This is a genomic window from Corynebacterium sp. ES2794-CONJ1 (assembly GCF_025660615.1).
GTDB lineage: Bacteria > Actinomycetota > Actinomycetes > Mycobacteriales > Mycobacteriaceae > Corynebacterium.
The window spans coordinates 173,015-230,685 of record NZ_JAOTIM010000004.1; the positions used below are offsets into that span (position 1 = coordinate 173,015).

Here is a 57,671-nt window from a genome sequence, read left to right on the forward strand (position 1 = left end):
GCTTTCTCAGCTGGTGCCCTCGCGGTCATTATAGCCCTCGTCTCTAATGGTCTGACCAATGCCCTTTTGGTCTTGCTGCTCATCCTGGTTGTGCAGCAGCTCGAAGGCAATGTATTGCAGCCCCTGCTGCAATCCAAAGCTATGAATCTGCACGCTGCCGTTGTCCTACTCGCCGTTACTCTTGGCTCCTCCCTCTTCGGAGTAATCGGAGCCTTCCTTTCAGTACCAGTTGCAGCTACCATCGCGGTACTCGTTCGCTACCATCAAGAACTTGTAGCGCTTCGAGCAGGCGAAATTACTATCGACGATATCGAGCTTTCGACCAAGGTTGAAGCCACTTCTCCTAGTGGAACCCGCAAGGGTTTCCGTCTCTTTATCTCGGACCTCGCTTATCGAGGCCGACGCGATGTTTAACCCTCTCTGATGAAAAGGATCCCGCTGCATATGCAGCGGGATCCTTTTCATCAGGACAAGCAGCTATTAGCCCCAGATTGCATTGAGAACAAGAACTGCAATGGACGATACCGCCGCTGCGGATGGCAGGGTAATAATCCAGGCCAAAGCAATCGGTTTCATCAGTGACCAGTTGGCGGCGCGATTAACAATTCCCACGCCTAAGACTGCACCGATGAGAATATGAGTTGAGGAGACGGGAAGACCGAGCATTGAGGCAATCATCACCACGCTGGCTGCTGCCAGCTCCGCAGCAAAGCCCGAGGCTGGGTGCATCTTAGTCAGCCCAGAGCCCACGGTTTGAATAACGTAGCGGCCAATAAACCACAGGCCGGCGATGAGGGCAACACCACAGGTGATCATGGCAGCCGTCGGCACAGCAGCTTTGCTATTAATCTCCCCGGTCTTTAAGACATCGAGCACAGCAGAGAAGGGGCCAATAGCATTAGCGATATCATTGGAGCCGTGGGAAAAGGCAAAGGCCGACGCTGTAAATACCTGCATCCATGAGAAGAGGATAAAGGTAGCGCGTCCTAAGTTTTGGCGTTTAAGGGTACGAGAGAAAATGAAGACAGCCATCCACACAACGGCGGCAATCATGGCGAGCACCAAACCGTTACCCAAACTGGTGAGATGAATATTAGTGTGCTTGAGCCCTTTGAAGAGAATCATCGCGCCAATGAGCGCCGCTCCTAAAGCCGCGAGTAGCGGTACCCAATTCTCCAGAGCCTGGTGGGTATTGAGCTCATCGCGGCGTCGATTGAGACGGTGAAGATCGCGATAATAGTCTGATTCCAGCTCATCGGGGTCAAAATCTGGCTCCGCAATAAGCGCTGCATCGCGAGTCATGGCATTGGTATAGGCCAGCTGTTGGACCTCGTTCAGACGCTCGAAGGAGGATTTAAATTCGCGGTGCAAGCGTACGCGCTCTTCCTTGATAGCGCGCAGAGTGGTATCGGCGTCCTCGTTGAATTTCAAAATATGACGTTTAATCAAACCGAAGAGGATAAAGGCCGCTATGCCACCTAATACTGGAGAGAGCACCCAGGAAGCCGCAATGGAACCAATTTTATTCCACTGCACCATATCGGTGCCGCCAATACCTTCAGTAATGCCAAGACACAGAGACGCACCGACGATACCGCCGATTATGGAGTGAGTCGTAGACACTGGCCAGCCCATTCGGGTGGCCAATAGCAGCCAGACGGCAGCTCCAAGCAGGGAGGCCATCATAATGAAACCAAATTGATCGGCGCTCAAATTCACCGCTTCGAGATCCACGATCCCCGATTTCACGGTATCGGTTACTTCTCCACCTGCAAGAACTGCGCCCGATACCTCAAAGACCGCGGCAACAGCGAGTGCCTGTTTCATTGAGAGAGTGCCGGCACCTACAGAGGTGCCGAAAGAGTTAGCGACGTCGTTACCGCCGATATTAAAAGCCATGAATGTGCCGAAGACGATGGCTGTGATCAGCATGGCTTTATTTGCCTCAGGACCGACGTAGCCGAAGGACCAGAAACCGAAGAAGATGACGACGCCAGCCAGCAGGCCGCCGAATCCTAGATGCCACCACTTATCGGTAGCATCATTATTGGCTATGGGCGCCACTGCAATGGAGCTATTTGTCATAGGGAAAATCCAACTTTCTCAACGCCGTTTGTTTGGTGAGGGTTTCATCCGTGGATGATCGTACCGAGAAGCAGCTTTCTCGCCCTTGGTAAACAAAAGGTTAATAACCCCCTATTAAGGGGTATTAGGTCTCTACCTTGTCCCTAAAGTGATCAGCAATGGATTGGACAGCTTGCGTGACCGCGGCCACTAGCTGACCACTAGCTATAGTACTGAACGCTAGGCGAATAAGACGTTGCGGGCGCAACCCTACTAGAGTTAGCAGCACATGGAATTGTGCCCATCTTTCAAAAATGTAATAGCTACCCTCCCCGAAGGTTTTCCTCATCTCTATGCCTGACACTTCTTTATTCATTATTGGCGTAATTGGCATTCTTGCCTCAGTGCCCGCCTGGGTTTATTTTGGGCTCGCGGTTAGACGTTTATTCAAACTCATCTCCTCAGGTCAGCCCACCCCTCATCGCTTTAATCAACCGCTCAAGCGCGTCGCACTGACATTAAAGGAAGTATTTTTTCACACCGAGATGATGCGCAAGCCAGTTGTCGCCCTCGCCCACTGGTTTGTCATGATGGGCTTTCTTATCGGCTCGGTGGTGTGGTTTGAAGCCTATATCCAGATTTTTGTACCTGCGGGCGGCTGGCCAATATTATCCTCACTCAAGCTCTACCATTTTGCCGAGGAATTCTTGGCCATTGGGACAGTTCTTGGCATTAGCGCTCTTTTTATACTGCGGCTGCGGAAAGGAACGCGAGATCGTCTGTCGCGCTTCTACGGGTCGTCGTCACGCGCAGCCTTTTTCGTTGAAGCTGTCGTCTTCGGCGAGGGACTGGGAATGCTCTTAGTCAAAGCCGGCAAGATCGCAACCTACGGTCAAGCCTCAGTATGGGCAGATTTTCTCAGCCGCCATATCGCGCTTCTCTTGCCCGCTTCCCCTGTGATGGTGAGCCTCTTTGCGCTCTTTAAATTACTCACTGGCATGGTGTGGCTGATCGTTGTTGCCCACAACTTAAACTGGGGGGTGGCGTGGCACCGCTTCCTCGCCTTCTTCTCCATCTTCTTCCAGCGCCTTGACACCACCCCGAAATCTCTGGGGGCGATGGTACCTATGTATTCAGGTGGCGAAAAACTCGATATCGCAACCCTTGACGATACCGACTACGAGCTTGGGGTGGGCACCCTCGATCAGGCACCATGGAAACTCCTCCTTGATTCCACAGCTTGCACTGAATGTGGGCGGTGCCAGGAGCAGTGCCCAGCCTGGCACACAAACAAGCCGCTCTCACCGAAGCTTTTTATCACCGATATTCGCGATGCTGCCGTTGCCAACTCCAGTTACCTCACCGACCCTGCCACCTTCCAGGCCGACTCCTCACACGCCAACCTCGATGTGCTCCGGCTCGCTGGTGAAGGGGCGATCATCGAACCTGATGTGCTTTGGAGTTGCACCAACTGCGGAGCCTGCGTGGAGCAGTGCCCCGTTGATATCGAACATATCGACCATATTTCCAACCTACGCCGCTACCAGGTATTGTCTGCCTCCGAATTCCCCAGCGAATTAGCTGGACTCTTCAAGGCCCTCGAAACTAAGGGAAACCCTTGGGGGCGCAACCGCAAAGAGCGCGCCAGCTGGATCGACGAGGCCCGTCGCGACGGAATCACTGTCCCCATCTTTGGCGAAGACATCACCGACTTCTCCGATACCGAGTATCTCTTCTGGGTGGGGTGCGCTGGTGCCTTTGACGAAGCCGGACGCCGAACCACTCGAGCGGTTGTGGAATTATTGCACACTGCTGGGGTGAAATTTGCGGTGCTTTCCACCGGTGAAACCTGCACTGGAGATCCCGCCCGACGAGCTGGCAATGAATTCCTCTTCCAAGAGCTTGCCCACGACAATATCGGTACCCTCAATGGTGTTTTCAATGGAGTGGTGCAGGGCCAGCGCAAGATCATCACCACCTGTCCGCACTGCTTCAATACGCTGCGCAATGAATACCCCGATTTCGACGGGCACTTCGACGTCTTCCACCATACCCAGCTGTTGAACCGTCTGGTGCGCGATCAATTACTCACGCCAATCCCTCGCTCCGCAGCGGACCGAGCTCCCATTACCTACCACGATCCTTGTTTCCTGGGTCGACATAACAAAATTTTTGATCCACCACGTGAACTCATCGAGGCCACGGGCGCCGAATTGACAGAGATGGATCGCAACCGCAATGAGGGCTTCTGCTGTGGCGCTGGCGGCGCTCGCATGTTCATGGAGGAAAAGCTCGGCAGCCGTATCAGCGATAACCGCGCCCAAGAAGCCATTGCCTCAGGTGCGGGGTCTATTGCTGTGGGCTGCCCCTTCTGCAACACCATGCTGACTGGCGGGGTAAAAGCTCAGAGCACCGAGAATGCACCTGAGGTTAAAGACGTTGCTCAGATGTTGCGCGACTCTATTCTTATTGACGGACACCTGCCTCCGCCTCACGAGAAGCGCTTCCTCGAGCAACCGATTCGTCGCAAGAAAAAGGCGGAGAGCGCTCCAGAGCCAGCCACTCCGAGGCGCCAACAGCAGAAACCAATAGATACTGCACCAAGGAGCACGCCGGTCGTGTCTGCTGCTGTGCCTCCCGTACCTGTTGTGCCCACCGTGCCCACCGCGCCCACAGTGCCCACAGTGCCCACGCCACCGCAGACAGCGAATCAATCCACTGCAGTTCCACCGGCGACCACACCAGCAGTGCCGGTACCTCCTGCGGCTGCACCACCGCTAGCGGTACCCCCAACAGCAGTTCCACCGGCTGCCACCCCTCCAACAGCTACTCCCCCTACGGCCGTGCCCCCGGCACCGGTTCCACCTACAAGCGTCCCTCCAGCAGCTACCCCTCCCACCGCCGGCGCATCTTCACCAGTTCCGCCAGCAGCTACTCCCCCCATAGCTGTGCCACCAGCACCAGTACCACCGGCTGCGGTTCCACCAGCGCCTACTCCCCCCAGCGCTGGCGCTTCTTCACCAGTTCCGCCAGCAGCTACTCCCCCCGTGGCCGTGCCCTCCGCGCCGGCTCCACCTACGAGCGTCCCACCAGCAGCTACCCCTCCCATAGCCGTGCCACCAGCACCCGTACCACCGGCTGCGGTACCGCCTACCGCTATACCCCCTCTTGTGGAGCCACCAGAGGCAACCGACACGGATGACGGCGAGGATTCCTAAGCTGAGTACATGGAAAGGAAAATCGGGGTCTTCCCCGATTTCTTTTCTCTCTACTTCTACTAAACTGGAGCTTATGAGTATGAATGGGCTTCCGGACTATCGTTTGGGTGACGCTGAGCGCAGCAAGGCTATTGACGAGTTGGGCATTCATGTAGCCCAAGGACGCCTAAACTTGGACGAGTACGAAGAGCGTGTCGATAGAATTACACACGCAACCAAACGTGCTGAGGTGATGGAGGTTTTCGCGGATCTTCCCCGACCTCAAGAACCCGTCCTTTCTCCTATGGAACCTATGTATAGTCGCAGCGAGATTATGGAGGCCCACCGCTCAGGGCGACGCATTCGCTTAGGGGTCCTCTTGCTGGGAACCCTCGTTTCCTTTATGTCCCTCGGGGCTACGGGTTTAGAATCTTTCCTATTTTTGCCCTTTATTTTGTACATCCTTTTATACCTTTTTAAGGTCGGACCAAGCTCGTGGCACGCACCAAGTGCAGCGGCGTTGGATAGGCGTCGACAATTGCAGGCAAAAAGCGCTCAGCGCGAAGAGCTCATGTGGGCTCAGTACAACCTTGAGCAACAGCGATTAGCGCAGCGCGCAATCAGGCAACAAAAACAGGAAGAACTGAAAACGAATGTTCTTGATGCCACCTCACGTCTCATCGCCGAAGCGCGGAGACGTCATTCCTAAGCGGGACAGCTCTCTAAGTAACACACAGGTTTATTCACACCTGGGTGCCATCGGTGGCACAATAAGAAGCTATGAAGGCAAAGGATTCGCAACCAGCTCCCGAAAAATCACGCACGAGGCGACCACGCCGCATCTTCGATCAGGCCGACAAGATGAAGAATGTGCTCTACGAAATTCGTGGGCCAGTCGCTAAAGAAGCCGAACGCTTAGAAGCCGACGGACACCGCATTCTGAAACTGAATACAGGTAATCCAGCAGTTTTCGGATTCGAAGCACCGGATGTGATCATTCGCGATATGATCGCTTCCTTGCCCACTGCTCAGGGGTATTCCACCTCGAAGGGCATCATCTCAGCCCGCCGCGCAATTGTCACTCGCTATGAGCTAATTCCCGACTTCCCATATTTTGATGTCGATGATGTCTATCTTGGCAATGGTGTCTCCGAGCTCATCACCATGACGGCTCAAGCGCTCCTTAGCAATGGTGACGAGGTGCTTATTCCTGCGCCAGATTACCCCCTGTGGACCGCGGCGACCTCCCTCGCAGGCGGTAAGCCGGTGCACTATCTCTGCGATGAGGAGGATAACTGGAATCCCTCGATTGCTGATATTCGGGAAAAGATCACCCCGCAAACCAAAGCCATTGTGATCATTAACCCCAATAATCCCACAGGCGCGGTGTATTCTCGCGAGGTTCTGCAACAGATCGTTGATATTGCCCGCGAATACGATCTCCTTATTTTAGCGGATGAGATCTATGACAGAATTCTCTACGATGATGCCGAGCATATTTCTATTGCCACTCTCTGCCCTGATCTTTTGTGCATTACGTTTAATGGCCTGTCGAAGGCATACCGCGTTGCCGGCTACCGGGCTGGATGGATGGTCATCACAGGTCCACGACATAATGCTTCTGGTTTTATTGAAGGCATTGACCTTCTCGCTGGCACCAGATTGTGCCCCAACGTGCCAGCGCAGCACGCCATTCAAGTAGCTTTGGGTGGTCGTCAGTCCATCTATCAGCTCACTGGTAGTGGCGGGCGGCTACTCGAACAGCGCAATATCACCTTTGACAAGCTCAACCAGATCCCTGGTGTGTCCTGCGTCAAACCCATGGGGGCGCTCTATGCCTTCCCGAAGCTTGATTTAGATTATTATGATATTCACGATGATGCGCAGCTTATGTTGGATTTGCTGCGCTCCGAAAAAATTCTGCTCGTCCACGGCACCGGCTTCAACTGGCCTCGACCCGATCACTTTAGGGTCGTGACACTCCCGTGGGCGAGCGAATTATCGGTTGCCATCGAGCGCTTGGGTAATTTCCTCGCCAGCTACAAGCAGTAAAATCCGCAGAATTTTTCCAGGAGGTTAGGCTGGTGGGTCGGCACGCCACGCACACTACTGCTCCTCGGGGTCGATCCCCGCTCGCCCCATGGCGAGCAGCAGTATTAATATCGCTACTCATTTGGGCAGCACTAGCGATAGCAGGAGTGGGATATTTATGGCCCGGGGGCAAAACCCCTCAGGTCTCCCCCAGCTTTTACCAGACCTTTTCGGTAGGCACTGCCCAAGTGGATGGCACCGTCTCCCACGAGCAACGAGGTTCCTGCTCCAGCCCCGAAGCGGGACGCATCTTTACTACATCTCCCCGAGTGGTACCCGGCAGCACGAGTGATTGCCAATGGTATCTCGTCGATATCACCAGTGGCGAAAATTCTGGTCAACGCACCCTGATCATCAACTCTGGGGAGGCCAGCGATCCCACCCTCAGCGTGGGCCAAAAAATCCGACTCACCGAGACCAAGGATACGAATGGGGATTTGGCCTACGCCTTTGGTGATATCAATCGCAGTTTCGAACTGATTCTGTGGGCTCTCGCCATCGCAGGCGCCATCGTGGCCCTAGCCTTAATGCGGGGCATTCGTGCTCTCATCGGTCTTGGACTGACCCTCATTTTTATTGCAAAATTTACCATTCCAGCACTGCTGCTAGGTGAAAACCCACTAGCGATTGCTGTATTAAGCGGCTCGGTTATTCTGCCTATCGTGGTGATCTTGGTTCATGGCTTGAACTGGAAATCCGCAGCGGCCTTGGGGGGCACCATGGTCGCACTAGCGGTGGCAGCGTGGCTCGCCACTGTGGCAATAGAACACAATCAGATCCGTGGGCTCGGTGAAGAGGGCAACCTTTATATCCTGTTGTATCTACCGGATGTCAACGTCGTGGGGCTGATGCTGTGCGGCTTTATTATTGGTTCCTTGGGCGTACTCAACGACGTTGCCGTGGCTCAAGCATCCACCATCAACGAGCTTGCTGAGCTCGATCCTGAGGCTAAACCCTGGCGCCTCTTTGTTTCGGCGATGCGGGTCGGCCGCGACCATATTTCCTCCATGGTGTACACACTTGTTCTCACATATACCGGCGCGACCTTACCCATGATGCTCTTGCTGAGCGTCTCGGATAGGCCCTTAGGTCAAATTCTTAGCTCTGATCTTGTCGCTACCGAATTACTACGTTCTGGAATAGGTGCTTTTGCGCTGACCCTTTCAGTTCCTCTCACCACGCTTTTAGCAGCGTATACGGTGCCTGATTCTACGCGCGGAAGCCATGCAGTTCGACAGGTTGGACACAGCCACTAAATACCGAAGCCCCCTTGATACGGGGGCTTTTTCATTGGGCTTTTAACGGAAGTTGAGATAGGCCTTGGACGGGGTAGGCCCTCGCTGGCCCTGGTATTTTGATCCCAGAGCCCCAGACCCATAGGGAATTTCTGCTGGTGTAGTGAGCTTGAACAACGCTAGCTGCCCAACCTTCATTCCAGGCCACAAGATAATCGGTAGATTAGCCACATTAGACAACTCCAAGGTGATATAGCCGGAAAAACCTGGATCAATGAAGCCCGCCGTAGAGTGGGTCAGCAAACCGAGGCGTCCGAGCGAGGATTTGCCTTCGAGACGGCCGGCAATATGGGAGGGAAGTGTGAACCTCTCTAATGTCGAGCCAAGGACAAATTCTCCTGGGTGCAGGACGAAGGGTTCACCCTCTTCGACTTCCACCAAGCTGGTGAGGTCATCTTGCTGTAATTTTGGGTCGATATGGGTGTACTTCGAGTTATTAAACACTCGGAAATACCGATCCATACGCACGTCGATACTCGAGGGCTGAATAAGTTCGGGATCGAAGGGCTCAATAATGAGCTCGTGAGCGTCGAGGGCAGCTCGAATATCTTTGTCGGAATAAAGCACGTCTCTTAGTCTAATAGCTTCATTCTCGATTGCAATGACAAGCCCGCTCCATCTCGCAGGTGTTCCCCTAGACAAGCCCCGCAAAACACTTTTCCCTAATATTTTCTCCTTTGTTAATTTTCTTATAAATAAACGTCAGCGTGCATATTTATGGCCGTTAGTGGAATTCACCCACGGGATAAGATCAATAATTGGGTTGCACCAACGATTTTTCTGGGTAGAGTAGTACAGATCATCACTAGTGGAGCAATCCTTGTGAAGTGACCATTTAAAAAGAAGAAAAGAAAAGGAGCCTCAGCGATATGTCTTTTATGAATCTCACATCAACGAAGCTCTCAAACCGCTGGGGAGAAATTTTTTCCAATTTCCTCGGCGGGGAAGAACAACCTCCTCGTCCCGTGAGCCCCGAGAGCGAGCCTCAGGAAGATCTCAGTGTCTATTTGAGTCGAAGCCACTCTGCTACGCAACCTACTGGCACGACACACAGTATTCTGTTTGTCTCCGCAGATAATGCAGCTCGGACTCAAATCGCTTCCGCCTATACCCGCTATCTCGGCGGGGAAAATGTTTTCGTCCGCTCTGTAGGAACGGACCCACAGTTTATGGTGGAGCCAATGGTTATCGAGGTGCTTCAAGAGCGCGGAATTCCCACAGTAGATTTGAAGCCCAAGACCTTCAACCCCCATACCGTCGATCACATAGAAACAATTGTATCCTTCGACGAAGAAGCGGTTACAGGCTCCCATCACTGGGTAGTGAACAAGGATGTGAGCAGCCCGAAGGCTTGTCACCAAATGTGCGATCAAATCGAAGCCAATGTGCGGAATCTCCTTGAGGAATGCGGCATCGAGCCACGCCCTCACGGTAAACTCATTCCCGAATTTATGGCAGCATAAAAAAATCCTCTTACTCCCGATTGAGAGTAAGAGGATTTTTTTATTCGCTTTAGGCGTGAACCTTAGGCATACCCTTCTTCATGATGCCCTTGCCGTGGTGCATATCAGGCGCTGGAGCAGGAGCTGGTGCTGGAGCAGGAGCTGGCATCAGCTTAGCCATGACAGCCTTCACAACGGAGCCAAGATAAGCCACGAGAGCAGCGGTACCGAAAACAGCACCGAGAACAGTACCCGTGATGGCACCGATCTGAGCTGGCTCGAGCTCTTTTTGAGCAGGATCTGCAGGAGCCGCTGGAGCCGCTGGAGCCGCAGGAGCTGCAGGAGCATCTGAACCGGACTGCGCGTAGGCAGGGGTAGCAACGACGAGAGAGGAGGCTACTGCCAAGGAAGCGAGAAGAGAAACAGTCTTCTTCATTATTTCCACCTTATAAGTGTGAGACAACAAACGGATAAATTAAGCTGATACAAGCATAATGCGAGCGGTGAGATAAAGGCGAACTAACGCTACTCACCTTCCACCTCAGGCTCCACCGAGAAATAATAGCATTTTCACATTTTAACCGCTTTATATTCAACAAATGTATCCGCCCCCAAATGAGGGCAGTTCTAGCGACATCGAACGATCGGCGATGGATCGTATATTGTGACTTGTTTTTCGCGACTAAGCTCGTTACCCGCCAAATCCCTAATGATTCGGGTATCACTCGTAGTAAAACCAGGAGCACCGCCAGAAGGTGAGCAATTACTTCCTGATACATTCATCACCTGGGGCTGGGTATAGGCCCACCGTCCGCCATTAACAGATTCCACCTCAACAGTTTTTACGCCCATAAAGCTCACCGTAATAGCTCCGTCTCCGAAGGCAGTGACAATGCGAACGGGATGGGAAGAGGTATTTTTAAACTGCAGATCAATGAGACCCTCATAGACCGTTGCTTCGCGACCTGCGGGGTAGCGCGAAATATAATAGCTATGCGGAGTGTGGGTGATGTCTTGCATTCCAGCAAAATAGGAAGCGTTGTACAACGTAGTAGCGAACTGAGAAATTCCGCCGCCAACCGCAGTATCTGCTCGGCCATTCAAAATAACGCCAGATTCTACATAGCCTTGAGCTCTTCCGCGGGGCCCGGTATAACCGTTTAGGCTAAATATTTCACCTGGGGCCACGATGGCACCGGAAACCATCTCTGCCACCCGCTTGATATTGACCCCCGATGGGCCCGAATAACCGGACGTTGTAAAGCTAGAGACCTGTTGGTCAAAGGTGGCAACCTGAGCCATCTCGGTCGTGAAGGTCGCGGGGTTATCACGATAGATAGCATCAAATTCTTTCGGGCTTGTTCCCGTAATGCGCTGGGGGAGTTCCTTGAGTGTCTCTTCCCAATCGATCATGACTCCATCAGCATGGGGGGTAACAACCTTAGAGCCATTGGAGAAATCTATGCGAGCATTTCTTTTAGGAACTTCCGTTTGTGCTAGGCCTTCAGATAGGATTTCGCGAGCTAACTCTGGGTTGACCTCTGGAATGAAGGTAGAATTTTTAGCTACGAAGGTGACGACTTCACCCATGCGAGCTGGCTCGATACGCCCGTCGATACCGTCGCGGCCGTGGACAATAATTGGTGCGGAGACTGACTCGGCGGCAATACCATCGACAACGCGCTGGACCTTATCCACACCGTATTCGGGATTGACAATGCTCGCATCCACGCTGACCCCCTGGGGACTCAACCATTCAGCTGGGATACTGGTGGCGAGCCATTCTCGCTGCACAACTTGACCATTTTCGGGGCGCGGATCGACGATAACCGTTCCCCCCTCGAGGCGAATAGCTCCGTTAATAGGCTCCCGGTTTAACTCTGCGACGAGGCGGTCGAGCTCAGGATTGAGCAGACTCTCATCTACGCTCGAGACTACGGGAACCTCATAGGTACGCCAGTGTCCCATGAAGCGACGAATCGGATTAAAAGGTTGATTCTCAACCGCTAAGAGGGTTTGATCCCAATCGATACCCAACCCGGCGCGCAAAGGCTCAATGGTCGCTGTGATTTCCCCCGCCTTAATGGTGACGGGTGCGGAAAACTTCTCCCCCAATTCCAGCTCTAATTTAGCTTGCGCCTCAGCCCTGTTGAGGCCACCGACATCTACGCCACCAATTGCGGTTCCAGGTGCGATAGTGCCGCGGTTGAGTGCAAAATCAGCCCCAATGACGGCAGCAACAATGGCCAGCAGCCCGATGAGGATGCCAGCGATAATGGTTGCTCTTCGAGACTTCTTCTTTGTCTTTGTGCCCACCGCTATTAATCTACCGGTGCTGTTGATCTAGACCAACAGGATCAGTACCCCCGTTAACGTTGTAAAGCAGCCACTCGCTCGGCGCGCGTACGCAGTTCAGCTATATTTTCCGTACCATAATCAGCGGTGACCTGATCGATAACCGCGGGCAATTCAGCGGTACTAATCCACAGTGCCTGGTCCGCCCCCGCACTGAGCGCCAGGCCCACCGCCTCGGGTATCGAGAGCTGATCACTGATTGCCCGCATCCCCGAGAGGTCATCGGTGAAAATAATCCCGCTAAATGGGCTGCCCCCTGGATAATGACCTCGACGCAGTAACTCGTATGCTTGAGGGCTCAGGCTTGCAGGCAGCTCCCCCAGACCTGGCACCACCATATGTCCGACCATCACTGCGGCATCAGGAATGTCGGCGATGGCGCCATAAGGCAGCAGATCCCTGGTCATCAGCTCATCGAGCGGCGGGGTGCGCACTGTCTCATGGTGGGAATCTCCAGTAGCTCGTCCATGACCTGGGAAATGCTTAAATACGGGGATCACCCCAGCATCGCGCATTCCCAGAGCAAAGGCCGTGGCATAGAGAGACGATCGGAGCGGATCATGGCTAAAGGCCCGATCGCCCACGACCGCCAGTCCGTCACCATCTACATCAATGACGGGGGCGAAGTTGACCGTAATACCGTGCTGATTAAGAATAGTGCCCATCTCGAAAGCGAGGCCGCGTACTTGATCGGGGCTCAACGTATCTGCCATATCCCGCGGGGACGGGAAGTCACCCAATATTTCCCGATGTCTGAGAACCCTACCGCCTTCGAAATCAATTCCAACAGCGAAGGGGCGCCCGATCAACCGTCGCAGAGTAGCTAGGTCACGGCCTGGGGTGATGAGTAATTCGGGGTTGCTATCAGATCGAATGAAAATCCCACCCACACCCTGACGCAAGGCGAAAAGGGCGTCATCGAAATCATTGACGCCAACCATCATAAGTTGCCCGACGAGGGCGCGCACTAATGCCGGGTCCTCCGGCGGAAGTTCTTGTTGAGGTAGTAGAAGAGTAGGCATGGGGGACGACGTGGTCACCGGCGCTTCAACTTCGTGGCGATTATCTGTATTGATCGTGCAGCTGTGTGCGAATACGGTGAGCGTGCCAAGGAGCGTTGCGAGCTTCTTTGACACCGTTGATCACGACCTTTGATTATTTCCCTGTTGAGTCCTGTTGCTAGTTTAGCCGTCTTCATCGAGTGATGTGGTGGGCAAGATGACGGAGTCAAGCGGTGGCTGGTATCTTGGTCATTATGGCTTTTTCTTCCGATTCTCTGCGATGGCGTACCCTAGGGCCGGCTATTGCCAGCGCTGCTGTGGGCATTGCTCTCGGTGTCGCAGCTATCGTCGGAAGTAATACTGCTATCGATGATAGCCCTGCTCAGCTCGATAACGGGTTATCGGCCTCAGATGCTATTCTCGGCGATCCGGAATACGGATCGCGCAACTAGCTGCGCATATCATGCAGGCGCGAAACTTAATGAAGGTGGCCAGCGCCAACGGTAGTACTCAGCGTGCGGCGCTCATTGGCTTCGTCACGTGTTTGCTCATTGTTTCACTGCAACCGCCAGGTCTTATCAGCGCCGACACTAAGATGGACCTCCTGATCAACCCAGGACAGTTTCTCAGCCAAGCATTCAATCTCTATACTGACCGCTTCACTTTCGGGCAATTACAAAATCAGGCCTACGGATATTTTTTTCCACACGGAGCATTTTTTCTTCTTGGTTCCGTTTTGAATATCCCTCTCGTCATCGTAGAGCGTAGCTGGTGGCTCATTGTTCTCTTTACGGGCTATTTAGGATCTATCCTATTACTAAAAAAGCTGGACATCGGTACCTTTTATATCCAGATCGTAGCCAGCTTCACATTTGTTTTAGCACCCCGAACTCTGAGCAATCTGACCACCATTTCCTCTGAAGTGTGGCCCATTATGCTCACCCCCTGGATCCTTCTGCCCATAATGGGCACCCAGCGATCAATAGCGTTATCGGTTATTGCTGCAGGTTTCTTAGGGGGTATTAATGCCACAGCCTCTTGGGCAGCCGTTCTACCTGCGGCGCTGTACTTCATCTATGAACTGAGCTGCTGTTCTTACCGCAGTAGAACTCTCAAGCACTTTCTCTGGTGGGGAGTGGGGGTCCTGGGTATAAATAGCTGGTGGATTATTCCGCTGGGTTTTTTCTCTCGCTTCAGCGCCCCCTTCGTGGATTTCATCGAAAATACGGCTATCACTACGCGCTGGCTCAATCTTGCTGAGATTCTTAGAGGGACTACGAGCTGGGTGCCCTTCGTTGATAGTGAACGCAGTGCCGGTTTCCTCCTAGTCTCCTCCCCGACTGCGGTCGTCCTTACCCTAGCGGTGGCTACCATGGGTTTATGGGGACTAGCGTCCTATTCCCATCGTTCCTTCTGGCTGCTCGTGCTCGGCGTCGGCCTCATTATTTTTGGCGGAGCGGGGCATATTCCAACCCTCCTCGATTCTGGGCCTTTTGTGGCCCTTCGCAATATTTCGAAATTCGATGCTCTCTTAAGGCTTCCGCTTATGGTGGGCATCGCCCACTTAGGAACACGGTTCTCCTCCCACCCGAAGGAAATTCCGGCCCAGGTCTTAATATCCACGCTGGCCGTAGCTTCCTTTCTTCCCGCGCTGTCGGGGGGTTTGATGCCCAAGGGCGCTTTCGAGAAGATCCCCTCTTATTGGTATCAGGCCGCCGAGTATCTAGAAACCCATGCTGCCCATACCCGCACTTTGGTTCTTCCCGCCCGTGCTTTCGCTCGGCAGGAATGGGGGTGGACAAGGGATGAACCCATCCAATTTCTCACCGATATTCCCTTTGCGGTACGCGATGCTATTCCCCTGATCAACTCCGAGGCTATTCGTGGCTTAGACGGTATGACGGTAGTTCCGACACTGGATAATTTGCGCCGTCACGGAATCGGTGCGGTGCTCGTGCGCCACGATGTGAACAGCTCCCATGGAGCTGATTCGGTTCTCGATTTCTATGGACCTACCCAGCGCTTCGGCGAGGTAGAGATAGCCCTAATCGAACCAGATTTACAGCTCCTTACGGCTCGACTCGATCAGCTACCTATAGTTTCCGCTGGCGGTGAAGGCCTCGCCCTCATGGGTGCTGGAGCCTACCAACTAGCCACTGAATCTACCTTCAATCAATCCACTATTATCAGTGATACCCCAATAAAGGTAGCCCGCAACTACGGCTCCCTCGGACACAGTTCCGCGGCGCTACGCGCAGATGCACCGCGATCTGATCACGCTGATATCACCCACCGTGTCATCGACTATCCCTCATCAGCTCCCGCAAGTACTCTGGTCTTCTCAGGCGGGGTTGTAACCAGTTCTTCTGCGGCATCCGATGCCACTAATTTTCCCGCTCCTCGTCTTGATCAAGCGGCAACGGCTGCCATCGACTCGAGAACGGTGAGTGCTTGGTACCCACGAGCCGGAGCATCTGCAGGCGAATGGATTGAATTGCGCCCTGATGCGGAAGTACCTGATCCAGTTATCTCAGTGCGGCTCAGCGCCCGCACCCATCAGGCTGTTACAACCACGGTAACTGTGCACAATGGGGACGCACATATCACTAAGGAGCTTCAAACTGGTAAAGATTACCAGCTGCGTCTACCCGGAGGATCCTCCCACGGGGTGCGGCTTGAACTAGGCCGTTCTCTAGTGCCAGTAGGGGTAGCCGATTTTGGATATATCAACCATCCCATAACATCCAGTATTCGAGTGCCCGCAGCACCTCGAGGGGTTCAAGCATGGATTTTCCAGCGCTATTTCTATCCCACAGCCGTACTGGAACGCTCTTTTGAGGTACCGGAGGTTGTGGAGGTCGAGGTTGTGGCCCAACCATGTGAAAACTCGGTACTCATTGATCAGCAGCGCTACCGGTGTGGGGATCGGCTTACCCTTAGTCCAGGCGTCCACTTCATGGAAAGTTTTGCACATATGGTGCGGCTAGAAAAGGTGGGGGCCCAGCTACAGGGCGCCCCTTTGGTGCCACTAGAAGATTCTCACCCTACAGATGCCATAGCTGGGGCTACGATCAAACCGACTGAATATGATCGTGTTCTCCTCGTCTCGCGAGCCTATCAATCAGGCCTTGAAGCCACCCTTGGAAACCAGCAACTAAGTCCGATGGTCATTAACGCCGGAATGCAAGGCTTTGTTCTCCCTGCTAACAATGGTGGGGAATTTCGTCTCCGCTTCGCCGGGGAGTCGGGTTATCGCAGCGGCCTCCTCCTCGGCGCGCTGATGTCTCTCTTTACTGCGCTTATTGCTCTGCTGAGTGCACGTGCTCGCCCCCGTTTGTATCCCTTAGGCCCGGACTCTCTCCTAGCGCATGGTGTGATCACTGCTATCACCCTAATTGGGCTCATGCTGGCCGCTGGGTGGTGGGTTGCACCCCTGGCAGTAGTGGTTAGTTTTATCAGTCGCTACAGCTACTTTAGCCGTGGCGCCCTCATGATGGGCACCGGAGTTGTCCTGGCTCTTTGGTACGCTCGTGCTCCCTGGCCAGCACCGAACTATGCCGGCGATAACCTTGCAGTCACCGTACTAAGCGCTACCTTATTGCTGCTGTTGGTCTTCGGGCCGAAGCCGGAACCAGATACTGTTGTGCGCTCAGGATAAGTCGCGACAGTAGATAGAAACATCCCGCCGTAACCGCCACAGTGCCACCGGTTGAATAATTCAAATAGACCGCCACACCTAGACCAGTTAACCCAATAGCGATACCCGCCACGGTGCCGGCAATAATCAGACCGAAGAAAGTTCGGGTGAAATCTTTCAGTGCGGCAGCAGGGGCTACAAGAAGTGCTATGGAGAGAATCGAACCCACCGCCGGGATAGCAACCACCATTGAGGCACATAAAAGCGACAGAGTCAGCAGCTCCGCGATAAAAGGGACCAGCGAACGTCCGGCACGCGCATGGGAAATCTTAAAAGCGACGGGGTCGAAATAATAGAGCGATAGGTTCCGCCCGAAAGTGACGAGAACTATCGTGGCTACCACCGCTACTCCGATGGCAGAATACACATCCATATGGTTGACCGACACCAAAGAACCAGTTAAGAAACTCTCAACTTTCAGCGGCAATGGTTGGAACCATCTCAGCAGAAAAATGCCAAGGGAATAGCCGAGTGTCAGAACAATACCCGCAGCCGCCGTCGCGGAAATGCCCTCCAAACCTGCCAGATAGCGCATCAGTAAAGCCAGAGGGATACAGCATAGCGCCGCCCCTGCGAAGAGCCAGAGACTGAGATCGCCACCGATAAACTGGCCCACCACCACGCCAAGAACGGCTCCGGGGAACGTGCCATGAGATAGGGACTCAGAGAAGAATACGCGCTTTCCTAATACTGCAAGCGCACCAACGGCGCCCATCAGTCCGCCCACGACGATGACCTCGATGATAGGAAGGAAAAGGATATCAAGCATCAGCTAAACTCCCGCGACTGTGGAAGGTACGTTTCGTCCCTGGGCTAAGCCTGCTTCGAAGAGCGGCTACCACTAAAGCCAGCACGAAAACCACGATCAATGAAAGGGATACAGCGGCCTGGGGTGATACCTGACGAGAAAGGTTCAGATTCATCACAATGACACCGATAAAGGCAGCGATAATGCCGGAGGCCATTGCTACTACCACCATTGACCTCGGGGTGCGGCATAAGAGTCGAGCGGCAGAACCCGGGATGACGAGATATCCGATTACCAACAGCACTCCCACCGCCGAGGAAGCAGCCACCACGCAGGCGGCTATGGCTGCATTTAAGCAGGCATCAATCAGGGACGTTTTGTGCTTATTTGCCTCCGCGAAGGTGCGATCAAAAGCCACAAGTACCTGCTGGCGCCAGGTGATGAGAACTAAAGTAAGAGCGATAATGGCACAAACCAAAGCTTGGTTCATCCGAGTAGGGGTGATATCGAGCAGGCGACCGAACATAAGGCTATCGAGCTGACCGGAGTAATCGCCTATCGCCAAACTCATCACTACGCCGATCCCATAGAAGCTGGTCAACACCACTGCGGTACCTGCCTCCGGAGCTTGTCTTTTCGTGGTGAGAGTGAGCATAAAAGCCGCTAAAGCCGCTACCAGCGCAGCGCCTGGAATAATGCCTTCAATGCCGCCAATAGCAAGGCCTGCTACCATTCCGGGAAAAATGGAGTGCACCAGAGCCTCCACCGAGAATTCAACCGCCCGCAGGTTGACTAAAACACCGACGATACCACCAATAATTCCCAGTATGACGAGCACAATTAGAGCGCGATAAAGGTAGGGGACGGTGAAAATATCGATGAGTTGCTCTGTGGTAATCATAGAGCCCGACCACCAAGGACATCGTGAGTATCTCTGATATTGACTTGGCCGCCACCGACCTCAGCACAGCGTTCGCACACCTGATCTGCAAGATCATAGTCATGTGTGGAGATGATAATGGCAGTACCGCTGGCCTTTAAGCGCCTAATGGTTTCCACTAAGACACGTCTCGATTCCACATCGAGACCATTAAAGGGTTCGTCGAGAAGGACAAGACTTGGTTCGGTCACCAGTGCACGTGCGATGAGTACGCGTTGCCTCTGACCACCGGAGAGATCGCCGAAGCGGGTATTCGCTCTATCAGATAACCCAACGACATCGAGTGCATATTCGACTTTCTGTGCCGATACTCTTCTCCACCATGGGGTGGATGCATAGAGTCCCATCTGCACAACCTGCTTAGCGGTGACGGGGAAGGATAAATCGACATCTTGGTACTGGGGGACATAACCCACAGTGCCATCGTATTCGATCTCGCCTTGCACCCGGCAGAGACCGATAATGCCTTTAAGGAGGGTGGATTTGCCGGAACCATTAGGCCCGATCAGACCCAAGGCATCACCATGGGCTAGACGGAAATTCACATTGGCTAAGACGGTTTCTGGCCCATAACCGCAGGACACTTTATCCATTGTGATTACGGGGGTGCGTGGAGTAGTCACAGTATTCCTTTGATGGGGGCGAGGGTGTCGATGAAATTTTTTCTGTTGAAAGTTCAAGACCCCACAGCCACCTTTTCTAGTTCTCTTAGAGGGGCTGTGGGGTACAGATATAATGCGCCTAGAAAGCGTTTAGTTCTTGGCGAACTCTTGCAACGATGCTGGCAATGGGGCTACGGTGCCATCCCATGCTTCAACCAGGGTGGTCACATTGTGGATAATGGAACCGATATAGGTTTCACCAGCGGAACCTACGGGGCCCAACGAGTCGCCGTAGAGGGCGTCTTCGTCGGTAATAGCCTTAACGCCGGCGACCCGCGCGATTGCCTCGATCGACTTCGAGTTATTGGAATTTTCGGCAAAGAGAGCGCGAGCGCCAGAGGCCTTCACTTCTTCAGCAGCCTGCTGGATATGATCAGCGGTAGCATCCTGCTGGTGGTTGAAGTCGCTGAGAGCGGCGCCGACAAATTTCACGCCATAGGACTCAGAAAAATAACCAAAGGCGTCATGGGAGGTAAACAGCGTGCGGTTCTCTTGAGGCACCGAGTTGATTGAATCCTGAACCCACTGATCGAGTTCATCCAGCTTAGCCTTGTAGGTATCCACTGCGTCTTTGAATACGTCAGCGGCGGCAGGGTCAGCTTTAGTGAGCACTGAACCGATATTGGTCACCTGAATGGCAGCCCGTTTCGGATCGGTCCAGATATGAGGATCGTGGGTGAACTCTGGGGTTTCGCCTGGTTCTATGAATGGCCACTCGCGAACCTCTACTTTTTCTACGCCGAGGTCAACATCGAAACCCTCACCTTTTTCATCGCTCACACCAGAGGTCACAGCCATGGTGCCTTTGAAGCCCGAGGAGCTAATAGCAGAATCGAGGAAGTGCTCAAGATCTACGCCGTTGACAAAGAAAAGGTCAGCATTGCCCAGTGCCTTCATCTGCTTCGGGGTCATCTCGTGCTCGTGAGCGGAGGCATTAGGAGCTAGTAAGCAGGTGAGGTCAAGAGTAACATCGCCGGAACCAGAGGTGGTCTCCTGACCTTGAGCATCTGTCTTCTCCAAGGTCATACCAGTGGCGGCGATATGGGTCAGGTAATCACAAATCTGAGTTGTGGTTGCTACCGCGTGGACCACCTGAGCGCTGTCCATCTTGGCGTTATCGGTAGTAGTCTCCATGCCTGCATCGGTGGAGCTGCAGCCGGCAAGAACGAGGGCGGCAGATCCTGCGAGTGCGCAGCAAGATAATACGGAACGAGAAATTCTCATCTCTAAAGCTCGACAATCTTCTAGCTTGTACTCCCCAGTAACATCGATAATACGAGTGTGTTCCAGGGGAGGTTGTGGTCAGTTGTGCTGGCAACCTCACTTAGGTTGCTATATTCTTCTCGGAAACGATCGTCCACCTGGACTTACGTGATTTTGGGTCCATCTATATACCTGCTGGAGATGCCAGGTGCAGAAGGCTAGAGGATAACCGTTTCCATGAATATAAAGTTAAGCACACCTAAGTTACAACTTCAAGCAGATCTAGCACAACTCACCACGCAGAAAAACCAGAGCTTAATCACGATATAGGTTGATCTTTCAGACGAGAAAACAATCCTAAAATCCACCGCTGCGCAGGTTTTTCCACCAGCTCATACCCCGCATAGGCAAGTGCGAGCGACCCGAAAAAGGTCCACCCCCAAATAGTAAGAAAATGTCCAGAAAAAAGAGGTGTCTGGGTCATTGTAATGACCACGGAAAGGACGGGGAGATGGACAAGAAAAAAAGAATAGCTAATCCGGCCAAGGTACGTGACGGGTGCGGTGGTATAAATCGACCTCCCCTCCGCCCATATATATGGGCCTATAATAAAGATACTGAATACTCCCCCAAGGAGAATTCGAACCGTAAATTCTCCAGGACCGGGATGAGTAAGCCCTAGAGGCCCTACCCACTCCTGGCCCGCGATATAGGCAATAATGAGTGCGCCAACAACACACGGGACGCGCGCCCTAAACCATGCTCGAGCCAAAGGCGATCCTGCACATCGCGGTTCTAGTTCGGCGGCTATGATTCCGAGTGCAAACCATAAAAAGAAAGCGGGTGGGTAGATCTGCCGGTTGGCGATTCCAGGCGCCGGGCTAGCTATAACCCACGGCAGCCAAGCCCATCCCAAACTGATAGCTGCCAAGGCCACGATAACTAAGATGCGCCCCCAGGGAGGGAAACGTTTCAGCACACAATATAACGGCGGAACGAGTAGATAAAAGGCTATCTCGACGACCAAACTCCACAGATGAGTCAATCCGCCGATAAGACCCTGCGGAATGTAGAGCTGTGTAAAACTTAAATGTGCAATAATAAGTGATTTACTCATTGCAAAGCTGTCAGATAAAAGTGCCCACGCTAGCAATACCATAATCCAATATGCTGGTACGATACGGGCGAACCGGCGCATATAATAACCCTGGTAACGATGCTGTCGCCACAATACAAAAGCCGAAAGCGTGAAGAAAACGGCCACGAAGAAATCGAAACGGGCAATGATAGCTCCCCCTACACTGCGCGGATCAAGACCGGTTTGGAAAGCGATATGAGTAGTCATGACTCCTAGCGCCGCAACCCCCCGCACTCCTTCGAGGGCAGGTTTAAAACGCGGAATATGAGGGTTTTCAGACATAGCTTTAGTGTCTATGAGCGCCACGGGGAAGTAAAGTACGTACGAAAATCTCTGCAGGAATCGAAGGAGTAAGCGATGATCGCAGCCACTCGGAACCGGGTTATGATCACTGTCGGACTGGTGCTTTTTATCGCAGCTCATCTCACTCCGGATGTGTTAGCTCTCACTCTGCGCCCATTGCAGCCCGGATGGGATATGCAGATGATCTCCCAGAGCACCAAGGCGGAGATCATCAAACCCACCAAAACCTGCGTAGATATTCACCCCTGTCGTCTCGATTTCCAGGACGTGACTCTCCAGCGTCGAGTGCGTAGTGCAGCTGCTCAGACTCCGCAGCACCGCGGCGATCATACCATCAGCGTGCACTCCGAGCAGCGGCTAAGCACCAACGAGGACGTAGAGCTTTTTCATATAAGTGATGATGTCGAATTAGATGCACAGACAGCCTTTCCCGTCCTTGGTCCCCGTTCTTCCGTTGAGTTGACGGCGCCCTATTTCAATCTCCACATCGATTCTTCCCAATTCGCCCGCGGCGGACTGCAATATTTCTTTCCCTATAAGCCAGCACGAGTGAGCTATAGATTTTTCGATATATTGGCAGGTAAAGAGGCCCCCTTGGATTATGTGGAGACGATATCCCGCGGCGATTACCCACGTGCGAGCGCAGGCGACGTACTGGTGTATCAACAAGAAATACCGGCAACGGCCCTAACCAGCAGCTCTCTTATCTTAGAAAATCTGTCTCCAGAGGGAAGAGCTCATAAAAAAGATTCATCAGGCAGCGCCACGCTGGCAGATCTCTCGAATCGTGACTTATATGTTGAAGCCTCAGCCTTTTACTCTCCCGGTTCTGCGGCAGCGGCGGCGGGTACGGTGCCGCTGCGTCCTTACTACGCCGCCTACCGACGCGTTTTTGTCGAATCGCATACCGGTGTCATCCTCAATGAGGTCAATAATATTTACGTTTTCTTCGCCCAGAATCTTCGTGAAGCGACTGACACTGCGCGCGCTGCACAATTGTCGGACCCTCAGGAGATCCCAGGCGATAAGTATCGAACAATTTTCAAGGCGCGATTTGAATGGGATGAGGCAACCCAACAGGCACTGGTGCAGCTCGCTCGCCCCACGGTTCGGACGCTTTTCTTTGGCCAACTTATTCCTTATATGATCAAGGTACTTGCCCTTGTTTTGATCGTATATTCCGTGAGCCACCGTCTGAGAATCGCTAGGTGCCGAACCGCTGAAAAGAGTTGATATGACTGCTCGCATACCCAAGCGGTGGGGTTTGGATCCAGCAATTATGTGGGCGGGATTTTTGATCATGGCGATCGTGGGAGTTTTCATTCACCCTGGATCCTTATTGTGGCGGGATATGGTGGTACTCGACCATCCGATCCTGCACCTCGATGCAGTTGGCTTCGGTTTCCAGCCGGCGAGAGCTGTCCCGCAAGATGGTTTTTTAGCTCTGATCGGGATCCTTCTGCCTGCTTCATGGGTTGTGCGTGTCCTGCTCGTTGGTGCCGCCAGCATAGGGGCATGGGCAGGCTATCACATGAGTATGCGTACGCTGCCGCGAATGGCTGCGATCACGATTATCGTATGGAATCCTTTTGTTATCGAGCGCTTCCTCCAAGGGCACTGGTCATTGGCCTTCGTGGCCTGGCTGTTGCCGGCAATCGTAGTACTGCGCCGACGACCCGCTAGCCAGTTATTTTTGGTGTGGCTATGTAGTTTGACGCCATCTGGTCTCATTTTTGCAGCCATCACGGCGTGGACTGTCTCTGCTAAGCGTCTAATCGTCGCATCGTTTTCGGTCATCTGTGCGTTGCCCTGGCTCGTCCCCAGCTTACTGCACCCTCCCATAGCCTCTGATACCTCGCTCTTTTTGGGTCGCGCTGAGAAAGGTCTGGGCACATTAGGAAGTTTTTTGAGCTTGGGGGGGATCTGGAATTCCGAGGCGATACCAGTTTCGCGGACCATGGGGTTCGGAATCGCTGGCCTTATTCTTTTCGTATTACTGGCCGCTTTTATGCCCAGGCGTCTAAAACTCTTGAGTGCAGGAGCGATCCTGGTCTTTGTTATGGTGTGGGTTTATCCGACTATTCTTGGGATAATTCCTGGTGCAGCGCTAGTGCGAGATTCACAGAAGCTCGCCATCCTTCTCATCCCAGGACTAGCATGGGCGGCGGCGCGAATGCGCCCGTCGATAGCACTTGTGGTGGTGCTGCTCGCCCTTGCAAATGTCCCGGATGCTTCGTTGAGTATGCAGGCCTTAAAAGCTACCCCCCTCTCGAAGGAGTGGGAGGAGTTGGGCCAAGAATTTTCACAAGAAGAATACCGCGGCGCAGTGCTCAATCTCGATTCCTCAGGCTTGCTCACTCTCGGGGATAGAGTGGTAGTCGATCCCGCACATAAGGTGCTGCCTCTGCTGAGTTCTGGGGCGCTCAAAGTCGAGGGACAAGTGGCGGATCCTCCGCGCGAAGAATTCTTGCACGCGGTGGATGCGTATCGCACTGGACGGGTGGATGAACTTAATCGCATGGGCATTAGCCATATCAAAAAGGGTGGCATTCTCAGCCCATTACCCATCACTCATATTGAGGTTTTCGAATCTCAGCGCCGCGACTTCACACTGGGCTTGAGCATTCTTCTTATCTGGCTCATGAGTGGCGTGGGGGCTCTGTCTATGGCCACCTGGCGGTTAATCAGATCAAGAAAAGCACGGCCCGTCTCATCCCAGGAATAACCTTGCACTTTGTGCCTGGCATAGTCTCCGAGGCGGGCAATCTGGGTAGGATCTCGCAATAAGTCGCCGACCATCGTTGCCATCTGTTCCGAAGTATCGACAAGCATTCCGCTTTTCCCGTGGTCAATGGAATCGCGTAACCCCCCAGAGCTCGAGTAGCCAATCGTAGGGACGCCATGCTGGGCGGCTTCAACGACCGCGATCCCCCAGCCCTCCTTTCGCGAAGGCATCAGGTGGAGATCGGCACGCTCTAAGAGGGCGTGTTTGCGTTCTTCGCTGACGTGGCCATGAAAAACCACCCGATCGTAGACGTTGAGGGACTGAGCATAGGCTCGTAAATTATCCTCCCACCACCCAGAACCCACGATATCTAAGATGGCCGTCGGCTGCTTGCACATCACTGCGATGGCATCTTCGATGTGCTTATGCGGCACGAGCCTGGAAAGAGTAATAAGGTGAGGACGCTGGTCCTGGGGTAACGCGGGTACCGATGGCGGAAGAGGATCGATCCCATTATGGATGATTGTGATATTCTCCGGCGCATAGCCCACCTCTTCCAATTCTTCCTTGCTGGGTACTGAGACTGTAACGACGGGGTGGTCGGCGTATACCCAAGGAGCTATGCGGGATTCAATCAACCACCCAATTTTCGCAATCAACTTTCCTGCTACGGGCCATTGCAACCGGTGGCAGTGGTGCACCAGGAGGATTACAGGGGCTCTAGAGAATAGCGTGGCAAAAAACGGAATGCCGTTTTGGGTATCAATAATCGCGTCTGCGTGGCGTAACTTTCCCCATAGAAGCTGACAGGCGGTGGATATATAGGTGGTAAATTTCCCACCACTGCGAAGATACTGAACGCCGTGACGCTGCGAGCTGGATGGGGAACCCGGGTAGCGGGCGCTATGGAAGATGACCTCGTGGCCTTGGGCGGCGAGATATTCGCCCACTCGCTCAAGGTATCGCTCACTACCACCACCTTGGGGGTGTGTGGTGTCGCGCCAACACAGCAAAATTATTTTCATAGCAATCGTGCTCAACACTAGCAATTTTTTCAAGATCCATGAGATCCTGAAAGGATGCGCTTGCCCACCTTTTTGCCTACGCTTGCCAGACTCGCTACCTTGAGCCGCTCCGTGGAGTTATTGAAAGCAGTCACAAAAGAGCGTAGTGATCGGGATTTTTTCTACCAGTTCTTGGCAAAAGATAGTGCTCAACAACTCGCCGCTTTAGCCAAGGATATTAACCACTGGGATCTTCACGGCCGGGGCATTCTTGATATCGGAGGCGGTCCTGGGTACTTCGAGGAAGAATTCTTTCGTGCGGGGGCTCATTATGTGGGTCTGGAGCCGGATCTGCGGGAATTATCAGCAGCGGGACTTTCCCATCATATGATGGTTCGCGGAGACGGTATGTCCTTGCCTTTTGCCACCGATAGCTTTGATATCACCTATTCCTCGAATGTGGTTGAGCATATTCCTGATCCACAGGCGATGATGGCTGAGATGGCGCGTGTGACCACACCTGGGGGGCTCATATTTATCAGCTATACCATTTGGCTAGGACCCTTTGGCGGTCATGAGACGGGTCTGTGGCAGCACTACGTGGGTGGTCGTTTTGCCCGCTGGCATTATGAGAGAAAGCATGGTCATAGGCCCAAGAATTTTTTTGGACAGTCTCTTTTCGCAGTCTCGTGTAGCCAGGGGTTAAAGTGGGCACACGCCTTAGCGGATCTTCATCAGGTAGAAATTTGTGCCTTTTTCCCTCGCTATCATCCTTGGTGGGCGTGGTGGATCTGGCGGGTGCCTCTTGTGCGGGAATTTTTAGTGAGTAATTTGGTTATTATACTGCGCAAAAAGCACCCCAGCTTGTAGCCGGAGTGCTTTGAGGAGAGTGGTTTGTCGCTACTACGAGCGCTGCTGCGCAGTCTTGATTCGCTCACCAAGCTTAGCTAATTCCTGATGCACCTCATCGGGAACACTCTTACCGAGGAAGTCGATATATTTTGAATTCTCGGCGAAGTCCGCAGCCCACTTATCGGGGTCAGCAGTGAGGGCCTGGGCGACGTCCTCAGGGGAGTACCCTTCTAGGCCGGTGAGGTCGATATCTTCGGCGCGTGCGGTATAGCCCACGACGGTTTCCTCGGCTCCTACGCGGCCTTCAATGCGGTCGACGATCCACTTGAGGACGCGAGAATTGTCGCCAAATCCAGGCCACAGGAAGCGTCCATCATCACCCTTGCGGAACCAGTTGACGAGGAAGATCTTTGGCATCTTATCGCCACCTTTGACTCCCATATCAACCCAATGCTGGAGGTACTTTCCGGCGTTGTATCCAATAAATGGAAGCATGGCCATAGGGTCGTGGCGCAGGGTGCCTACCTGCCCCTCAGCGGCAGCCGTTTGACCTGAGGAGAGTAGGGCACCGATTAAGGTTCCGTGGTTCCACGAATAGGTTTGGGTGACGAGAGGGACGGTATCTGGGCGGCGGCCGCCAAAGAGGATGGCATCGATGCGTACGCCTCGGGGATCATCCACCTCTGGGGCAGCAATAGGGCACTGCGAAATCGGGACCGCATACCGTGAGTTAGGGTGGGCGGCCTTGGTATCGGAGTCCGGGGTCCAGTCATTGCCATGCCAATCGATCAGATGAGCTGGAAGTTCCTCGGTGAGGCCTTCCCACCAAACGTCACCGTCATCGGTCAAAGCGACATTGGTAAATAGGGAATTTCCCGGCTCCATGGTCTTCATAGCCATGGGGTTAGAATCGTAATTGGTACCAGGGGCCACACCAAAGAATCCGTTCTCAGGATTAAAGGCGTGGAGGTAGCCATCGTCTGCGATATAGAGCCAGGCAATATCGTCACCCACAACCTCAGCCTTCCAGCCGGGAATAGTGGGGGTGATCATAGCAAGGTTGGTTTTACCGCAGGCGGATGGGAACGCGGCGGCCACATTGTAGTGCTTGCCTTCGGGGTTGGTGAGCTTAAGGATGAGCATATGCTCAGCCATCCATCCTTCTTCCTCCGCCATAACTGAAGCGATACGCAAGGCGAAGCATTTCTTGGCGAGGATAGCGTTTCCACCATAACCCGATCCGTAGGACCAGATTTCCTTAGTTTCGGGGAAGTGGGTGATGTATTTATCGTCGTTGCACGGCCACGCGACGTCTTCTTCTCCCGCAGCTAGTGGATGGCCCACGGAATGCAGACAGCGCACGAAATCTTTATTGCCTAAGCGGTCGAGGGCGGCCTGTCCCATGCGGGTCATAATACGCATGGACATCACCACATACGGGGAATCGGTAAGCTGTACGCCAATTTTAGGTTCGTCCGCCGAGAGCGGACCCATAGCGAAGGGAACCACGTACATGGTGCGGCCCTTCATCGAGCCCGTGAATTTCTCGGTAAGGAGCTCTTTCATAGCCGCTGGCTCGTACCAGTTATTAGTAGGGCCAGCGCCATCCTCGGTTGGGGAGCAGATGAAGGTCCGGGATTCGACGCGGGCGACGTCACTAGGGTTGGAGCGGGCGAGGAAGGAATTGGGGCGCTTATCCTCGTTGAGACGGATGAGGGTTCCCGCCTCAACCAGTTCTTCGCTCATGCGATCCCACTCCTCTTGGGAACCGTCGGCGAAGACAACGCGATCGGGCTGGAATATTTTCTCATGAGCCGCAATCCACTCGAGCAATTTCTCGTTTGTGGTGGGCGCCTCGCCGCTGAGCCCGCTAATGGTTACGTGTGACATTTTCTCTCCTAACGTTGTGGGTCGATGTCTCATCGGTAGCTTTTTCAGGCTTATCGCTATCGATTTTCACTATATCCCCATTATCGAAAATCACTAACCGAAATTCTAGAGACTAAGATCACAAAGGCTTGCACACTAGAGCTAAGTCTCTCCACTAAAACACCCACACACTGGGGAAACCAAACAGAGAGATACTCTTAACGCAATGACTCACACTTGCTGTGATAAAAATCTTAAACCCCAATTTACCTGATTAAGAGGGTGGTATTCTAACATTTTCGGCAAATAAAACCTTTGTTACCCCTGATGAAACTCCCCCCTCATAATCCCCCGCACTTCTCACCAATTGGAAGAAACTGCAGCAGGTTGACGTTATCTAAGGAGACCAATTGAGGAAACGGGGGTGATAATAATCATAAAAGTTATTCCTCTCGCAGCTCTTCCATGCCTAGAATTCGAGGAAGAATATGCAGCACTCCACCAGAAAATAAGACACCACCTTACCCAAAAGACACAAGCTCCGGAGAGCCCTGATCGCACCCCCGCCCCTATATCCGCCGTCATTGCCTGCATCGCCTTTAAGCCTGAGATCTCGCATTCAACTAAGCGATTATTCCTATACCTCTAAAGAGCAGCCTGCGGGGGTGACACCTGAGGACCAACTCTTAGCCAAAGAAGGGATCGGTTATACTGACTGTCAATTTGAGTCACACCAGTAACAGGTGCGCGGGCTAAATTCCGCGCACCCAATATTGAGTTCAGCACTATACAAGGGCAAGATAGAGGCGATGAATACTCCTGATCACTCTGAAAATAGGGTGGGCGAGCTTCCCTCAGGCCGTCCACTTCAAACTGATTTCAATACCGAATTTAATAATAATCTTGATTATCCCCGCCTCGGCACCGTCAGCTTCCGTCGCGGCACCCTGACTGAGAATCAAGAAAAAATGTGGGAAGAAAAGTGGCCACACCTTGGTCGCATTCTCAGCGATGAGATTATCGATATTGACGCATGGTTTGGCCGCTCTCACCACCCCACCATCCTTGAGATTGGTTCGGGCACTGGCACATCAACTGCAGCCATGGCTCCTTTAGAGGCCGATACCAATATTATTGCCTGCGAGCTATATAAACCGGGACTCGCCAAACTCATGGGCGCTATTGTGCGTCACGATATTAATAATATCCGTATGATTCGCGGCGACGGCGTTGAGGTTTTAGCCCGTATGTTTAACCCCGAGAGTCTCGACGGTGTCCGAATCTTCTTCCCTGATCCCTGGCCCAAAGCGCGACACCACAAAAGACGCATCGTGCAATCCGGGGTCCTCAATCTCATCGCCTCACGCTTAAAGCCTGGCGGAGTGCTTCATATCGCCACCGATCACGCAGATTATACTGAGTGGATCAGCGAGCTTATCTCAGTGGAACCACACTTAATCTACCAGCCTTGGCCATGGGCTGAATGCCCTCAGCTCACCGACCGACAGGTGATTACCAAATTCGAAGGCAAAGGCCTCGACAAAGATCACACCATCACCGAATTCTTGTGGCGTAAAGGTTAATCATGGATAATTCCTTCGTTCTCGGCGGCGCCTCCCCTGCATCGGGCGACACCCTTCTTCTAGTCTGGGACGCACCCAATATGGATATGGGGCTTGGCGCCATCCTAGGTGGGCGTCCCAGCCCCAACCACCGCCCCCGCTTTGACGCCATCGGGCACTGGTTATTGGCCAAGGCAGGCGAACTCGCCCACCATACTGGCGTGAAAATCGAAGCCGAGGCCACCGTATTTACCAATGTCTCCACTGGTAGCTCCGATGCCGTTCGGCCCTGGGTGGAAGCACTGCGCAATATCGGCTTCGCTGTTTTTGCTAAACCCAAACTCACCGACGATACCGATGTGGACCCCGACATGCTCGAGCATATTGAAAAGCGCCACAAAGAGGGCGTTCTTAAAGGGGTCATCGTCGCGTCCGCCGACGGGCAAAATTTTCTCCCGCAGCTTGAAGAACTCGCCAACGATGGAGTTGTCATAACCGTCATCGGCTTTCACGAACATGCCTCGTGGGCGGTAGCAAGCGAGCATATTAACTTCGTTGACCTTGAGGAAATCCCGGGCGTCTTTCGTGAACCTTTGCCTCGAATTTCTTTGGATTCGCTGCCTGATCACGGTGCGTGGCTGCCTCCATTTAGACCACTGAGCAGCCTTTTAACAGGGCGAGGCTAGGAGAAGAATATGTTTAGCACCTGGGGTGATTTCGCTTACCGACACCGCAAAATCGTACCGCTCATCATCATTTCGGCTATCCTGCTGCTGCATTTCTTCTTCGGTGTGCGCTTAGCGGAACGCATGAGTCAAGAGGGCTGGGATGACCCGAATTCTTCATCCACCAAAGCGGCCCAGATCGAATTAGAAACCTTTGGTCGAGATAACTCTGGGGATATTATCCTTCTTTTTACCGATCCCAAGGGTATTGAGAAATCATCGCAGTTCCCAGCTATCAAGAGCTATTTAGAGCAGCTACCACAACAGCACTCCGGGGAAATCGAATCTATCATCAGCTTCTTCGACAAGCGCAATCCTAACTTAAAATCCGATGACGGAACCACCGCCTTCGCTGCCATTTCCCTAAAGGGCGATGGCGAGCAAACGCTCAAGGATTTCCGTGCGATCGCTCAAGATCTCTCCCCTGAATTTGATGGCGTAGAAGTCCAGGTAGCAGGAGCCACTGCTGTAGCCGATGCTTTGGATGCGGGCATGGCGGGCGATATTAAACGCGCTGAGGTCTATGCGCTACCCGCGGTTGGGCTACTCCTCCTCGTTGTCTTTGGCTCTCTGGCGGCTGCCTTCATGCCTCTGATCGTGGGCGGACTGTCCATTCTAGGATCCTTGGGCGTCCTCTCTGCCCTCGCTGGACTCACTGAAGTCAATGTCTTTGCCCAGTCTGTCGTCACTTTGCTCGGTTTGGGGCTTGCTATCGACTACGGCCTCTTTATGGTCTCCCGCTTCCGCGAAGAACTCTATCAAGGCCGCGACGTTCGCGAAGCGGTGCGCATCACCACCGCCACCGCGGGGCAAACAGTAGTCTTCTCCGCCGCTATGGTTGCTGTGGCGCTGTCAGGGCTCCTTCTCTTCCCCCAAGCCTTCCTCAAATCTGTTGCCTACGGGGCAATGAGCGCCGTCGGACTTGCCGCTCTACTCTCGGTAACCGTGCTGCCTGCCCTTTTCGGCATCCTAGGCACACGTATCGACGCCCTGGCGATACGGCGCAAAAAAGCGAAATCTCGGCCCATTGAAGACACGTGGTGGTACCGCATTCCCGCACTCGCGATGAAACGCGCAGGGCTTGTAACCATCGCACTCGTCGCTGGCCTCATGGCGCTCACCTTGCCGCTGACGGGAATAAGTTTCGGCGGCATCAATGAAACTTACCTCCCACCATCCCATGACGTGCGCAAGGCCCAATCGCTCTTTAACGAGGAATTTCCGGAATTTCGCACAGAACCTATCAAACTCGTCGTGGAGAATGCCACAAATGAGCAGCTCGTCCAGGTCTACCAGCAAGCCGCTGAGCTGCGTGGACTTACGTCACGGTTGAGCCCTTCCTCCCCAACCAAGGATGGCACCACTATACTATCGGCTGGCATTATTGACCGCGAGGACAATGCCCGCGTGGTCGAAGAGCTGCGCGGCCTTACGGCACCTGAAGGCGTGAATCTCTATATCGGTGGAACTCCCGCTTTAGAAGTCGAGTCCATCGAGGCTCTTTTTGACACCTTGCCCTATATGGCCTTGTATATTGTGATTGCCACGTTCCTCCTCATGGCGCTCGTCTTCGGCTCACTCATTCTGCCGGCTAAGGCCGTCATCATGACCCTGCTCGGCATGGGTGCCACCTTAGGCATTCTCACATGGATGTTTGTCGATGGGTTGTTCGCCTCTCTGTTCCACTTTAGCCCTGGGCCGCTGATGAGCCCGGTGCTCGTTCTCATTATGGCAATTGTTTACGGGCTCAGTACCGACTACGAAGTATTCCTAGTCTCACGCATGGTTGAAGCGCGTAATAAAGGCATGAGCACCGACGAGGCGATCAAATACGGCACCGCCCATACCGGCGGCATCATCACCGCTGCAGCGCTCATTATGATCGTGGTCTGTGGAGCCTTCGGCTTCTCCGATATCATCATGATGAAATATATTGCTTTCGGCATGATCTTCGCCCTGCTTTTCGACGCCACTGTAATCCGTATGCTCCTAGTACCAGCAGTGATGCACCTGCTCAAAGAAGATAACTGGTGGGCACCGCGTTTTATCAAACGCGCTTCTCAAGCACTCGGGCATAATGAGTCCACTACTCACTCTCATCCAACCGCCTCTCAGCACACGGCCGCGATGGCCCTTGCGCCAGCAGGTCACGGTCGACGATCTGTCGAGGCTGGCGACGATCGGATACCTTTTAGTGAATTGATGAAGCGACTCAAAGAGGAAGACTAAAACCCTGTCAAAAAATCCGTGGGTCCGCTTTTTCGTCCCTCTCATCATCCTGGGGAGCGCGGCTTTTTTGTTGCGCTCCAAAATGCCATTCTTAGCTAGTGGCTACCAAGAGATGATTCATGCCAATTCTGGCGGACTCCTTATCGCTTTCCTCTTTATCATTCTGAGTCTTATGGCCATGTCGGAAGTGATGCGCCACCTCCTTAATGCCGGTGGAAATAAGATACGCCCGCATGCAACAATGGCACTCACCTTTATTTCCAATTCATGGTCGAGCACTTTTCCAGGTGGGGCAGCAATATCAACGGTCTACCAATTTCGAAACACGCGGGCGTGGGGAGTGTCCGTGGTCATCAGTTCATGGTTCATCGTGCTCTCTGGGGCACTATCGACGGTATGGCTGATTGCTTTGGGGCTCGTATCCATTGTGTTTCTGGGTGCCAGCTTCTCCTTAGCTCCCCTCCTGGGCTCAGCGGCGGTATTTATTTCCCTAGCTGCTCTCGTGTGGTGGGCAACGAATAACCCCGAACCAACATCGCGGATCTTAAGCGCGGTTATGGCTGTTATTTCCCGAGTGCTCCGCATTGACTTAAGTGCGTACACGCGCACCATGAACGAGCATTTCTCACAGCTCGATAGCGTTCATTTGAGTGCACCTCGCTTTAGCTTTATCGCCCTGCTATCGCTAGGAAATTGGTTATTTGAAATAATCGCCGTGTGGATATGCATTTGGGCCGTCACTGGTGTACTGCCCAGCTTTGAACAGGTTCCCAATAACACCACAATCATGGGGGTAGTCCTCGCTTTTGTCACCGCAAAAATTGTGGGCACCGCGCAGTTATCCCCGGCTGGTCTGGGCCCTGTGGAAGCTGCCATGACTGCGAGCCTCGTAGCCGTCGGTATGACTGCGTCAAGTGCTTTCGGAGTGGTTTTTGTCTACCGAATTTTATCCTTTGCTGTCATAACCGCCATCGGGTGGATTATCTACTTCATCTCCGTAGCCCGAGGTGGTATCCGAGCACGAGAAAGATAAGATAAGCCCATGAAGAAATTTTTGGCCTATGACCTCCTTGCCGTCGGTGCTTTTGCCTTTTTAGCTCGCCTAGCGCACGGAGGTATCGCCCCTCTAGCTGTTCTGGGTACCTGGTGGCCCTTTGCTCTCGGCGCACTCACGGGCGGCGGTATCATCGCAGCAACGCGTGAAAATGGATTCACCCCGAAAAACGGCGTCATTGTCTGGCTGAGCACGGTTGTGGTGGGCCTAGGAATCTGGACGGCTCGGCACCACGCTCTTCCCCACTGGTCATTTATTACCGTGGCCTCCACTATGTCGGGACTTCTATTGCTGGGGTGGCGCCTCGTGGCTGCTCGGGTTTCTCGCCGCTCCTAGGATTCCTCGGGAGGGCTTTTACTAATCCAACTGGGAAAAATGTCCAGGCTGTTGGTTTAAATAATGATGTTTAACGGTTACGACATTCGGTGAAAAACTGGAATTTTTGCTGTTGGTGTACCTAAAGGTGCAACTAATGACCGAATAACTACAAAGAAGATTGCGGAGTTTTTTGCGCTGTCCCTTTTGGTAGTACCCGAACACCAGACCTATTGACGTCGGCCTCGAAGCATCACTGAGTTCTCAAGATGCTTGAAAATTGGCTAGAATTTAATAGCCTTGCTCTACACGCAGCAACGGGTGAAATAAGTAGAGATAGATTGACACTCCTACAGACCGTAACACCAATCTCAGCACTATCATCAGCCTAGAGCCCTCGTCGGCCCACTCACTTCAGGCAGGACAGGGTGCAAGTCGCGGGCACCACCTAGCCTCGGAATATTTAACTGACTCTCGTTCTTAAGACAGGGGGTTGTATATTCGAACACTTCCTGCCACTTGTCCCCCAGGCCAGGTATATGCTATCAAGGTTGAGACCACTCACCATCCATTTGGTGGGCGAGTTGCCGAAATCGCCGAGGGTAACCCCGTCTTGGACGGATAACACAATTAATCACTACAGCACCCAGATGCACAAGGCGTCTTCCACAGCCGAATCCGTGTCGGCGGTCCTAAAGTCAGCTACTCGTGCATCGATAATCTTTTCTAAGGATGCGAAATATGATTGGACTCATGGAGATCCTCCTTATTGGCGCTACTCTCTTCGTCCCTGTTCTGATTGTTTTTCTCTTCTTTAAAGGGGCCCAAATCCTGCTGAAGATTCAAAAAGACGTTGAGAATATCTCACAGGAACTCCGAAATAGAAATATCTCATCATCCCCACCAAACACCATCGATTGATGTCTATCAGTTCGTCCTAATTCCACTAGTGCCAACGGCCTTATCTCCGCTTTCTGCGACGATGAGCTAAGTTAGTGTACGCCTTAAAAGGGATAATATCGATGTGCTTGCACATTGGCGATGGGCGCTTTTAAGAGGTGCAGGAACGAGTCTCAGAATTCTCCCCCTGAGGTGTCGCGCCGCGATTAGAACCTCCAGGGGATATACGTGCCAAGCACCGCGTACAAACTTGTACTCAATCGTAGTGATGTGCTGAACTGACCACTATGAGCACCGCAAATTTGAGTTTTACAGACGCTGAATCCCGCAGCAATGATCTCCATATTGATAGCTACCGACTTCACCTCAACGTCGAAGGCGCCCAGAGCGAAGCCACCTTTCCAGTACAGGTCGATATTGCCATGCGCTCGCAGAGCGGTGCCATTTTCCTGGATTATGTAGGACACTCTGTGGAACGCGTTTTAGTCGACGGCGACTCCGTGCCTTTTCATTTCGACGGCGCGCGGATCACGCTCACGGTTCCAGCAGATCAGGATATTGTTTTAAGCATTGCAGCTAATTCGTCATATTCTCGTACCGGCCAAGGGTTGCACCGTTTTACTGATCCCGCAGATAATCGCACCTATTTGTACTCGCATTTGGAGCCTTCTGATGCTCGCCGGATCTTTCCGTGCTTTGATCAACCTGATCTCAAAGCCCATTTTCACACTTCGCTGACGGTACCGCAGGGGTGGGTGGCGCTTAGTAACCAGCCTGAGATCAGCAGGAACGGCCAGCGCCACGATTTCGATGAAACTCCTCTGTTGTCTACGTATCTCACTGCTTTTGCGGCGGGCGAGTATATCTCCCGCCATAGAACGTGGACTTCACCTACGGGCCAACAGGTGGAACTAGGTGTGTGGGCGCGTACCTCCATGGCTGAATTCGTCGATGATGAAATCCTCACCATTACCTCTCAAGGTCTTGATTTCTTTGATGCACACTTTGGCTACCCGTACCCCTGGGGGAAATACGATTCCATCTTCGTACCGGAATATAATTTGGGTGCGATGGAAAATCCGGGGTTGGTCACGTTCACCGAGGCCTATATTTTCCGCGATCCAGCGACTTATGCGGAGCATGCTGCGCGCACGAATACCATCCTGCACGAAATGAGCCATATGTGGTTCGGTGATCTGGTAACCCCACGCTGGTGGGATGATCTCTGGCTGAAGGAATCTTTCGCGGAATTTATGGGGGCTGATGCTTCAGTCTCAGCCACCGCATATACCAGCGCGTGGGCTGATTTTGCGGGGCAGCGGAAGAATTGGGCCTATGCCCAAGATCAACTTCCCACCACACACCCGATCAAGGCGACGATCCCCGACGTAGATGCCGCCCGCCAGAATTTTGATGGTATCACCTACGCTAAGGGCGCTGCGGTACTCAAGCAGCTTGTCCACTACGTGGGCCGCGACAATTTCTATGCAGCAGCGAGGGATTATTTCCACACGTATGCCTTCGGTACCGCCACCTTCGATGACCTTATCGTTATACTCGGCCGGCACTCCGACCGCGATCTGTCCGACTGGGCCCAACGGTGGCTCCATAGTGCTGGCCCCGATACCCTCTCCCCTGTTCTCGAGACTAATCAGGGCCTCATCACTTCCTTGGCTATTGAGCAGCAGGGAACCGACGTCACTCGCCCACACCGCCTGACGGTGTCGCTATTTAAGCTGCGCGAACAGGCGATTGAACGGACGAAATCATTCGACGTCATTGTCGATCAACGCTCTGGTGGCCTCACTCCCATAGACGTGGCTGTGGGCCTGGAGACTCCAGATCTCATTCTGATTAACGACGGCGATCATAGCTATGCGAAGGTCACCTTTGACCAGCGTTCTGTAAACACGATCGCACAAGCTCTCTCCACTATCTCCGATGAAATCACGCGCGCCGTGATCTGGACATCGCTGTGGAATATGACCCGTGATGCGCTCTTGGATCCGAGGATCTTTATCAAGATTGCTCTCGCTCACGCTGCCGCGGAGGAGAATCCTGCTCTGATGCGCCAGATCTTCGCTCATGCCCTCTTTGCGGCTCGCCATTATCTAGCTGATGATGAGGATCTACGTATAGCCTTAGCTACAGGACTTAAAGCACAGGCAGATCGCGCCCGCGACGGCAGCGATGCCCAGCGGGTGCTCCTACAGGCCTTCGTACAGGCTGCTCCACTGGCAGGACACGAGCGCGCCGCGGAGCTGAGCGCAATCTTGACTGGCCCACTGACGCTTGGCAATAAATTGGAGTGGGATATCATTACCGCTCTGACTGCTCTGGGGGAAGACACCGCGGAATTGAGGGCAGCGCAGCTAGAGCGTGATAATACGCTTACTGGGCGCGCTCATTTCTTGCGTGCGGAAAAATCGGTGCCTTCGTTAAAGACCAAGGATGAACTATTTGCAATGCTGGTGAATCCTCGAGAATTCTCCAATGACGAGGTTCGGGCGCTCGTGGATGCGTATAACCAGCCGCTTTCAGGGGTTGACCATACGGAGAGATTTTTTGCCGCTCTCACCACTATATGGGAGTTAAATCCCATCGAGATTGCCACTGTGATCATCCGAGGCCTTTACCCCGAGCAGCCTCATGCTCATGCGCAGGTAGATGCTTATATACGCGCTGGGATCCCTCGAGCCTTGGAACGTATTTTATTAGAGTGCCAGGACAATAATTTACGGGCGCAACGGGCTCGCGACAGTTTCACCGTTACCCCCTCATAGGGGATCAATTATCACATCATTGCCTCCTAGGGTGTGTTTTTACCGCTAGGATCAACCCCACACCCCTAAGGAGGCACAGATGTACACTCTCGACTCAGCGCCGCTGGATCCCAGTAAGCGCGCATATGCCGACAACCGTATAGCAAGCAGTATTATCGAAGGCCACCAACCAGATGCGGAGCAGGTTGATCTGCTCCTGCGCCTACTCAATGGTGAGATCACTCTCGAGATGGCGCTGCAAGAGATCGCTTCGAGGTTTGAGCATGTCTAAGCTTGAACAGGATAAATGGGATGGCTATTTTTATCCAGGCACTGAGACCCTCGTTAATCTTCCAGGTATTACAGATCTGGATACTCTCACGGCGTGGACGAGAGCCTGCACCGCCGCGCGTGCTGTGCAACTCTATCACCAACCTCCTCATGAGCTAAGTCCGAGCAAACTGCTTATGGCTGTGCATTATGAGCTTTTTCGGGATAGCTTTTCTTGGGCAGGTACGCTGCGCGATGTCAATATTATGAAGAATAATAGCTGGAATCCCAATAATCCCACCCTATTTCTCAGTTATGAGAGTATCCCGCGCTATCTGGATTATATTGATACCTTCGCCTCCTCCTACAGCTGGGAGGGCCTGAGCTTTGATGATAAAGTTCACCAGCTTGCCACGATTCATGCTCACCTCGACTATGCCCATCCGTTCCGCGAAGGCAACGGGCGTGCTTTAAGGCTCGCCATGGAATTTCTGGCTCAGCGTTATGGGGTGGAGATTAGATGGGGCAAGATTTCTAAGGAACTGCATCTACTGGCTACGTCGGCGGTCTTTTTTACTGGCGATGTCAACCCTGAGCCGGCTATCGCGCTGTACCGAGAAATCACTACCGCGCTCTAGTACCACCGCGCTCGAGCACCGCTCGCGCCGTGGCTTCGTCGACAATAAGATCGGTGATGACTCCTGCGCGTAAGGCACCTAAAAGCGCAGGGGCTTTCTTAGGCTCAGCAACAATACACAAGCGCCTCTTTACTCTTTTGAGGTCATCCGGTGTAGGCCCCGAGGCGCGCCGATTGACTGCAATATCGCGGTAGCTACCATCCTCGCGGATAAAAACGGTACAAATATCTCCCACGATTCCATCAGCGGTTAGGGAAGTGATATCCGACTCTTCGAGGTAATCCCCGGAATATACGAGCGAGGGCAGGGTGGCATTAAAAGCGCCGATACCAAAGACAGCGAGGTCGGCGTTTTTAATCAGATCGATCACCGATAATACGGCTCGCTCCCGCCACATCGCTTCCTTGGTGGCTTCATAATCAAAAAAGGCTGGCACGGGCAGTGGCACTACTTCGGCATTAAAGACGTCCCCGGCGCGTGAAAGTACGGTATCGGCGTTGAGGTAGCTTTGGCGTCTTAGTGAAGTGGCACCATTGAGTTGGACCACAGTGATATCATCGCGCGGAGTGGGTGCCATATTTCTTAAGACCTCATAGGTGGTATTTCCCCAGGCGATTCCGATGATATCACCGTGCTCGACCACGTGAGCGAGTTTATTGGCGGCCACCTGGGCTACCGCGGTCAATCTAGCAACTGGACTGAGTGAGCGACGCAGGGGCACGCACGTGGCCTTGATATCAAAGGTTTTCTCCAGGGCTTCGACCATGTCGGTTTTAATAGGAGAATCAATGCTGATCGTGACGATTCCTGATTCGCGGGCGTAGGTGATGAGCCTGGATACAGTCGAACGAGAGACGCCAAGGTTTTGGGCGATGGCGGCCATGGTGTGGTTGTTGAGATAGTACATTTCGGCGGCTTTGTGCGCGAGGTCAAGCCTTTCGTTCATGGCTCCCATTATGCCATGCACATATGTGCAACTTCAGTGCAACATCTCCCATTTTGGGTTTTTCTCAGCCATAATTAAGGTCACAACCCAAACTAAGGAGACCTCATGAGCACCACTCTCAATCGCGACGCCTCGCTGCGCGCCATGTCTAACAACGAACTCGATATCCTCGTCATCGGCGGCGGTATCACCGGCGCCGGCATTGCCCTCGACGCCGCTACCCGCGGGCTGAAAGTCGGCATTGTAGAGGCCCAAGATTTTGCCCAGGGCACGTCATCGCGCTCGTCGAAACTAGTCCACGGCGGACTACGCTATCTCTATAACTTCGACTTTCTCCTCGTCGCCGAGGCTCTACGCGAACGCGGACTCCTGCTCAGCAGCCTGGCGCCACACCTTGTCAAAGCGCAACCGTTTTTGTGGCCACTCAAAATGCCAGTCATTGAGCGTTCCTATTCCGCCATCGGCGTCGGCCTTTATGATGCCATGGCTCAAATCGCCCACAAAGGCTCCGTACCTATCCAAAAGCATTATTCCAAGTCTGGTGCGCTCTCACTCTTCCCCGATATCAAAGAAGATCAGATTACCGGAGCCATTCGCTTCTATGATGCGCGTGTCGATGACGCCCGCCTCGTGATCACCCTCATTCGTACCGCAGCTCGCTACGGGGCCTATACCGCTAACCGCACCCAGGTTGTCAATCTGGAAAAAGAAGGTTCTCGGGTCACGGGCGCTGTCGTACGCGACCTCGAGACTGGGAAAGAATACACCATTAAGGCCAAGAATATTATCAATGCCACTGGTGTGTGGACAGAGCAAACCCAAGCCCTTGCCGATACCAGCGGCGGTCTGAAAGTCCTCGCCTCTAAGGGGATCCATATCGTGATTCCAAAAGACCGTATCAAAGGAAAGACAGGTCTTTTCTTGCGCACGGAAAAATCAGTACTGTTTATTATTCCGTGGAAGCGCTACTGGGTTATTGGAACCACCGATACCAAATACCACGAAGATTTTGTCAACCCCGTGGCCAATAAAGAGGATATTGACTATATCCTCGATCACGCCAATGCGGTGCTCACATCCGATCTCACCCACGACGATATTATTGGAACGTGGGCAGGTCTGAGGCCCCTTTTGCAACCAGGTACCGCCGATGGGGATAAGACCAAGTCCACAAAGATCTCGAGGGAGCATACCGTCACCGAGGCTGCCCCTGGCCTCACCGTTATCGCTGGCGGCAAACTGACAACTTACCGCGTCATGGCAGAAGATGCCGTCGATTTTGCCCTCGGCACCAATAAGGCTAAGCAGATGCCCTCCCGCACTCAGCTCACTCCCCTGATTGGCGCAGATGGCTATCATGCGCTGTGGAACCGCCGCGAAGAATTAGCGGCGGAATACCAGCTCAGCGTGGACCATATCGAGGATCTTCTCGACCGCTACGGCTCCGATATCTTTACCCTGCTCGAATCCATCAAAGAAGAAGAAACCTTAGGCCACGAGCTCGGCGCAGCACCGGAATATTTACGCGCGGAGATCGCCTTCGCGTGCACACATGAAGGTGCGCTGCACCTAGAAGATATTATGGTTTTGCGCACCCGCCTCAACCATGAGAAGAAGGATCGCGGTCTTGCCGCAGTCCCTGAAATCGCCGATTTAGCTGCGGTCTACCTCGGCTGGGATGAGGAACGTAAACAACACGAAATTGACTCCTATCAGCAGCGCTGCGAGGCCGAAGCGCGCGCCGAAGATATTTCTGGTGAGCACGAAGCCCAAGAGATTCGCGCTCAAGTAGAATCCGTGGCACCGATGCTGAGCTAGGCCACTCCTCCTACATAGGCGCGATAGTGTGCTTCTTTGGCAAATCGAATTCGCGCTTGGTTTCTAATTGTCGCAGGGCTTTTCTGATGGCGAGGCGAGAATGGCGCGGCTCTATCAGAGCATCGATATAGCCGCGCTCTGCAGCCACATAAGGACTGGTCATATTCTCATTATAAAAGTCCATGAAAACTTGCTTCATATACTGTCGTTGAGACTGATCACTAATGGCATCAAGCTGTTTACCTTGGATCATCACAACTGCAGCAGCAGCCCCCATCACCGCAATTTGGGCAGTTGGCCAGGCGAGATTAATATCGCCGGTGAGATTCTTAGAACCCATAACCGCATAAGCTCCGCCGTAGGCTTTGCGCACAATAAGCGTAACTTTAGGAACAGTTGCCTCCACGAGCGCAAAAGCGAGCTTTGCGCCACGGTGAATCAGACCCACCTCCTCCTGCTCTACGCCAGGTAGATAGCCTGGAGTATCCACCACAAAGACCAACGGAATATTATAGGCATCGCAGATGCGGATAAATCGTGCACCCTTATCGGCAGCATCAGCATCAATACAGCCGGCAAATTCGAGCGGCTGATTGGCAATCACACCTACAGAACGTCCATCCACGCGGGCAAAAGCAGTAATGAGATTTGGGGCGAAATTAGGCTGAATTTCCTGGATATTATCGTCGTCGAAAAGCTGGGTCAGCAAATCGTGCATATCATAGCCAGCATTGACATCGTCGGGAATAAAGGAGTCAAGCCGAATATCCTCGCTAATATCTGCATCCTGGGGGGCCTGGAATATCGGCGCCGGGTCATGGGTGGTCAGCGGCAAGCGTTCAAGAAGATCGTGCACATAACCAAAGGCATCTTCCTCATCGATGGCCACATATGAGACATTACCGTTTAACTCCTGCTGCCTGGCACTTCCCAATTCAGCAGAGGTAATCACTTCTCCCGTGACCTCCTTGATCACTGCGGGGCCGGTGACATACATTTCGGCTTCCCCATCGACGGCGATCACAAAATCCGTGGTCACCGGTGCATAGACCGCTCCACCGGCGGATTTACCCATCATGATCGAGATCTGCGGGCTGCGCCCTGACAGCGGCAATTGCCGGCGCGCAATCTCGGAGTACATAGCCAAAGAGGTCACCGCATCTTGAATACGAGCGCCACCAGAATCCTGAATACCGATAACTGGGCAGCCAATTTTGATGGCCATATCCATAACCTCGCAGACTTTGCGGCCAAATGTTACGCCTACCGAGCCTCCGTATACGGTTTTATCGTGGGCGTACACTGCCACGGGGCGCCCATCAATGCGGCCATATCCAGTGACGACGCCATCAGAGTAGATGGCATCGTTATCATCTGGGGTGCGACCGAGCGCACCGATTTCTACGAATGAGCCCTCATCGAGCAACCGATTAATGCGCTGCCTGGGCGTTGTTCGGTGCGCCTCATCACGCTTTAATCGTGCCCGCTCACTGCCAGGATCTTGGGCTTGGGCTAGGCGCTCTTTCAGGTCTGCGAGTTTTCCCGCGGTGGTGTCCAGACTCATCCGTTCCTCGTTTACATTGTGGCTAGCTCTGGGAGATATGCGCAATCCGTTGCGATAGCGCTAATCCAACTTTAGCAATCTCGGGTTCATCAACAACCGCTAGGTGATCTCCCTGCAATTGCACGATTTCTAGATCGTTTACAATTGCTGACCAGCCGCCATCATAGGCAATATCTTTATACGCTGGCTCTAATTCAATAGCTCCCTCGTGCATCCGCTCTGCGCGGAAGAGAATCACCGGCACCTCAACATCAGCCCATCTGGTCATATCAAGCTTGTCCAGAATGCGATTATCAACAAAGGAAGCCCGCTGGTGCTCCAAGACTCCCGCAGATAGTCCATGCTCAGAGGCGTCAGTAGTGCTCAAGAATTCCGCCATCATAGCAAGGAGGGCATCTTCACCAGCGCTCTCTAAAAGGTCAAAAGGCACGGGGAAGTCCAAGCCATAGGTCTTCTTGGCAAATGCTTGGTAGCGCTGCCAACGCTTCTTGGTCTCTTCTTTGTTGTCCGGAACTGGATGTGCTGGCTGCACTGTATCTAAAAGGGCGATCGTTGCGATCTCTATATCGCTTCCCTCCAGCTGGTGTGCAACCTCATAAGCTATCGCGCCACCGAAGCTCCAACCACCGAGGATAATGGGCAGACCATCGGAGTACCGCTTAATCTCATCAAGGTAGGCAGCGGCGCGCTCCTCCAAGGACCCTTCAAGTCGCTCTACTCCGTACACGGGAATATCCTCAGGCAGGCGGCGCATTAGAGGTTGATAAACCACTGATGAGCCACCCGCTGGGTGGAACATAAAGACAGCGGGCTTGAGCGAACCTTCAGGTCGCGCCCGCAATACTCGGATATTGCCCTCGACGTCCGTTTCAAAGCTATCGCGCACCATATTGGCAATGGTTTCAAGATTATCCGCCGCCAGTATATCGGCAGCGCTCATCTTTGCCCCAGATCGTTCTCTCAACCGCTCTGCGATCTGATTAGCTTGCTCAGAAGTAATTGTTGGCAACGCATTGGTCACACCCGTTGCAGCTTGACCGACAACACTCGCCCACGTGGCGAAGACGAGACGCTCGGACGCATCACGCGGGGCTACGCCTACGCCGCGGTCGCCACCTTGTGGTTCAGGGTTGACCTGTACGGGGGCAGATTCTCTTTCGCGTCCACTGACTAATTCTTCGACCAAGGCCACCGCATCAGCAACGGAGGCATCGCGAAGCGCCTGGACCTGCAGCTCGGGGATATTAAAATCATATTCAATGCGATTTTTAATCCGCATTCCCATCAGTGAATCGAGGCCCAAGTCTATCAGCGGTAATTCTTTGGGCAAATCTTCCACATCGTAGCCCATTGCTTCACTGACAATAACGCGCATGCGATCTTCAACGGTCTCGCTACTTGTTGGGTCCCAGCGGAGATCAGCATGGGCCATTTCAGGCAGACTCTCCCCCGAGGACGTAGCCAAGGCGGGGCCATCAAGGTGTGCTGTTTCTCCCTGCTCCGCAGCAAAGGCTTCCACTAAGACCGTCAGAGAGTCACCAGCGACTTCATATAGAGTGATCGCCAGTCCACCCAAGGTACGGGCGGCAACCACGGTGAGTTCACCGGAGGGCGGCAGTGTTTTCTTTTCACTCGCCGCAGTCATCACTGACTGGGGTGCCAGTTCTGAGATCACTGCGTCGATGACCATAGTCGGCGACGCTACTGCATCCGCTTGTACTCGATAAGCGTACTGGTTTCCAGGGAGGAAAACCATCTCGCCTAATAAACTTCCCCCAGCAGAGGAGGCAGGGCGAGCAGTGGTCCAATACCGTTGTTTCTTCCACGGCATGCCCGGAGCTGGTATCAGCGGGCCATCCCCGTACAGCGCACGGAAATCGATTGGCGCACCGGCTGCGTACAGTTTAGCCAGAAGATCGCTGAGCGTGAGCGCTGGATCTTCCTTGCGCTTCAAGCAGAACAAAAGCTGTGCATCTGGCTTATTCACATTAAAGGCAGTATTCATCAGTGGGATAGCCGAAACTGGGTGCGGGGAAATCTCAACCAGCATGCGATGTCCGTGGGCAAAAGCCTGCTCGCACGCTGCTTGGAAATACACCGGTTGCCGAGTGCAGCGCACGAAATAATCAGCGTCGTGGACGATCTGACCTGCTTCAAAGACCTCTCCGCGTTCCACAGAACTGAAAAGGGGAATTGTGAGTGGACGAGGATTAATCGCTGATATTTCCGCAGCCAGTTCCCCCAGGATAGGATCGACGGCGCTGGTGTGACCTGCAGCATTAACGTTGAGTAATCGGGCGAATTTCCCTTCCTCTTGGCGCAAATCTACCAGCTTGATAACGGCATCTCGCGGCCCGCCAATAGTATTCATGCCGGGAGCGGCGTAGACGGCCGGCTCAATTGCCGCGAACTCAGGATGCTCAGCGCCAAGCTGCGCAATCTCCTCAGCACTATAATCAACAACTGCCATTGCGCCATAGTCTTCTTCGCTGAGGGATTTTTCCCCTTCACCCATGAGCCGCGAACGATGGCAGGCAATGAGCATGGCATCGTTAGCGCTCAAGCCGCCACAGGCATAGGCGGCAGCGATTTCACCCATCGACATCCCCACCACAGCGCGCGGGCGGGCACCGAGTGCGCTCAGATAGTCGGTGAGAGCGATCTGGATGGCCGTAATCGCAACCTGGGCGGTTTCGGTATCGTAGGTTTGGGAATCGTCGGCGACAATATCGAGAATCGACCAGCCTGATTCAAAACGCACCACCTCGTCTAATTCCGCTAAGCGCGCTTTAAATGAAGGTGCGATTGCCATTAGGTCTTTGGCCATCTTGCGGTGCTGGGACCCAAAGCCCGAGTAGATGAAAACGGGACCCTGGGTATCGGGGGCATCTTGAGCACACACATGCTGGGTGATCTTGCCGTCAGCAACCACACCCAGCCGCTTGATCGCCTCATCATATGTACGAGCGCTCACCACGGCGCGGGAGCGACCATGATTGCGACCTGCTAGGGAGCGTGCGAACTTTATGAGATCGGTTTTGGGATGCTGTTGCAGATAGTCCCTAACCGAGGCTGCCGCTTGCCGACGCCGCGACGGTAATAAACCCGACACCGGCAGTAGCGCTGGGGCGCCAAGGAGTTCTGGTTCCCGCGGACTCTCACTGAGTTGATAATCGCTCGCCTCAAAGGACGAGACCACGATATGAGCATTGGTTCCGCCAAAGCCGAAGCCGGAAATACCAGCGAGTTTACGGCCTGAATACTCAGGCCATTCGCGAGGGTCTTCTACCACTTCGAGATGTTCCCGCTCGAAGTCAACGTAGCGGTTCGGGGCAGAAAAATTCAGCGACGGCGGCAGGATATCATGCTCCATTGCCAGCGCCACCTTGATCACACCGGCAGCGCCCGCAGCGGCTTCGGTATGGCCAAAATTGGTTTTGGCAGACCCCAAAAGGGTCGGGTTATGCGGATCGCGCCCAGAACCTAAAACGGTGCCAATAGCGGTGGCTTCAATGGGATCACCTAAGATCGTGCCCGTCCCGTGGGCTTCAATATAGTCCACCTCCCGGGGATCAATCCCAGCATCAGCATAGGCGCGTTCTAAGACATCTATCTGAGCATCGGGATTGGGGGCGGTCAAACCATTGGAGTGTCCATCCGAATTCACGGCGGAGCCCTTAATCACGGCAACGATTTTGTCACGATCTTTGATTGCATCGGCTACTCGCTTGAGCACCACAACGCCAGCGCCATCGGCACGCACTAGGCCATCGGCATCATCAGAGAAGGCGTGAATCTTGCCTGTTGGGCTAAATACCCCGAGCTGCCCAAAGGCGGTAGAGGCAAAAGGCGCCGCCAGAATATTAACACCACCGGCAATCGCCATATCACAGGCTCCCTCACGGAGATCGCGCACAGCCTGATGGATAGCTACTAAGGACGAGGAGCAAGCAGTATCAGTACTAATAGAAGGTCCGCGGAAATCGAAGGCAAAAGATACGCGGTTCGGAATGATCGAACTCGAGGTTCCTGTAAGCGCATAGGGGTGTGCCTCTGCAGGATCGGCAGCAATGAGCATGCCGTAATCGTTGTTTGTTGAGCCCATATACACGCCCACTGGGCTGCCTTTGAGCGATGACGGCGGGATATGAGCGTTTTCCAGGGCCTCCCATGTCAGCTCTAGGATGATGCGCTGCTGCGGATCAACATTAGCGGCTTCCAGGGGGGATAGGCCGAAAAATTCAGCGTCAAACGAGGCAATATCGTCGAGGTAGCCACCAGTCATATCGATATTCTCGATGAGCTCGGTAGTATGCTTATCAGCCGCGTACTCTGACCAGCGGCCTACCGGCAGTGGACCGATTCCGTCGCGGCCTTCGAGGAAGAGATCCCACATCTGCTGCGCATTCTCAGCCCCAGGGTAACGCCCTGCTAATCCCACAATGGCAATATCGTGAGTGGCAGGCTCTTGGATAATGGCGGTGGTTCGGGACTTAGAGGAGGGGCGCTCGTCAGTGCGGGGGCCATTGATCAGACGCTGTGCTAGGGCCGAGATCGTGGGATATTCATAAGCGATGGTTGCATCAAGTGGTACATCGAGAAGATTTTCTAGCTCGCCGGAGAGAATGACCACATCGCGCGAGGACAATCCGAAGGATTGCATCGATTGGGTATCAGAGATCTCCTCTTCAGGTAACCCCGTCGTGCGCATAATCCAATCACGCAACCAAACGCTGAGTTTGTCCACGCTCATCGGTTCACTAATCGTACCGTCAGCACCATGTTGATTAGTCAAAATCTACCCTTTGTCTCGTCTTTTCGCTCACACTGGGACGCCACCTTAGGACAGCGCCCAATCGCTCTATTTTATATCGCATATTGTTTAATAGCTGTTTCACACCTCAAGACCCCACGATCACTACCCATCATCGTGGGGTCTTGAGGAAACTGCGGAGGATTTAGGAATTCTCGTAGCGCTTTTTATTCACCCGGCGGGCAATCTTACCGGCAGACGAGCGCGCAATTTCATCTGGATTCAGGATCTGAATATCCGCCGGAACTACTCCGTGAGCATCGGTTACAGCTTGTCTAATAGCCGCAATAGCGTGGGCGTCATGCGCAGGATCGGCATCGAGATCTCGCTCGGCGAGAATAATGAGCTTTTCTACATCCTCACCTGTAGTGGCGAATGCGGCAACTGCGGTAGGGCGCACCTGAGAGCTGGCATGCTCAACGGTATATTCAATATCTTGAGGATAGTGATTCCTGCCTGCGACGATGATGAGATCCTTGAGTCGGCCGGTGATATAGACTTCGCCGTTGATAATGGTGGCGAGGTCCCCAGTAGCCATCCATCGATCATCATCAGGCGCCCCGACAACCCGAGATCCCTCAACAAGGCGCTGACCTAAGGTATTGCGGAAGGTCGCCATGGTTTCTTCGGGGCGATCAAGATAGCCGGCAGCCATATTATCGCCATGGCACCATAGTTCACCTATATGGGAATCTCCGAGCTCGGCACGGGTCTCAGGATCAACAATCGTGAGGTACTGCGGGCGCACCGCCTGCCCACTGGACGTGAAGGCGACGGACCGATCACTGCGCTCCACGATCTCGGCGAGACCCTGAGCCAGCTTATCGCGATCAAAGTGGCTAATCAGTGGTCGACTTTCCGTTTGCGGGGTGGTAACCAAAAGCGACGCTTCCGCCAGTCCGTATGAAGGGCGCAGCGCTGACTTTTTCAGCCCGTATTCCTCGAAAGTTTGAAGGAAGGTTTCCACTGCCTTCTCAGTTACTGGCTCCGAACCCACGATTAGTCCATCAACTGTAGAAAGATCGAGCTCGTGTCCAGCTTCAGGCTTGGCAAAACGGGCCGCCAATTCAAGAGCGAAGTTGGGGACAACGGTGTAGATATGGGTACCCGACTCCCGTTTATCAAGGAGCTGGACCCAACGTGAAGGCTGCTGAATGAAATCACGCGGCGCCATTAACTCAAAATCGAGTCCTAGAATGGTGACAAATGTTGCCAGAATGATGCCCATATCATGGTGCAACGGCAACCAAGAGACTAAGGTCAGAGGGGTTTTAAGCTGAGCCGCGGTAAAAATTTGCAACACATTGGTCAGGATCGAGCGATTGGTGAGCATAACACCAGCTGGAGTGCGTGTAGAGCCCGAGGTATATTGCAAAAAGGCGGGCAAATCGACCGGAGCTTTTTGTAGGGTGGCAAGCATGCGCGCAGCCTCAGGGGAGGTAAGCGGATTGCTAAAACTGGCCGCCAAACTATCGGGCACAGCATCAACGAGTAGAATGCGGGGGCGCTCATGGCCTGGACGATCAGCGAAGAATGCCCGCACGGAGCGAGCAGATGCCTTATTAGTTAGTACCGCAGACGGTTGTGAATCGCCGATAACGGCCGCAAGATGTTCAGCGTGACCTGGCTCATTGGGATCATAAAGCGGAATGGGAACCATTCCAGCGTACATGGCCCCTAGCATGGAAAATAAATACTCTGGAGAGTTATTAGCAAGGATCATCACGCGATCACCGATGGAGCCCACCTGCTGCAAGCGAGCGGCAACGGCCTTAATCCGAGTATTGACCTCCGCGCGACTGTATTCCTTGAGCTGCCCGTCACGACGTTCAGAGTAATCCCAAAATTTCAGCACGATGCGATCGGTAGTTCCAGCCATTTTTTCCGTCTGGAACATCATCTCGCACATCCCTGCGAGGGTAATCTCCGGCGGTAAGGTAATCTCGTGCTTCTCGTTGAAAAATTGGCCAATTACTTTATTAAGATCCATTATTCTCCTTCATATCAGTGCTGTCGCGCGAAGCTTCACCCTCTAGTGCAAGAACCCACGAGGCAGTGTCCCTTAGTTAATCGGTACTAACCAGAAGATTATTACTTTTGCGAAAAAAATTATTTTACACCCTATAGGGCCGCTTATCCGCGATTAATCAAATCACTAGCCCATTCCACAACCCAGCTCGGTGCGGTGGTGCCTGGAACGACATTCGGATTCGTGGCGTATTGAGCATGAATACCATTGGCTTCAATGAGATCAAAAGCGCGGCCGAAAGCATCGCTCACATTCTGCGGAGCATCGCAGATAGTGTCATCAGGAGCACAAATATCAAAGACCCGATCATTAAGAACTCCGAAGCCGCCGGTGCGCGGGCCACGCATGGTTGCGCCAGGAACAATGGGTTGAACTACTAGATTCAACGGTGCCAGCGAAATCTCGGCCCCTACCCCACCCACGGGTATGCCCACAGCCTGGCCCACACCCGGCTGTCGGCGACCATCAGCGATCAGGGCGACACCCCTGACCACGTGGGAGGGAATAGGAGTTTCATGCACTCCAATTTCATTGGCAAGATCACCCATAATCACAGCGCCTTGAGAAAAGCCAGTGAGAATAAATTCTGTCAGCGGACATTCGCGGTGTGTCTCATTGATTTCTCGCTTAAGGGTGGCCATCCCCTCATTGCGAGAATCGTCGTAGCTCATTTCCTGTTGGGCGTTGATATTGCGAAACTGCGCAGTATACGGCAAGGTCCATATCTTTATATCCCCATGAGGGTAGCGCTGCTTGAGAGGATTAGTAATGGTCAGCATCAAAGAATTGGGGTTGGCCATCGGGTTAAGGGGATCATCGACGCTCGCAGATTCCCACGTCCCCGGAGCTGCGATGACCTCCACCCGTGGGCACCATTCAGGTTGCGTTGGACCCGCTTGATTCGAATCTGGTGCACCTGGAATATTATCGGTGCTACGCAGCCAACCCACGACCCCCGCGATAATAATCCCAATAACAATGAGTGCTACTACCGCGGTGAAAAACTTTTTCATACTGCCTTCAATCTAGATTTAGCAATAACTCTGGCGTGCTGCCTGCTCAATAACCGTAGTTATCTGCTCCACCGCCAGGGTGGAGCGGCCTTGCTCGATGAGCTGACCGGCCACAGCAGGGGTAGCGGCAGCAAAGTTATTGGCACAAACGACCTGCGCAACGCCGATCATTTGATTCTCTGCACCTGTGACCGTGATCCCCGCTAATTCCAAAGCTTTGAGAAATTCCCGATCTTGTTCAGTCAGGGATAGCCCTGGGGTGGGCACGTCACTGACTTCTCGGGCGGCCTGATCACCAGCCGAACGCGCGGGCGGGTTCTTCAAAGGTGGAACGCTGAGATCGATGCTCGTGCTCGGTTCTGCGCGTGCAGATGCACTAGGCGTTTTCGACATTTGGGCGGCCCGAGTGAGCGGCGCTACGGTCATCTCAGTGGGCTCCTCAGTGACACTGGAACTCGAGCACCCAGCTAAAAATCCCAGTGCCACCAGCAGTGCGCAGGGCATAGCCTTATACACTATTTCTTCTCCTCAACGATGAGACCATTGATTTGAGAAATGGTGCCACGTTCGAAGTGAACGATCTCGCCGCCCGCTGGAATTAGGGCATGATCTTGGGTTGGGAAGCCAAATTCGCCCTGCTCCCAATTTTTCTTAGCCCATGCGTCAAAGATATCACCGTAGTTAATCACGTGTGCATCAGTTGCAGGTGACCAGTAAATATTGCCCCGCTCGAAGCGTTGGAAGGCACCACCATTGATGGCGATTTCATCCGTTGTAGGGAATCCCAGATTGCTGGTCGCGGTATTGATGGCTCGGTACTTCGCAGCGATCGCTCCTCGAACATGGAAATTTTTGTTATCGGGAGTACGGACTACATAGCCACCTTCAAACTGCTGCACGAAGCCGTCGCCGATCTTCTCAGCTGCAGAAACTGGGTACCCGAGTGTGCCATTTTCCCACTGCAACTCACCCCACTTATCCACAATATCCTTAGGCACGGCCACGGCACCCAGTGCTGGAGTCCAGTAGATATTGCCATGCTCGAAAGCTACGTAGCGGCCACCCCGTACCAATTCACGCTCGGTGCTTAAGGGGAAGCCCAACCAGCTAGCGGGACCGCCCATTTCGGTATAGAGAGCACCGATACGGCCATAGAGAGCGAAGGCTCCATGCTCCGGAGACCAGTAGGCACGACCCCTAGTGAAGTCTTCAGCCTTACCACCGGGTACATCGTATTCGTTGTTGACGCAGTTACCAATTATTCCAGAGCGTGTGGCTTCAGCAATGGCGCCGATAGCGGTGCAATCAGCGCCGCGGTCTTCCTTGGAGATATTCAACGCTTTTGCCATATGCGGCCATGCTTGTCCCAGTTCGTACTGCCAGTACGGCCAAGCATGTACGCCGGTGGGGCGGAAGACGGAAATGACCTCAACCTGCGCACGCTTAGCGTAGTCGACGAAGGTCTGGGTGGTCATCCGGGAGATTACTTCCAGACCAATTCCAGCGGAATTGGCCCCATGCTTGGCTACGGAATCTGGCTCACCGAAATCATCGCGACCAGAGCCGGCTGATACATATACGGTTTTGCCTTTAAGGGATTCAATACCGAGTTTCGGATCGTGATCAATCCAATCTTGAGAACCTTCAGGGCCCCACATAGCCTCCGCATCGTAGCCGCCACCGTCTTGAAGGGCAGCCTTGACGGCAGCTGGCATACCAACGCTGGTCATATCGAGGTAACCAGAGAACGAGCCAACGAATTTAAAGAGCTGAGGGTGGCGTTCAGCTAGGTTAATAGCGGCGGTGCCGCCCATAGAAAGGCCGAAGATCGCGCGCTCCTCATTGGAGCGGTAGCCATTACGCAGGATGGGTACGAGCTCTTGGGTGAGGAAGGACTCCCACATATAGTGCTTGCCGTTATTTTCACGCTGCCAGTCCGAGTAGAACGAAGACTCGCCACCGATTGGCAGAATAACGTTGACATTCTTATCGGCAAAGAGCTGTTCGATATTAGTCTCGGAGGTCCAGCCATTCTCAATATCTGTGGCGCGCAAACCGTCGAGGGCCCATACTTCAGGGAAGGTACGCGTGGGATTCGAGTGCCAATCGCGCGCTAACAGGATTTGAACTTTCACTGGCGCACCTGGCATCACGGCGGAGCGGATATACAGTTGTATACGGCGATCGCTAATCCAGTTCACGCGCTCAACTTCAACTCCGGCGGGTAGGCCCTGGATATTGGGGTTTTCATCCACGCGTATGGGGGTGCGTTCCTGGGAGTTTGGATCGAGGTAATCCGTGAGGCCGGGAAAGAAATTCGAAGATCCCGAAGATTGGGCCATGGTGGTGGCGGGGATAACTCCCACTAATCCGAGGCCGATGACTACAGGGAGCGTACTAATCCAACGGGTACGTCGAGTCGAACGGGATGCGGTGTCGCGCATAATAGGTTCCTTTTTGTGTTAGCGATTTTTTTAGGTACTCCAGGTGCTCAAGCGCTGCTGCTTTTCCCACCTATCCCACGGTATAGCTATATGTGGGGTATAGCTCCACTGTGGCACAAGACTATGCTCAAGTTTAAGTTGAACTTGAGAGTTAGGGTTGAGACACACCGATTTACAGCTGTTTATTTTGTTTTCACCTTTAACATAGCTAACAACGCTCACATCGTTACATGACCAGGGCACCGCAATAAAAAACCCCGCGGCCTGTGCGGCAACGGGGTTGTTCTTACGGCGGAATGGTTCCTACCAAGCGTTCATATAATCTAGAATTCGCGGCTTCGTCTTCTCTAGCTGCGAGATCCATTGTTCCCAGCTGTGAATACCTGCCGGCGGATAATCTACCGTTACACGCAAGCCCTCAGCACGTGCCTTAACCTCCCATACCGAGGTGGAGTACAGCGAGACACCTTCGAGTACGGAGCCGACGATCCGGTCCCCAAATTTAATCCCTGGGCCGTCATAGCCTGACCAGAATCCGGTGGCCGCAGAGATATAGATATCGGTATTGCGCAGACCGCTCATATTCCACAGCGGGTCATTTGAAAAGCGTTCTGGGCTAAAGAAGAAACCGTACATGGCGTTGATATTAAAGCCGCCCAATTCAACGAGTGCCAACCGCAGGAGGGAGTGCATCCCAGGCAGGGTCATGGATGGGTAGCCCGACCAACTCAAGGTCTGTCGGAATTGATTGGGGTGGCGGGCCGCGAGATTGAGCGCAGCGGTGCCGCCCATGGAGAGACCTGCAATTGCGTTATTATTGCGCGCGACGCCAAAATTTTGCTCAAGGTAAACGGGAAGCTCTTGAGTAAGGAATGTTTCCCACTTGAAGTGGTAGCCTTGTCCGTTGTAGAAGGCTGGCCCCAACCAGTCCATATAAAAAGATCCAGCGCCACCGACGGGCATGACGAGGGTGATATTATGTGGCGCATATGTGGCAGGAGCATTAGCTGAGGTCGTCCATGCACTAGCTCGTTCACTCGCACGGGCGCCATCAAGAAGGTAGAGACCAGCATTGCCCCCACGTTGTGCAGGCTGGATCTGAACAGTAATGGTTCGGTTATTAGCGGGTGACCACACATCACAGCGCTGTACCCAGTTTCCTACTTGGTCCCATTCGCAAGTCCCGGTGGCATCAGCGCGCAGCCAGTCACGATTGGCAGCCTCCGCCACTCCCTGTCCAGCGACCATAAGGGCACCAGCGGTGACCACTGCTGTCACTGTGGCTTGAGCCTTTCGTAGAGCTTGGGCGAAAACCTTCATGCTTCTCCTTGTCCAATTCCTATACCTTGGCGCGACATCATGGTACCCGCCTCATGACGGAATACAAAGGCACCTACTATATTTAGCGCTTATTATAGGCACGACACGCTACAGCAAAGACTTTATAACAGATTGGTAAAGCACGGGTAGTTTTCCTGCCCTTCACGCAGCAAAGGCCACCCCCACCTTGGTTTATGTTGGGAATTTTAAACGAGATAAACCGCTATTACTACGCTGGTCACCCACAACACGGCGAGTACTTGCAAAGTGCGATCCGTCAGTGCCAACTCATCTGGGGCGCCACCATCGCCACGGTCAACATCGGCAGCATAACGCAAGATAGCAACGGTGAAGGGTACCATCGAAATTTGGTACCAGACCCCAGCCACTGGGCTTGAAAGCCGAGCCATCTCAAAACCCCAGAGTGCATAGCTCATCACCACGGCAGTAGCCGCTAGAGTCCACACAAAACGCAGGTACGTGGGCGTATAGCCTTCAAGAGCCTTGCGGATCTTAGCCCCTGATTCTTGTGCCAGGAGGATTTCAGCATATCGCTTTCCGGAGGCCATAAAGAGAGATCCAAAAGCTGCAACCAAGAGGAACCACTGCGATAAATCAATGCCGGCCGCCACGCCACCAGCCATAGCTCGCAACATAAAACCAGAGGAGACCAAGGCAATATCGATAACCGGCTGATGTTTCCACCCAAAGCAATAACCCAACTGTAGAGCTATATACACCGTCATAACGATGGCCAAACTCCTGCCTGAGCTGGCGAAGAAATAACTCAGTACAATAGCGCCGATGATAAAGGCCACGGCCATAAAAAAGGCGAGGCCCACGGGAAGTACTCCCGCCGCAATAGGGCGATAGCGCTTAGTGGGATGCTGGCGATCAGCCTCGACGTCCTTAGCATCATTGATGAGATAAATGGCGGATGCCGCCATGCAGAAGGCTAGGAAAGCAACTGCGATATCGGTGAGGATACGCGGCTGCAGCAGGGCTTCAGCACCAGCTGCCATCGGAGCTGCTAGAACTAAAACATTTTTAACCCACTGCTTGGGCCGCAGCCCCTTAATCATGGCATCAGGAAGGTTCTTAGGCGGATGCAGCTTCCTATTATCTTCTAAGCCTCGAGTGTGTGGCTCAGATCCGATGAGGGATTCATTCGACATTACTCATTAAGCCTTCCGGGAATGACCAAGCGCTCGACTAGTTGCCCACCCCACGAGCGCACCTGTTAATACATCAGAGGGGTAGTGTACCCCTAAAAGCATCCGTGAGAACATCATCACGGGGACCCCAATCAAAGGCACACGGCTTTTCACAATAGCCGATAGGCTGGTGAAAAAGGCCGTGGTGCTGGTGGCGTGGGAACTCGGGAAACTCAAAGAGCTGGGAGTTTTTACCCCAATAGTGATGCGGGGATCATGGGGGCGTTGACGTCTGACAATCCTCTTAATGATCACCGATAATGCGTGGCTTATGAAGGATGCTGCAATAAGTCGCAGCCACTGCGGACGACGGTGTTTATCCCACAGTGCAGCCAGCGCACCAATTCCCATCCACCCCAAGGCATGCTCCCCAAAGTGGGATAGGGCACGGGCTATGCGCAGCGTTATTGGATAACCGACGGTGCGTTGGATCTGCACCAAGATGTCATTTTCAGTCATGATCGAATACCTTGCTCCATGCTTCGCGGCTAATCAGGTCGGGATAGGCGGCGCGATAGGCGGCGCGCAAGTGCTCAAAACGTTCCCGAACTAGTTTATGTCGTTCCCGTGACTGCTTATATAAATGTTTGGCCATGTCGAGATCGCGCTTGCGGTATGCCACACCGCGTCCATCCGCCGTGGCAACGGTGGCGCCATCGACACGCGAGAGACTAAACCACCGTGCCTCTATGGGCGCAAAATTGGCCTGTGGAATCTCGTGATGTTGGCGATCTGCGGGACGAAGGGAATGTTTGAGCCCTTTTAGTAGCCACACCGATTTTTTCAGCGGTGCCAAGCGCCCGCCGATATCCTTAACCGGTACCCCAGGTGCTCCCGTTGGGGTGGGGAAATCCGTGGCGGAGTCTAAAATGACCGCATCGGGGTATTCCTTGCGGATTTTTGCTATGCGCGGTAGCGATGTTTCCAAAATATCGAAAAGCTGATCGGGGCCAGCAAGGAAATCATCGATAGCTTCGATTTGGATCGCTGCGGTGGAATACTCAAGGCACAGAAGGTGTTTGACCAGTGCCTTATGCATACTACGCAGGAGCCCATCGATTGGGCCATCATGGTTGAGCGCCGCCACAATCAGTCGATTTCGTAGGTGGAAATAGGCTTGCCAGTCAATGGCGTCGTCCTTATCACTCCATGCCATATGCCAGATAGCGATACCAGGCCAGGTAGCAGTAGGGAAACCATGGCGCCCGGCGCGCAGGCCGTATTCGGCGTCATCCCACTTGATAAAGAGCGGCAGCGGCTGCCCGATCTCCTCGGCTACTAGCCTCGGAATCATGCACATCCACCAGCCGTTATAGTCCACGTCGATCCGGCGGTGCAGGTCACGTGAATGCTGAGCATCGGGCTTATCATCAACGGCTCCGCGATCACTAAGCGGGTGCTCGTCGAAATTGTGGTCGTAGTGCACGTGGGGGGCTTTAGTCCACATGAAGGTGCTACGGTCGATCACC

Annotated in this window: 43 protein-coding genes (2 of these 43 running past the window's edge); 20 read left to right on the forward strand and 23 right to left on the reverse strand. The window is 53.4% G+C overall.

Annotated features, from left to right (window positions below):
• Positions 1-414 carry the 3' end of an AI-2E family transporter gene (locus tag N7326_RS06515; protein WP_259078648.1) on the forward strand. It extends 996 nt beyond the left edge of the window, so the window shows 414 of its 1,410 coding nt (coding positions 997-1,410); the start codon falls outside the window, past its left edge; its stop codon occupies positions 412-414.
• A 66-nt stretch (positions 415-480) separates the two neighbouring features.
• Here the strand turns inward: N7326_RS06515 and N7326_RS06520 are convergent, their stop codons facing one another.
• Complete coding sequence (locus N7326_RS06520) at positions 481-2,085, reverse strand: inorganic phosphate transporter (RefSeq protein WP_259078641.1); 1,605 nt, start codon at positions 2,083-2,085, stop codon at positions 481-483.
• A 332-nt stretch (positions 2,086-2,417) separates the two neighbouring features.
• Here N7326_RS06520 and N7326_RS06525 point away from each other — a divergent pair, with 332 nt between their 5' ends.
• From N7326_RS06525 to N7326_RS06540, 4 genes are all read left to right on the forward strand, one after another.
• Positions 2,418-5,282: a (Fe-S)-binding protein gene (locus N7326_RS06525; protein WP_263088325.1), complete on the forward strand. Its 2,865-nt coding sequence runs from the start codon at positions 2,418-2,420 to the stop codon at positions 5,280-5,282.
• Between the two features lie 73 nt (positions 5,283-5,355).
• Positions 5,356-5,970, forward strand: a complete 615-nt coding sequence (locus N7326_RS06530) for a DUF1707 SHOCT-like domain-containing protein (protein WP_259078637.1) — start codon at positions 5,356-5,358, stop codon at positions 5,968-5,970.
• A gap of 71 nt (positions 5,971-6,041) precedes the next feature.
• A complete protein-coding gene (locus tag N7326_RS06535; RefSeq protein ID WP_310593318.1) occupies positions 6,042-7,313 on the forward strand; it encodes a pyridoxal phosphate-dependent aminotransferase in 1,272 nt (423 codons plus the stop codon).
• A 32-nt stretch (positions 7,314-7,345) separates the two neighbouring features.
• Entirely contained in the window at positions 7,346-8,608 is a 1,263-nt protein-coding gene (locus tag N7326_RS06540; protein ID WP_259158453.1) for a YibE/F family protein, read from the forward strand.
• Positions 8,609-8,650: 42 nt separating this feature from the next.
• Here N7326_RS06540 and dcd read toward each other — a convergent pair whose 3' ends face one another.
• Positions 8,651-9,214 carry a dCTP deaminase gene (gene dcd / locus N7326_RS06545; protein ID WP_259158454.1) on the reverse strand — a complete coding sequence of 188 codons (564 nt, stop codon included), beginning with the start codon at positions 9,212-9,214 and terminating at the stop codon, positions 8,651-8,653.
• Positions 9,215-9,516: 302 nt separating this feature from the next.
• Here dcd and N7326_RS06550 point away from each other — a divergent pair, with 302 nt between their 5' ends.
• A complete protein-coding gene (locus N7326_RS06550) occupies positions 9,517-10,110 on the forward strand; it encodes an arsenate-mycothiol transferase ArsC (protein ID WP_259078631.1) in 594 nt (197 codons plus the stop codon).
• Positions 10,111-10,159: 49 nt separating this feature from the next.
• On the opposite strand, the gene N7326_RS06555 is transcribed toward N7326_RS06550, so the two are convergent.
• From N7326_RS06555 to N7326_RS06565, 3 genes are all read right to left on the reverse strand, one after another.
• The gene (locus N7326_RS06555; protein WP_259078622.1) at positions 10,160-10,525 is read right to left on the reverse strand and encodes a hypothetical protein; all 366 of its coding nucleotides are present in this window, start codon (positions 10,523-10,525) and stop codon (positions 10,160-10,162) included.
• Between the two features lie 191 nt (positions 10,526-10,716).
• Positions 10,717-12,405 (reverse strand): VanW family protein, encoded by a 1,689-nt coding sequence (locus tag N7326_RS06560; protein ID WP_259078620.1) that lies wholly within the window; start codon positions 12,403-12,405, stop codon positions 10,717-10,719.
• Positions 12,406-12,458: 53 nt separating this feature from the next.
• Positions 12,459-13,580: a glycoside hydrolase family 3 N-terminal domain-containing protein gene (locus N7326_RS06565; RefSeq protein ID WP_259078619.1), complete on the reverse strand. Its 1,122-nt coding sequence runs from the start codon at positions 13,578-13,580 to the stop codon at positions 12,459-12,461.
• Between the two features lie 119 nt (positions 13,581-13,699).
• Here N7326_RS06565 and N7326_RS06570 point away from each other — a divergent pair, with 119 nt between their 5' ends.
• The gene (locus tag N7326_RS06570) at positions 13,700-13,897 is read left to right on the forward strand and encodes a DUF2613 domain-containing protein (RefSeq protein ID WP_259078618.1); all 198 of its coding nucleotides are present in this window, start codon (positions 13,700-13,702) and stop codon (positions 13,895-13,897) included.
• An 11-nt stretch (positions 13,898-13,908) separates the two neighbouring features.
• Positions 13,909-17,103, forward strand: a complete 3,195-nt coding sequence (locus N7326_RS06575) for a DUF3367 domain-containing protein (RefSeq protein WP_263088326.1) — start codon at positions 13,909-13,911, stop codon at positions 17,101-17,103.
• Here the strand turns inward: N7326_RS06575 and N7326_RS06580 are convergent.
• The 5 genes from N7326_RS06580 to N7326_RS06600 all read right to left on the reverse strand — a co-directional run bounded on the left by N7326_RS06580 (position 17,036) and on the right by N7326_RS06600 (position 22,115).
• Complete coding sequence (locus tag N7326_RS06580; protein ID WP_259078615.1) at positions 17,036-17,911, reverse strand: metal ABC transporter permease; 876 nt, start codon at positions 17,909-17,911, stop codon at positions 17,036-17,038. The two genes, N7326_RS06575 and N7326_RS06580, sit on opposite strands and share 68 nt — an antisense overlap.
• A complete protein-coding gene (locus tag N7326_RS06585; protein WP_259078614.1) occupies positions 17,904-18,791 on the reverse strand; it encodes a metal ABC transporter permease in 888 nt (295 codons plus the stop codon). The genes N7326_RS06580 and N7326_RS06585 overlap by 8 nt, the downstream gene beginning before the upstream one ends.
• Complete coding sequence (locus N7326_RS06590) at positions 18,788-19,453, reverse strand: metal ABC transporter ATP-binding protein (RefSeq protein WP_263088327.1); 666 nt, start codon at positions 19,451-19,453, stop codon at positions 18,788-18,790. The genes N7326_RS06585 and N7326_RS06590 overlap by 4 nt, the downstream gene beginning before the upstream one ends.
• Before the next feature lie 129 nt (positions 19,454-19,582).
• Positions 19,583-20,716, reverse strand: a complete 1,134-nt coding sequence (locus tag N7326_RS06595) for a metal ABC transporter substrate-binding protein (RefSeq protein WP_259078610.1) — start codon at positions 20,714-20,716, stop codon at positions 19,583-19,585.
• Between the two features lie 298 nt (positions 20,717-21,014).
• Positions 21,015-22,115, reverse strand: coding sequence for an acyltransferase family protein (locus N7326_RS06600; RefSeq protein WP_263088328.1), 1,101 nt, complete (start codon positions 22,113-22,115; stop codon positions 21,015-21,017).
• Between the two features lie 75 nt (positions 22,116-22,190).
• Here N7326_RS06600 and N7326_RS06605 point away from each other — a divergent pair, with 75 nt between their 5' ends.
• Positions 22,191-23,369 carry a DUF3068 domain-containing protein gene (locus N7326_RS06605; protein ID WP_263088329.1) on the forward strand — a complete coding sequence of 393 codons (1,179 nt, stop codon included), beginning with the start codon at positions 22,191-22,193 and terminating at the stop codon, positions 23,367-23,369.
• Positions 23,370-24,728: 1,359 nt separating this feature from the next.
• Here N7326_RS06605 and N7326_RS06610 read toward each other — a convergent pair.
• The gene (locus N7326_RS06610; RefSeq protein WP_259078606.1) at positions 24,729-25,886 is read right to left on the reverse strand and encodes a glycosyltransferase family 4 protein; all 1,158 of its coding nucleotides are present in this window, start codon (positions 25,884-25,886) and stop codon (positions 24,729-24,731) included.
• A 60-nt stretch (positions 25,887-25,946) separates the two neighbouring features.
• On the opposite strand from N7326_RS06610, the gene N7326_RS06615 reads away from it, so the two are divergent.
• Positions 25,947-26,735: a class I SAM-dependent methyltransferase gene (locus N7326_RS06615; RefSeq protein ID WP_259078604.1), complete on the forward strand. Its 789-nt coding sequence runs from the start codon at positions 25,947-25,949 to the stop codon at positions 26,733-26,735.
• A gap of 33 nt (positions 26,736-26,768) precedes the next feature.
• On the opposite strand, the gene N7326_RS06620 is transcribed toward N7326_RS06615, so the two are convergent.
• Positions 26,769-28,607 carry a phosphoenolpyruvate carboxykinase (GTP) gene (locus tag N7326_RS06620; protein ID WP_259078602.1) on the reverse strand — a complete coding sequence of 613 codons (1,839 nt, stop codon included), beginning with the start codon at positions 28,605-28,607 and terminating at the stop codon, positions 26,769-26,771.
• 788 nt (positions 28,608-29,395) lie between these two features.
• Between N7326_RS06620 and trmB the strand changes: the two genes are divergently transcribed.
• The 9 genes from trmB (at position 29,396) to N7326_RS06665 (ending at position 39,041) form a co-directional block, all read left to right on the forward strand.
• A complete protein-coding gene (trmB, locus tag N7326_RS06625; RefSeq protein WP_259078601.1) occupies positions 29,396-30,169 on the forward strand; it encodes a tRNA (guanosine(46)-N7)-methyltransferase TrmB in 774 nt (257 codons plus the stop codon).
• A 2-nt stretch (positions 30,170-30,171) separates the two neighbouring features.
• Positions 30,172-30,834 carry an NYN domain-containing protein gene (locus tag N7326_RS06630; protein WP_259078599.1) on the forward strand — a complete coding sequence of 221 codons (663 nt, stop codon included), beginning with the start codon at positions 30,172-30,174 and terminating at the stop codon, positions 30,832-30,834.
• Positions 30,835-30,843: 9 nt separating this feature from the next.
• On the forward strand, positions 30,844-33,102 hold the full coding sequence (locus N7326_RS06635) for an MMPL family transporter (RefSeq protein ID WP_263088330.1): 2,259 nt from the start codon (positions 30,844-30,846) through the stop codon (positions 33,100-33,102).
• 43 nt (positions 33,103-33,145) lie between these two features.
• Positions 33,146-34,135 carry a lysylphosphatidylglycerol synthase transmembrane domain-containing protein gene (locus tag N7326_RS06640; RefSeq protein WP_263088349.1) on the forward strand — a complete coding sequence of 330 codons (990 nt, stop codon included), beginning with the start codon at positions 33,146-33,148 and terminating at the stop codon, positions 34,133-34,135.
• 9 nt (positions 34,136-34,144) lie between these two features.
• The gene (locus tag N7326_RS06645) at positions 34,145-34,492 is read left to right on the forward strand and encodes a DUF3054 domain-containing protein (protein ID WP_259078596.1); all 348 of its coding nucleotides are present in this window, start codon (positions 34,145-34,147) and stop codon (positions 34,490-34,492) included.
• Positions 34,493-35,212: 720 nt separating this feature from the next.
• A complete protein-coding gene (locus tag N7326_RS06650; RefSeq protein ID WP_259289511.1) occupies positions 35,213-35,392 on the forward strand; it encodes a hypothetical protein in 180 nt (59 codons plus the stop codon).
• Positions 35,393-35,658: 266 nt separating this feature from the next.
• On the forward strand, positions 35,659-38,154 hold the full coding sequence (pepN, locus tag N7326_RS06655) for an aminopeptidase N (RefSeq protein WP_263088331.1): 2,496 nt from the start codon (positions 35,659-35,661) through the stop codon (positions 38,152-38,154).
• A gap of 79 nt (positions 38,155-38,233) precedes the next feature.
• Positions 38,234-38,425, forward strand: a complete 192-nt coding sequence (locus N7326_RS06660) for an antitoxin VbhA family protein (RefSeq protein ID WP_259078590.1) — start codon at positions 38,234-38,236, stop codon at positions 38,423-38,425.
• Positions 38,418-39,041 (forward strand): Fic/DOC family protein, encoded by a 624-nt coding sequence (locus N7326_RS06665; RefSeq protein ID WP_259078588.1) that lies wholly within the window; start codon positions 38,418-38,420, stop codon positions 39,039-39,041. Before N7326_RS06660 ends, N7326_RS06665 begins: the two co-directional genes overlap by 8 nt.
• Here the strand turns inward: N7326_RS06665 and N7326_RS06670 are convergent.
• Complete coding sequence (locus N7326_RS06670) at positions 39,028-39,987, reverse strand: sugar-binding transcriptional regulator (RefSeq protein ID WP_259078587.1); 960 nt, start codon at positions 39,985-39,987, stop codon at positions 39,028-39,030. The two genes, N7326_RS06665 and N7326_RS06670, sit on opposite strands and share 14 nt — an antisense overlap.
• Before the next feature lie 105 nt (positions 39,988-40,092).
• Here N7326_RS06670 and N7326_RS06675 point away from each other — a divergent pair, with 105 nt between their 5' ends.
• A complete protein-coding gene (locus N7326_RS06675) occupies positions 40,093-41,805 on the forward strand; it encodes a glycerol-3-phosphate dehydrogenase/oxidase (protein ID WP_259078585.1) in 1,713 nt (570 codons plus the stop codon).
• 10 nt (positions 41,806-41,815) lie between these two features.
• Here the strand turns inward: N7326_RS06675 and N7326_RS06680 are convergent, their stop codons facing one another.
• From N7326_RS06680 to N7326_RS06725, 10 genes are all read right to left on the reverse strand, one after another.
• Positions 41,816-43,369, reverse strand: a complete 1,554-nt coding sequence (locus N7326_RS06680) for an acyl-CoA carboxylase subunit beta (protein ID WP_259078582.1) — start codon at positions 43,367-43,369, stop codon at positions 41,816-41,818.
• Positions 43,370-43,391: 22 nt separating this feature from the next.
• On the reverse strand, positions 43,392-48,122 hold the full coding sequence (gene pks13 / locus N7326_RS06685; RefSeq protein ID WP_263088350.1) for a polyketide synthase Pks13: 4,731 nt from the start codon (positions 48,120-48,122) through the stop codon (positions 43,392-43,394).
• Between the two features lie 205 nt (positions 48,123-48,327).
• Positions 48,328-50,172: a FadD32-like long-chain-fatty-acid--AMP ligase gene (locus tag N7326_RS06690; RefSeq protein WP_263088332.1), complete on the reverse strand. Its 1,845-nt coding sequence runs from the start codon at positions 50,170-50,172 to the stop codon at positions 48,328-48,330.
• A gap of 143 nt (positions 50,173-50,315) precedes the next feature.
• The gene (locus N7326_RS06695) at positions 50,316-51,224 is read right to left on the reverse strand and encodes a cutinase family protein (protein WP_263088333.1); all 909 of its coding nucleotides are present in this window, start codon (positions 51,222-51,224) and stop codon (positions 50,316-50,318) included.
• 18 nt (positions 51,225-51,242) lie between these two features.
• Complete coding sequence (locus tag N7326_RS06700; protein ID WP_259158472.1) at positions 51,243-51,740, reverse strand: DUF732 domain-containing protein; 498 nt, start codon at positions 51,738-51,740, stop codon at positions 51,243-51,245.
• Entirely contained in the window at positions 51,740-53,668 is a 1,929-nt protein-coding gene (locus N7326_RS06705) for an alpha/beta hydrolase-fold protein (RefSeq protein WP_259078576.1), read from the reverse strand. Before N7326_RS06705 ends, N7326_RS06700 begins: the two co-directional genes overlap by 1 nt.
• Before the next feature lie 303 nt (positions 53,669-53,971).
• Positions 53,972-54,988 carry an alpha/beta hydrolase gene (locus N7326_RS06710; RefSeq protein ID WP_259078575.1) on the reverse strand — a complete coding sequence of 339 codons (1,017 nt, stop codon included), beginning with the start codon at positions 54,986-54,988 and terminating at the stop codon, positions 53,972-53,974.
• 206 nt (positions 54,989-55,194) lie between these two features.
• Complete coding sequence (locus tag N7326_RS06715; RefSeq protein ID WP_259078573.1) at positions 55,195-56,163, reverse strand: decaprenyl-phosphate phosphoribosyltransferase; 969 nt, start codon at positions 56,161-56,163, stop codon at positions 55,195-55,197.
• Between the two features lie 6 nt (positions 56,164-56,169).
• The gene (locus tag N7326_RS06720) at positions 56,170-56,661 is read right to left on the reverse strand and encodes a phosphatase PAP2 family protein (RefSeq protein WP_259158474.1); all 492 of its coding nucleotides are present in this window, start codon (positions 56,659-56,661) and stop codon (positions 56,170-56,172) included.
• Positions 56,654-57,671: the 3' portion of a glycosyltransferase gene (locus N7326_RS06725; protein WP_259078569.1), read on the reverse strand. It continues 926 nt past the right edge of the window; the window shows 1,018 of its 1,944 coding nt (coding positions 927-1,944); its start codon lies off the right edge, out of view — the gene reads right to left on this strand; it ends in the stop codon at positions 56,654-56,656. Before N7326_RS06725 ends, N7326_RS06720 begins: the two co-directional genes overlap by 8 nt.

Excerpts from the sequence above, each read along its gene's own strand:
- N7326_RS06520 (WP_259078641.1), bottom strand. The coding sequence starts at position 2,085 with ATGACAAATAGCTCCATTGCAGTGGCGCCCATAGCCAATAATGATGCT.
- N7326_RS06525 (WP_263088325.1), top strand. The coding sequence starts at position 2,418 with ATGCCTGACACTTCTTTATTCATTATTGGCGTAATTGGCATTCTTGCC.
- N7326_RS06530 (WP_259078637.1), top strand. The coding sequence starts at position 5,356 with ATGAGTATGAATGGGCTTCCGGACTATCGTTTGGGTGACGCTGAGCGC.
- N7326_RS06535 (WP_310593318.1), top strand. The coding sequence starts at position 6,042 with ATGAAGGCAAAGGATTCGCAACCAGCTCCCGAAAAATCACGCACGAGG.
- N7326_RS06550 (WP_259078631.1), top strand. The coding sequence starts at position 9,517 with ATGTCTTTTATGAATCTCACATCAACGAAGCTCTCAAACCGCTGGGGA.
- N7326_RS06555 (WP_259078622.1), bottom strand. The coding sequence starts at position 10,525 with ATGAAGAAGACTGTTTCTCTTCTCGCTTCCTTGGCAGTAGCCTCCTCT.
- N7326_RS06570 (WP_259078618.1), top strand. The coding sequence starts at position 13,700 with ATGGCTTTTTCTTCCGATTCTCTGCGATGGCGTACCCTAGGGCCGGCT.
- N7326_RS06575 (WP_263088326.1), top strand. The coding sequence starts at position 13,909 with ATGCAGGCGCGAAACTTAATGAAGGTGGCCAGCGCCAACGGTAGTACT.
- N7326_RS06580 (WP_259078615.1), bottom strand. The coding sequence starts at position 17,911 with ATGCTTGATATCCTTTTCCTTCCTATCATCGAGGTCATCGTCGTGGGC.
- N7326_RS06585 (WP_259078614.1), bottom strand. The coding sequence starts at position 18,791 with ATGATTACCACAGAGCAACTCATCGATATTTTCACCGTCCCCTACCTT.
- N7326_RS06595 (WP_259078610.1), bottom strand. The coding sequence starts at position 20,716 with ATGAGAATTTCTCGTTCCGTATTATCTTGCTGCGCACTCGCAGGATCT.
- N7326_RS06600 (WP_263088328.1), bottom strand. The coding sequence starts at position 22,115 with ATGTCTGAAAACCCTCATATTCCGCGTTTTAAACCTGCCCTCGAAGGA.
- N7326_RS06605 (WP_263088329.1), top strand. The coding sequence starts at position 22,191 with ATGATCGCAGCCACTCGGAACCGGGTTATGATCACTGTCGGACTGGTG.
- N7326_RS06610 (WP_259078606.1), bottom strand. The coding sequence starts at position 25,886 with ATGAAAATAATTTTGCTGTGTTGGCGCGACACCACACACCCCCAAGGT.
- N7326_RS06620 (WP_259078602.1), bottom strand. The coding sequence starts at position 28,607 with ATGTCACACGTAACCATTAGCGGGCTCAGCGGCGAGGCGCCCACCACA.
- trmB (WP_259078601.1), top strand. The coding sequence starts at position 29,396 with ATGAATACTCCTGATCACTCTGAAAATAGGGTGGGCGAGCTTCCCTCA.
- N7326_RS06630 (WP_259078599.1), top strand. The coding sequence starts at position 30,172 with ATGGATAATTCCTTCGTTCTCGGCGGCGCCTCCCCTGCATCGGGCGAC.
- N7326_RS06635 (WP_263088330.1), top strand. The coding sequence starts at position 30,844 with ATGTTTAGCACCTGGGGTGATTTCGCTTACCGACACCGCAAAATCGTA.
- N7326_RS06645 (WP_259078596.1), top strand. The coding sequence starts at position 34,145 with ATGAAGAAATTTTTGGCCTATGACCTCCTTGCCGTCGGTGCTTTTGCC.
- N7326_RS06650 (WP_259289511.1), top strand. The coding sequence starts at position 35,213 with ATGATTGGACTCATGGAGATCCTCCTTATTGGCGCTACTCTCTTCGTC.
- pepN (WP_263088331.1), top strand. The coding sequence starts at position 35,659 with ATGAGCACCGCAAATTTGAGTTTTACAGACGCTGAATCCCGCAGCAAT.
- N7326_RS06660 (WP_259078590.1), top strand. The coding sequence starts at position 38,234 with ATGTACACTCTCGACTCAGCGCCGCTGGATCCCAGTAAGCGCGCATAT.
- N7326_RS06665 (WP_259078588.1), top strand. The coding sequence starts at position 38,418 with ATGTCTAAGCTTGAACAGGATAAATGGGATGGCTATTTTTATCCAGGC.
- N7326_RS06670 (WP_259078587.1), bottom strand. The coding sequence starts at position 39,987 with ATGAACGAAAGGCTTGACCTCGCGCACAAAGCCGCCGAAATGTACTAT.
- N7326_RS06675 (WP_259078585.1), top strand. The coding sequence starts at position 40,093 with ATGAGCACCACTCTCAATCGCGACGCCTCGCTGCGCGCCATGTCTAAC.
- N7326_RS06680 (WP_259078582.1), bottom strand. The coding sequence starts at position 43,369 with ATGAGTCTGGACACCACCGCGGGAAAACTCGCAGACCTGAAAGAGCGC.
- pks13 (WP_263088350.1), bottom strand. The coding sequence starts at position 48,122 with ATGAGCGTGGACAAACTCAGCGTTTGGTTGCGTGATTGGATTATGCGC.
- N7326_RS06690 (WP_263088332.1), bottom strand. The coding sequence starts at position 50,172 with ATGGATCTTAATAAAGTAATTGGCCAATTTTTCAACGAGAAGCACGAG.
- N7326_RS06695 (WP_263088333.1), bottom strand. The coding sequence starts at position 51,224 with ATGAAAAAGTTTTTCACCGCGGTAGTAGCACTCATTGTTATTGGGATT.
- N7326_RS06705 (WP_259078576.1), bottom strand. The coding sequence starts at position 53,668 with ATGCGCGACACCGCATCCCGTTCGACTCGACGTACCCGTTGGATTAGT.
- N7326_RS06710 (WP_259078575.1), bottom strand. The coding sequence starts at position 54,988 with ATGAAGGTTTTCGCCCAAGCTCTACGAAAGGCTCAAGCCACAGTGACA.
- N7326_RS06715 (WP_259078573.1), bottom strand. The coding sequence starts at position 56,163 with ATGTCGAATGAATCCCTCATCGGATCTGAGCCACACACTCGAGGCTTA.
- N7326_RS06720 (WP_259158474.1), bottom strand. The coding sequence starts at position 56,661 with ATGACTGAAAATGACATCTTGGTGCAGATCCAACGCACCGTCGGTTAT.